55 protein-coding genes (1 of these 55 running past the window's edge) are annotated in these 55,586 nt (G+C 74.4%); 32 read left to right on the top strand and 23 right to left on the bottom strand.

Annotated elements, in window-relative coordinates; all coding sequences use genetic code 11:
* Positions 1-1,070: the 3' portion of an aldehyde dehydrogenase family protein gene (locus AB0J67_RS02545; RefSeq protein ID WP_363475446.1), read on the top strand. The gene continues 355 nt to the left of window position 1, outside the view; only the last 1,070 of its 1,425 coding nucleotides appear in the window; the start codon falls outside the window, past its left edge; it ends in the stop codon at positions 1,068-1,070.
* 95 nt (positions 1,071-1,165) lie between these two features.
* Here AB0J67_RS02545 and AB0J67_RS02540 read toward each other — a convergent pair whose 3' ends face one another.
* Positions 1,166-1,645: an Rrf2 family transcriptional regulator gene (locus AB0J67_RS02540; protein ID WP_363475444.1), complete on the bottom strand. Its 480-nt coding sequence runs from the start codon at positions 1,643-1,645 to the stop codon at positions 1,166-1,168.
* A 98-nt stretch (positions 1,646-1,743) separates the two neighbouring features.
* On the opposite strand from AB0J67_RS02540, the gene AB0J67_RS02535 reads away from it, so the two are divergent.
* The 5 genes from AB0J67_RS02535 (at position 1,744) to AB0J67_RS02515 (ending at position 6,407) form a co-directional block, all read left to right on the top strand.
* Complete coding sequence (locus tag AB0J67_RS02535) at positions 1,744-2,646, top strand: RNA polymerase sigma-70 factor (protein ID WP_363475442.1); 903 nt, start codon at positions 1,744-1,746, stop codon at positions 2,644-2,646.
* A 123-nt stretch (positions 2,647-2,769) separates the two neighbouring features.
* Entirely contained in the window at positions 2,770-3,525 is a 756-nt protein-coding gene (locus AB0J67_RS02530; protein WP_363475440.1) for an SDR family oxidoreductase, read from the top strand.
* A gap of 51 nt (positions 3,526-3,576) precedes the next feature.
* Positions 3,577-5,274, top strand: coding sequence for a peroxidase family protein (locus AB0J67_RS02525; protein ID WP_363475438.1), 1,698 nt, complete (start codon positions 3,577-3,579; stop codon positions 5,272-5,274).
* Positions 5,275-5,319: 45 nt separating this feature from the next.
* Positions 5,320-5,745, top strand: a complete 426-nt coding sequence (locus AB0J67_RS02520) for a cupin domain-containing protein (RefSeq protein WP_363475436.1) — start codon at positions 5,320-5,322, stop codon at positions 5,743-5,745.
* Between the two features lie 86 nt (positions 5,746-5,831).
* Positions 5,832-6,407 carry a hypothetical protein gene (locus AB0J67_RS02515; protein WP_363475434.1) on the top strand — a complete coding sequence of 192 codons (576 nt, stop codon included), beginning with the start codon at positions 5,832-5,834 and terminating at the stop codon, positions 6,405-6,407.
* Positions 6,408-6,411: 4 nt separating this feature from the next.
* Here the strand turns inward: AB0J67_RS02515 and AB0J67_RS02510 are convergent, their stop codons facing one another.
* On the bottom strand, positions 6,412-6,858 hold the full coding sequence (locus tag AB0J67_RS02510) for an SgcJ/EcaC family oxidoreductase (RefSeq protein ID WP_363475432.1): 447 nt from the start codon (positions 6,856-6,858) through the stop codon (positions 6,412-6,414).
* A 99-nt stretch (positions 6,859-6,957) separates the two neighbouring features.
* Between AB0J67_RS02510 and AB0J67_RS02505 the strand changes: the two genes are divergently transcribed.
* From AB0J67_RS02505 to AB0J67_RS02440, 14 genes are all read left to right on the top strand, one after another.
* Complete coding sequence (locus AB0J67_RS02505; RefSeq protein ID WP_363475430.1) at positions 6,958-7,809, top strand: alpha/beta hydrolase; 852 nt, start codon at positions 6,958-6,960, stop codon at positions 7,807-7,809.
* A gap of 106 nt (positions 7,810-7,915) precedes the next feature.
* Positions 7,916-9,088 carry a cytochrome P450 gene (locus tag AB0J67_RS02500; protein WP_363475428.1) on the top strand — a complete coding sequence of 391 codons (1,173 nt, stop codon included), beginning with the start codon at positions 7,916-7,918 and terminating at the stop codon, positions 9,086-9,088.
* Between the two features lie 43 nt (positions 9,089-9,131).
* Positions 9,132-10,814 (top strand): protein kinase, encoded by a 1,683-nt coding sequence (locus AB0J67_RS02495; protein ID WP_363475426.1) that lies wholly within the window; start codon positions 9,132-9,134, stop codon positions 10,812-10,814.
* Positions 10,815-10,848: 34 nt separating this feature from the next.
* Positions 10,849-11,037, top strand: coding sequence for a hypothetical protein (locus AB0J67_RS02490; RefSeq protein WP_363475424.1), 189 nt, complete (start codon positions 10,849-10,851; stop codon positions 11,035-11,037).
* Positions 11,038-11,261: 224 nt separating this feature from the next.
* The gene (locus AB0J67_RS02485; protein WP_363475422.1) at positions 11,262-12,023 is read left to right on the top strand and encodes an SDR family oxidoreductase; all 762 of its coding nucleotides are present in this window, start codon (positions 11,262-11,264) and stop codon (positions 12,021-12,023) included.
* A 236-nt stretch (positions 12,024-12,259) separates the two neighbouring features.
* Positions 12,260-14,650 (top strand): helix-turn-helix domain-containing protein, encoded by a 2,391-nt coding sequence (locus AB0J67_RS02480; RefSeq protein WP_363475548.1) that lies wholly within the window; start codon positions 12,260-12,262, stop codon positions 14,648-14,650.
* 254 nt (positions 14,651-14,904) lie between these two features.
* Positions 14,905-16,125, top strand: a complete 1,221-nt coding sequence (locus AB0J67_RS02475) for a macrolide family glycosyltransferase (protein WP_363475420.1) — start codon at positions 14,905-14,907, stop codon at positions 16,123-16,125.
* Between the two features lie 3 nt (positions 16,126-16,128).
* A complete protein-coding gene (locus tag AB0J67_RS02470) occupies positions 16,129-16,620 on the top strand; it encodes a hypothetical protein (RefSeq protein ID WP_363475418.1) in 492 nt (163 codons plus the stop codon).
* Positions 16,617-17,558, top strand: coding sequence for a hypothetical protein (locus AB0J67_RS02465; protein ID WP_363475417.1), 942 nt, complete (start codon positions 16,617-16,619; stop codon positions 17,556-17,558). Before AB0J67_RS02470 ends, AB0J67_RS02465 begins: the two co-directional genes overlap by 4 nt.
* 160 nt (positions 17,559-17,718) lie before the next feature.
* Positions 17,719-18,810 carry a PadR family transcriptional regulator gene (locus AB0J67_RS02460; RefSeq protein WP_363475415.1) on the top strand — a complete coding sequence of 364 codons (1,092 nt, stop codon included), beginning with the start codon at positions 17,719-17,721 and terminating at the stop codon, positions 18,808-18,810.
* On the top strand, positions 18,807-19,799 hold the full coding sequence (locus tag AB0J67_RS02455) for an ABC transporter ATP-binding protein (protein ID WP_363475414.1): 993 nt from the start codon (positions 18,807-18,809) through the stop codon (positions 19,797-19,799). Before AB0J67_RS02460 ends, AB0J67_RS02455 begins: the two co-directional genes overlap by 4 nt.
* On the top strand, positions 19,796-20,635 hold the full coding sequence (locus tag AB0J67_RS02450) for an ABC transporter permease (protein WP_363475412.1): 840 nt from the start codon (positions 19,796-19,798) through the stop codon (positions 20,633-20,635). The genes AB0J67_RS02455 and AB0J67_RS02450 overlap by 4 nt, the downstream gene beginning before the upstream one ends.
* A gap of 138 nt (positions 20,636-20,773) precedes the next feature.
* A complete protein-coding gene (locus AB0J67_RS02445) occupies positions 20,774-21,355 on the top strand; it encodes a SigE family RNA polymerase sigma factor (protein WP_363475411.1) in 582 nt (193 codons plus the stop codon).
* The gene (locus AB0J67_RS02440) at positions 21,352-22,911 is read left to right on the top strand and encodes a hypothetical protein (protein WP_363475409.1); all 1,560 of its coding nucleotides are present in this window, start codon (positions 21,352-21,354) and stop codon (positions 22,909-22,911) included. Before AB0J67_RS02445 ends, AB0J67_RS02440 begins: the two co-directional genes overlap by 4 nt.
* Here AB0J67_RS02440 and AB0J67_RS02435 read toward each other — a convergent pair.
* The 3 genes from AB0J67_RS02435 to AB0J67_RS02425 all read right to left on the bottom strand — a co-directional run bounded on the left by AB0J67_RS02435 (position 22,855) and on the right by AB0J67_RS02425 (position 24,777).
* Complete coding sequence (locus AB0J67_RS02435) at positions 22,855-24,072, bottom strand: cupin domain-containing protein (protein ID WP_363475407.1); 1,218 nt, start codon at positions 24,070-24,072, stop codon at positions 22,855-22,857. The two genes, AB0J67_RS02440 and AB0J67_RS02435, sit on opposite strands and share 57 nt — an antisense overlap.
* Positions 24,065-24,271: a hypothetical protein gene (locus AB0J67_RS02430; protein WP_363475406.1), complete on the bottom strand. Its 207-nt coding sequence runs from the start codon at positions 24,269-24,271 to the stop codon at positions 24,065-24,067. Before AB0J67_RS02430 ends, AB0J67_RS02435 begins: the two co-directional genes overlap by 8 nt.
* 128 nt (positions 24,272-24,399) lie before the next feature.
* Positions 24,400-24,777, bottom strand: coding sequence for a TraR/DksA C4-type zinc finger protein (locus tag AB0J67_RS02425; protein ID WP_363475405.1), 378 nt, complete (start codon positions 24,775-24,777; stop codon positions 24,400-24,402).
* A gap of 302 nt (positions 24,778-25,079) precedes the next feature.
* Here AB0J67_RS02425 and AB0J67_RS02420 point away from each other — a divergent pair, with 302 nt between their 5' ends.
* Both AB0J67_RS02420 and AB0J67_RS02415 read left to right on the top strand, forming a co-directional pair.
* A complete protein-coding gene (locus AB0J67_RS02420) occupies positions 25,080-25,451 on the top strand; it encodes a hypothetical protein (protein ID WP_363475403.1) in 372 nt (123 codons plus the stop codon).
* Between the two features lie 2 nt (positions 25,452-25,453).
* The gene (locus tag AB0J67_RS02415) at positions 25,454-25,849 is read left to right on the top strand and encodes a DUF948 domain-containing protein (RefSeq protein ID WP_363475401.1); all 396 of its coding nucleotides are present in this window, start codon (positions 25,454-25,456) and stop codon (positions 25,847-25,849) included.
* Between the two features lie 81 nt (positions 25,850-25,930).
* Here the strand turns inward: AB0J67_RS02415 and AB0J67_RS02410 are convergent, their stop codons facing one another.
* The 6 genes from AB0J67_RS02410 to AB0J67_RS02385 form a co-directional block, all read right to left on the bottom strand.
* The gene (locus tag AB0J67_RS02410; protein WP_363475399.1) at positions 25,931-26,209 is read right to left on the bottom strand and encodes a DUF4193 family protein; all 279 of its coding nucleotides are present in this window, start codon (positions 26,207-26,209) and stop codon (positions 25,931-25,933) included.
* 142 nt (positions 26,210-26,351) lie between these two features.
* Complete coding sequence (locus AB0J67_RS02405; RefSeq protein ID WP_363475398.1) at positions 26,352-26,822, bottom strand: SRPBCC family protein; 471 nt, start codon at positions 26,820-26,822, stop codon at positions 26,352-26,354.
* Positions 26,823-26,901: 79 nt separating this feature from the next.
* Positions 26,902-27,207, bottom strand: a complete 306-nt coding sequence (locus AB0J67_RS02400; protein ID WP_363475396.1) for a DUF427 domain-containing protein — start codon at positions 27,205-27,207, stop codon at positions 26,902-26,904.
* A gap of 58 nt (positions 27,208-27,265) precedes the next feature.
* Positions 27,266-27,541 carry a dsRBD fold-containing protein gene (locus tag AB0J67_RS02395; RefSeq protein WP_363475394.1) on the bottom strand — a complete coding sequence of 92 codons (276 nt, stop codon included), beginning with the start codon at positions 27,539-27,541 and terminating at the stop codon, positions 27,266-27,268.
* Positions 27,542-27,590: 49 nt separating this feature from the next.
* A complete protein-coding gene (locus AB0J67_RS02390; RefSeq protein WP_363475392.1) occupies positions 27,591-30,134 on the bottom strand; it encodes an ABC transporter permease in 2,544 nt (847 codons plus the stop codon).
* Entirely contained in the window at positions 30,131-30,886 is a 756-nt protein-coding gene (locus AB0J67_RS02385; RefSeq protein ID WP_363475390.1) for an ABC transporter ATP-binding protein, read from the bottom strand. The genes AB0J67_RS02390 and AB0J67_RS02385 overlap by 4 nt, the downstream gene beginning before the upstream one ends.
* 143 nt (positions 30,887-31,029) lie before the next feature.
* Here AB0J67_RS02385 and AB0J67_RS02380 point away from each other — a divergent pair, with 143 nt between their 5' ends.
* From AB0J67_RS02380 to AB0J67_RS02370, 3 genes are all read left to right on the top strand, one after another.
* Positions 31,030-32,202 carry a histidine kinase gene (locus tag AB0J67_RS02380; protein WP_363475388.1) on the top strand — a complete coding sequence of 391 codons (1,173 nt, stop codon included), beginning with the start codon at positions 31,030-31,032 and terminating at the stop codon, positions 32,200-32,202.
* Positions 32,199-32,843, top strand: coding sequence for a response regulator transcription factor (locus tag AB0J67_RS02375; RefSeq protein ID WP_363475386.1), 645 nt, complete (start codon positions 32,199-32,201; stop codon positions 32,841-32,843). The genes AB0J67_RS02380 and AB0J67_RS02375 overlap by 4 nt, the downstream gene beginning before the upstream one ends.
* Before the next feature lie 100 nt (positions 32,844-32,943).
* The gene (locus tag AB0J67_RS02370; RefSeq protein WP_363475384.1) at positions 32,944-34,959 is read left to right on the top strand and encodes an FAD-dependent oxidoreductase; all 2,016 of its coding nucleotides are present in this window, start codon (positions 32,944-32,946) and stop codon (positions 34,957-34,959) included.
* Between the two features lie 30 nt (positions 34,960-34,989).
* On the opposite strand, the gene AB0J67_RS02365 is transcribed toward AB0J67_RS02370, so the two are convergent.
* From AB0J67_RS02365 to AB0J67_RS02345, 5 genes are all read right to left on the bottom strand, one after another.
* Complete coding sequence (locus AB0J67_RS02365; RefSeq protein WP_363475382.1) at positions 34,990-37,194, bottom strand: molybdopterin cofactor-binding domain-containing protein; 2,205 nt, start codon at positions 37,192-37,194, stop codon at positions 34,990-34,992.
* Positions 37,191-37,661 carry a 2Fe-2S iron-sulfur cluster-binding protein gene (locus AB0J67_RS02360; protein WP_363475380.1) on the bottom strand — a complete coding sequence of 157 codons (471 nt, stop codon included), beginning with the start codon at positions 37,659-37,661 and terminating at the stop codon, positions 37,191-37,193. Before AB0J67_RS02360 ends, AB0J67_RS02365 begins: the two co-directional genes overlap by 4 nt.
* Before the next feature lie 152 nt (positions 37,662-37,813).
* A complete protein-coding gene (locus tag AB0J67_RS02355) occupies positions 37,814-38,272 on the bottom strand; it encodes a DUF5709 domain-containing protein (RefSeq protein ID WP_363475378.1) in 459 nt (152 codons plus the stop codon).
* 107 nt (positions 38,273-38,379) lie between these two features.
* Complete coding sequence (locus AB0J67_RS02350) at positions 38,380-39,393, bottom strand: magnesium transporter CorA family protein (protein WP_363475377.1); 1,014 nt, start codon at positions 39,391-39,393, stop codon at positions 38,380-38,382.
* Positions 39,380-40,330, bottom strand: a complete 951-nt coding sequence (locus tag AB0J67_RS02345) for an NADP-dependent oxidoreductase (RefSeq protein WP_363475375.1) — start codon at positions 40,328-40,330, stop codon at positions 39,380-39,382. The genes AB0J67_RS02350 and AB0J67_RS02345 overlap by 14 nt, the downstream gene beginning before the upstream one ends.
* A 194-nt stretch (positions 40,331-40,524) precedes the next feature.
* Here AB0J67_RS02345 and AB0J67_RS02340 point away from each other — a divergent pair, with 194 nt between their 5' ends.
* The 3 genes from AB0J67_RS02340 (at position 40,525) to AB0J67_RS02330 (ending at position 43,776) form a co-directional block, all read left to right on the top strand.
* Entirely contained in the window at positions 40,525-41,571 is a 1,047-nt protein-coding gene (locus AB0J67_RS02340; protein WP_363475373.1) for a questin oxidase family protein, read from the top strand.
* 186 nt (positions 41,572-41,757) lie between these two features.
* Complete coding sequence (locus AB0J67_RS02335) at positions 41,758-43,221, top strand: PepSY-associated TM helix domain-containing protein (RefSeq protein ID WP_363475371.1); 1,464 nt, start codon at positions 41,758-41,760, stop codon at positions 43,219-43,221.
* Between the two features lie 120 nt (positions 43,222-43,341).
* Entirely contained in the window at positions 43,342-43,776 is a 435-nt protein-coding gene (locus tag AB0J67_RS02330) for an SRPBCC domain-containing protein (protein ID WP_363475369.1), read from the top strand.
* Positions 43,777-43,994: 218 nt separating this feature from the next.
* Here the strand turns inward: AB0J67_RS02330 and AB0J67_RS02325 are convergent, their stop codons facing one another.
* On the bottom strand, positions 43,995-44,600 hold the full coding sequence (locus AB0J67_RS02325) for a TetR/AcrR family transcriptional regulator (protein ID WP_363475367.1): 606 nt from the start codon (positions 44,598-44,600) through the stop codon (positions 43,995-43,997).
* A 204-nt stretch (positions 44,601-44,804) separates the two neighbouring features.
* Between AB0J67_RS02325 and AB0J67_RS02320 the strand changes: the two genes are divergently transcribed.
* Positions 44,805-46,199, top strand: a complete 1,395-nt coding sequence (locus tag AB0J67_RS02320) for an MFS transporter (protein ID WP_363475365.1) — start codon at positions 44,805-44,807, stop codon at positions 46,197-46,199.
* A gap of 143 nt (positions 46,200-46,342) precedes the next feature.
* On the opposite strand, the gene AB0J67_RS02315 is transcribed toward AB0J67_RS02320, so the two are convergent.
* Positions 46,343-47,539 carry an erythromycin esterase family protein gene (locus AB0J67_RS02315; protein ID WP_363475364.1) on the bottom strand — a complete coding sequence of 399 codons (1,197 nt, stop codon included), beginning with the start codon at positions 47,537-47,539 and terminating at the stop codon, positions 46,343-46,345.
* Between the two features lie 59 nt (positions 47,540-47,598).
* Here AB0J67_RS02315 and AB0J67_RS02310 point away from each other — a divergent pair, with 59 nt between their 5' ends.
* Together AB0J67_RS02310 and AB0J67_RS02305 are read left to right on the top strand one after the other, a co-directional pair.
* A complete protein-coding gene (locus AB0J67_RS02310; protein ID WP_363475362.1) occupies positions 47,599-48,369 on the top strand; it encodes a TioE family transcriptional regulator in 771 nt (256 codons plus the stop codon).
* 32 nt (positions 48,370-48,401) lie between these two features.
* Complete coding sequence (locus AB0J67_RS02305; RefSeq protein WP_363475360.1) at positions 48,402-49,343, top strand: S41 family peptidase; 942 nt, start codon at positions 48,402-48,404, stop codon at positions 49,341-49,343.
* Here AB0J67_RS02305 and AB0J67_RS02300 read toward each other — a convergent pair.
* The 5 genes from AB0J67_RS02300 to AB0J67_RS02280 form a co-directional block, all read right to left on the bottom strand.
* Positions 49,340-49,981, bottom strand: a complete 642-nt coding sequence (locus AB0J67_RS02300; protein WP_363475358.1) for an FAD-dependent oxidoreductase — start codon at positions 49,979-49,981, stop codon at positions 49,340-49,342. The genes AB0J67_RS02305 and AB0J67_RS02300 overlap by 4 nt on opposite strands.
* 113 nt (positions 49,982-50,094) lie before the next feature.
* A complete protein-coding gene (locus AB0J67_RS02295; RefSeq protein ID WP_363475357.1) occupies positions 50,095-50,670 on the bottom strand; it encodes a GNAT family N-acetyltransferase in 576 nt (191 codons plus the stop codon).
* 181 nt (positions 50,671-50,851) lie between these two features.
* Positions 50,852-51,865: a cation diffusion facilitator family transporter gene (locus AB0J67_RS02290; RefSeq protein WP_363475355.1), complete on the bottom strand. Its 1,014-nt coding sequence runs from the start codon at positions 51,863-51,865 to the stop codon at positions 50,852-50,854.
* A gap of 123 nt (positions 51,866-51,988) precedes the next feature.
* Positions 51,989-53,668 (bottom strand): GDSL-type esterase/lipase family protein, encoded by a 1,680-nt coding sequence (locus AB0J67_RS02285; RefSeq protein WP_363475353.1) that lies wholly within the window; start codon positions 53,666-53,668, stop codon positions 51,989-51,991.
* 88 nt (positions 53,669-53,756) lie between these two features.
* Entirely contained in the window at positions 53,757-54,677 is a 921-nt protein-coding gene (locus AB0J67_RS02280) for a carbohydrate kinase family protein (protein ID WP_363475352.1), read from the bottom strand.
* Positions 54,678-54,906: 229 nt separating this feature from the next.
* Between AB0J67_RS02280 and AB0J67_RS02275 the strand changes: the two genes are divergently transcribed.
* The gene (locus AB0J67_RS02275) at positions 54,907-55,404 is read left to right on the top strand and encodes a DUF1772 domain-containing protein (protein WP_363475350.1); all 498 of its coding nucleotides are present in this window, start codon (positions 54,907-54,909) and stop codon (positions 55,402-55,404) included.
* Positions 55,405-55,586 lie beyond the last annotated feature (182 nt).

Here is a 55,586-nt window from a genome sequence, read left to right as displayed (position 1 = left end):
ACCTGGCCGCCGGGTACGCCTGGCAGGAGCAGCTCGGCAACTCGCTGATCGTGCGCGAGCCGATCGGCGTCGTCGGGGCGATCACGCCGTGGAACTTCCCGCTGCAGCAGATCGTGTCGAAGCTCGCGCCCGCGCTGGTCGCGGGCAACACGATGGTGTTCAAACCGTCCGAGCAGGCGCCGCTGACCGCCCGCATCCTGGCCGAGGTCACCGCGGAGGCGGGTCTGCCCGCCGGCGTCTTCAACGTCGTCCACGGCACGGGCGAGGTCGTCGGCGAGGCGATCTCCGCCCACCCCGGCATCGACATGATCTCCTTCACCGGCTCCACCCGGGCCGGGCGGCGCATCGGGGCGGTCGCCGCCGAGACGGTCAAGCGGGTCGCGCTGGAGCTCGGCGGCAAGGGCGCCAACGTGGTCCTCGACGGCGCCGACCTGCCCAAGGCGGTGGAGAAGGGCCTGATGATGGTCTTCACCAACGGCGGCCAGGTCTGCGGCGCGTGGCCGCGGATGCTGGTGCCCGCGTCGCGCCACGACGAAGTCGTGGCACTGGCCGTGGCCGCCGCCGAGCAGTACACCGTGGGCGATCCGGCGGACGAGGCGACCCGGATCGGCCCGATGGCGTCGCAGGCGCACCGGGACCGGGTGGACGGCTACATCCGGCGCGGCATCGCCGACGGCGCGCAGCTCGTCTTCGGCGGGCCGGGCCACCCGAGCGGCCTGGAGGGTGGCGCGTACGTGCGGCCGACCATCTTCGCCGGGGTCGACCCGGACTCGGCCATCGCCCAGGAGGAGATCTTCGGCCCGGTGCTGACGATCATCCCGTACGCCGACGAGGACGAGGCGGTCGCCATCGCCAACAGCACGATGTATGGCCTGACCAGCGGGGTCTTCGGGGAGCCCGCGCGGGCCACGGCCGTCGCGCGGCGGCTGCGGGCCGGTCAGGTCGACGTCAACGGCGGCGCGTGGAACCCGCTGGCGCCGTTCGGCGGATACCGGCAGTCGGGCAACGGCCGCGAGTTCGGCCGGCTCGGCCTGGAGGAGTTCCTGGAGACCAAGTCGATCCAGCGCTGAGCGTGCCCGTCCGGCGCTGAGCCCGGTCCTCGTCCCGCCCGGCACGGGCCGTGGACCGGGATCGGGCTCAGGCCGGCGGGGTGCCGCCGCGGCGGTCAGTCCCGCAGTGCCAGCCAGGCCCCCACGCCGGACAGCGCCTGCGGCCCGAGGGTGCGGCCGGTGTCGCGGACGAGGTCGGCGATGGTCACCTGCCGCAGCGACTGCCGCCAGGCGTGGTCGGCGTCGTACATGACGCGGGCGATGCCGCAGGGCGCGGTGCAGGTCTCCGGCGGGGCCGCGAGGGGGCCGCGCTGGCGCACCTCGGTGCAGACGAACGCCCCGCCGGGCCCGTCGATCGCCTCGACGACGTCGAGCACGGTGATCTGGTCGGCGGGGCGGGTGAGCAGGTAGCCGCCGGCCTTGCCCTGCACGGAGCGGACCAGCCCGGCGCGGGACAGCTCCTGCAGCTGCTTGGCGAGGTAGCTGGGCGACACGTCGTGCAGCTCGGCCAGGCGGACGGCCGGCACCGGCTCGCTGGCGGCCGTCAGGGCGACGCAGCAGTGCAGCGCCCACTCCACGCCGCCCGACATCTTCATGCGCACCATCGTACGCATCCCGGATGCGTACTGTCCGAGTCCGAACCGTGGCGCCGAACGGCGACGGCGGCCTCCTGCCGATCACTAGCATGGGGGCTGTGCCGGCTGCGGAACCACCGTCGGCGGCCGCTCTCGAGGAGGCCGCCTCGGCGTTCGCGAGCCTGCGCCCGCGGCTGTTCGGCATCGCGTACCGCATGCTCGGCAGCGCGGCGGAGGCCGAGGACGTCGTGCAGGAGACGTGGCTGCGCTGGCAGGCCTACGACCGGGACACGGTGCGCGACCCGGCCGCATTCCTCGCCACCACGACGGCGCGGCTGGCGCTCAACGAGGCGACGTCGGCCCGTGCGCGCCGCGAGACGTACATCGGCCCGTGGCTGCCGGAACCCGTCGACACCAGCGCCGACCCGGCGCTGGGAGCCGAGCGGGGCGAGGCGCTCGAGTTCGCGATCATGGTGCTGCTGGAGCGGCTCTCCCCGACCGAACGCGCCGCGTACGTGCTCAGAGAGGCATTCGACTACCCGTACGGGCAGATAGCGGACATCGTGCAGGCGAAGGAGGACAACGTCCGCCAGATGGTGAGCCGGGCCCGCAAACGCGTCGCCGAGCAGCGGCGCGACTCCGTGCGCCCGGACGAGCAGCGCCGCCTGCTGACCGCGTTCCTGGCGGCGGCCCAGGCGGGCGACTTCGACGCGCTGGAGCAGGTGCTCGCGTCCGACGTGGTCAGCTACTCCGACGGCGGGGGAGCGGTGCGCGCCGCCAGGTTCCCCGTCCAGGGCCGCACGACGGTCGCGAAGTTCGTGGCGGCGTTCGCGCCGACCTTCTGGACCGGCGCCGAGCTCTCCTGGATCGAGGCCAACGGCCGGGCGTCCGTCCTGGCCAGCCGCGAGGGCGAGCCGTTCGTGCTGGTCACCGTCAGCGCCACCGGCCAGGGTATCGACCAGGTGATGTGGGTCATGAACCCCGCCAAGCTCGCCCGGATCGCCGCCGCGCAGCCCGCCTGAGCCCGGCCGGGCCGCCGACCGGCGAGCCGAGGAAGTTCGCCTGGATGTCACAGACCGCGGAGGCGGCCTGTCTTAGCTGGTATCGGGGCGGCGACGCCCGTCCCGCGGCACAGGAGGTCTGACATGAAGATCGTGGTGATCGGCGGCACCGGTCTGATCGGGTCGAAACTCGTCTCCAAGCTCGGCGAACACGGCCACGACGCGGTGGCCGCGGCGCCGAACACCGGTGTGAACACCCTCACCGGGGAGGGACTCGCCGACGCCCTGGCCGGCGCGGACGTGGTGGTCGACGTGTCGAACTCGCCCTCGTTCGAGGACGCCGCGGTGATGGAGTTCTTCGACACCTCCACCCGCAACCTGCTCGCGGCGGAGTCGGCGGCGGGCGTCGGCCACCACGTCGCGCTGTCGGTGGTGGGCACCGAGCGGCTGCAGCAGAGCGGCTACTTCCGGGCCAAGAGCGCGCAGGAGAAGCTGATCGAGAACTCGCCGGTGCCGTACTCGATCGTGCACGCGACGCAGTTCTTCGAGTTCGTCCGCAGCATGGCCGACGCGGCCACCGACGGCGATCACGTCCGGTTCGCGCCCGTGCTCTTCCAGCCCATGGCGAGCGACGAGGTGGCGCAGGCGGTCGCCCGGGTCGCGGTGGGCGCACCGCTGCACGCGACGGTCGAGGTCGCCGGACCCGAGCAGGTGCGGATGGACGAGTTCTTCCGCGACGCGCTGGCCGAGCGCGGCGATCCGCGCACCGTGGTCACCGACCCGCAGGCCAGGTACTTCGGCGCCGAGCTGGGCGAGCGGACGCTGCTGCCGGGCGACGGCGCGACCCTCGGCGAGATCCGCTACCGCGCCTGGCCGGGCCGCGATACGCCCGGCCGGTGACCGCCCGTGCCGGCCGCCGCAGACACCGACCCACCCGAGATGGAGCAACGAATGAGCACCCCGACCGGCGACAGCGCCTTCCTGCACCAGCTGGAGCACGACGTCAAGGCGGAGCTGAGGATCGCCGAGAACAGCAATCCCGAGCAGGCCGCCGAGAAACCCATGGAGGAGTGGCTGCTCGACCCGGCGTACGCCCAGAGCGAGGAGGTCGGCCTGCGCAGCCTGCTCGGCGCGGTCGAGGCGATCGAGGAGGTCCCCCGGCCCGGGCGTCCGGCGCGGGGCGAGGCGCGCGACGGCGCAGGGACGCCGGGCCATCCGCGCAACGTGCCGGGACCGGCCGCCGACGGGGCATACGCTCGGCAGGTGAGCAGCGCTCCGGCGTACACCCACGGCACCCGCCTGGCCGCTCGCGACCACTGTCTCAGCGCGGTCCGCGCGGTCGACCGCCCCACCGGGGCGGCCCGCTACGGGCGCATGTTCCCGGACCTGGCCCCGCTCGGGACCGATCCGCAGCTGCTGACCCGCGCCGGGCAGAGCGGCGGGGTCTGCGACGCGGCCGCGTTCCTGGACCTGGCCGCTCCCGGCGGCGACGACGCCACCGAGGCCGCGGGCTGGCCGTTCTTCGGTCAGCTGATCGCGCACGACATCACCGCCGACCGGTCGCCGATCGGCGGGGGAGTCGACCCCGAGGCGCTGCGCAACGCCCGCGCCCCGAAGCTCAACCTCGAAATGATCTACTCCGACGGCCCGATCGGCTCGCCGTACCTGTTCGACCTGCACGACCCGGCGAAGTTCCTGCTCAGCGAGGACGGCTTCGACGTGCCGCGCAACCGGCAGGGGGTTGCCCTGATCGGCGACCCGCGCAACGACTCGCACCTGTTCGCGCTGAGCCTGCACGTCGCGCTGCTGCACGCGCACAACCGCATCGTCGACCTGCTGCGCGCGGACGGGGTGCCCGAGGCCGACGTCTACGACAAGGCGCGGATCACCCTCACCTGGCACCACCAGTGGATCATCGTGCACGACTTCCTGCCCCGCCTGGTCGGACCGGACCTGGCCGGGCAGGTCCTCGCCGAGGGCGGCCGGTGGTTCGCGCCGCAGCCGGGGCAGGCGTACATCCCGCTCGAGTTCGCCGACGCGGCCTTCCGCTACGGCCACGGCCAGATCCGGCACACCTACCGGCTCGTCGACGGCGGCCCGGCGGTGCCGCTCTTCCCCGACCTGGTCGGCTTCGGACCGGTGCCGCCCGCGCGGCGGCTGGACCTGACGCAGGTCTTCGACGTGCCCGGCCGCCGGGCCGCGCAGCGCGCCAAGCGCATCGACGGCCGGCTCGCCGCGAGCCTCATCGGGCTGCCCGAGCAGGTGACCGGCGCCGTCGACACCGCCGCGTACCGCTCGCTGGCCGTACGCGACCTGCTGCGCGGCGGCACCACGGGACTGCCCGGCGGCGAGCAGGTCGCCCGGCTGCTCGGCGAGCAGCCGCTGGCCGCCGACGAGATCGAGCAGGACTGGCCGGCCGGCACCCCGCTGTGGTTCTACATCCTCAAGGAGGCCGAGCACCGCGGCGGCGGCGACCGGCTCGGCCCGGTCGGCGGCCGCATCGTCGCCGAGGTCCTGCTCGGGCTGCTGCGCGCCGACGCGGCCAGCTACCTGAGCCTGGAACCGGACTGGGCGCCGCGCCTGCCCGCCGCCGGGCCCGGCTTCGGCCTGGCCGACCTGCTCGCCCTCGGCATCTGCCGCCACCGGTAGCCATCCGGCGCACCGGCCACCACCGATCACCACGGAGGTATCACCATGTCCGCGACCGACGCGCAGAAACCCCGTTCGACCGCCTGGCAGACGGCGCTCACCGTGCTGCAGGAGGCGCAGCCGCCGCACATCCCGGCGGGCGCCCACGCGATGACGGTGCTCATCGAGTACCCGCCCGGCGACCCCGGCACGCCGCCGCACCGGCACACCGGCCCGGCGTTCGGGTACGTGCTGGAGGGCGAGATGCTGTTCGAGCTCGAGGGCGAGCCCGAGCGGGTGGTGCGCGCCGGGGAGGTGTTCTGGGAGCCGGGCGGTGACGTCATCCACTACCAGGACGGCAACAACCGCGACGACACGCGCCTGCGCTTCACCGTCACCATGCTGTGCGAACCGGACAAGCCGATGCTGGTCCTGGTCGACGACGAGGAACTGGCCCAACGCCAGGACAGGCGTGCGCCCCGGCCGTCCTGAGCGGCAGTAACCATCCCGGCCTCGGCCAGTTGATCGTTTGAAACCGCCGGCCGGACGGCGGCGGCAGCGACAGGAGAGCGTGGTCGATGGGCACCAGGGTGTTCCGGGGCTTCGTACCGTGGATCGTCTTCTGGGTGGTCAGCGGCCCCAGCACCTGGGAGTACGCCGTCGTCGGCGCGCTGGCCGCCGCGGTGATCCTGCTCATCCCGTCGCACGGGCAGGGCGGGATCAAGCTGCTGGAGATCGTCACGGTGGTGTTCTTCGCCGCGCTGACCGTCGCCGGGCTCGTGCTCGACCGGGAGCGGCTGATGTGGCTGGAGACCTACTCGCAGGCGATCGCCAGCGGCGTGCTGGCGGTGGTGGTGCTCGGCTCGCTGCTGTTCACGCCGTTCACCGAGCAGTACGCCCGCGAGCAGGTGCCGCAGCGGCTGTGGTCCACGCCGGCGTTCAAGCGGGTCAACCGGACGCTGACCCTGGTCTGGGGCCTGACGTTCCTGGCCTGCGCCCTGCTCGGGATGGTCGCGCAGCAGGACCGCGGCGGCTCGGCCTGGCTGACCTGGATCGTCCCGATCGTGCTGGTGGCGGGCGCCTTCAAGTTCACCGCCTGGTATCCCGACCACGTCAGGGCCCGCGAGCGCCCCGCCGGGGAAGCGGCCGCCTGACCCGTCAGCGCGCCGGGTCCAGCGTGCTGTCGTCGCGGGCGTCCATGTACATGTCGGACGCGATCCGCCAGCCGCCGGGCCGGCGTACGAACACCTTCAGCGAGAAGTTGCGCCGGACGGCCATGGTCGCGCCGTCGGCGGTCTGCTGCCCCGCCCGCTCCAGGTAGGACTTCACGACCGCGACGTCCGGGGTGAGAAAGCGGATGTCGGCCCGCGGCGGCCCGAGCGGCCTGCCCGCGGCGAAGTGCGGGTCGGCGAACAGCTCGGTCAGGTACGCCGCGATCTGCGCCCCGCCGGTGCGGGTCGTGCCGAACGCGTTGGTCCAGTCCGCGTCGGCGGTGTAGAGATCGGCGACGCCGTCGGCGGACAGGCCGGCGAAGGCCCGCGCCAGCCGGACCATCACCGCGCCGATCGCCTCCTCATCCTGCGGGCTTCCCCCGTCAGCAGCCATGTCCGCAGCGTATGCCCGATATGGCCGGTCAACCGGCCAAACGCGCCTGCGGCACCCGGCCGCCTGCCTACGATCAGCTCAGGCACTGGAGGGAGCACCGTGACCACGACACAGCGCCCGCCGCTGCGGCGGCGCGAGGACGCGGACTGGGCGATCATCGAGAACCAGCCGACCCGGACCGCGCATCGCGTGCTGCTGCTGCCCGGCCTGTTCTGCACCGCGGAGTTCTACACCGACATCCTCGCCGATCCGGCGTTGAGCCAGGCCGGTGTGCTGGCCATGGCCGCCGACCCGCCCGGGTTCGCCGGCCGGCCCGTGCCCGCCGGGTTCGACTACGCGATCGAGACCTACGCCGCGCTGGTCGAGGACTTCGCGGCACGGCAATCCGCCGACCTCGTCGTCGGTCATTCCTACTTCGCCAACGTCGGCATCGAGATGGCCGCCCGCGGCGCCTACCGGGGCCCGCTGCTGCTGCTGTCGCCGTCGCTGTCGCGGGCCGACGAGGAGCACGACCTCATCTCGCTCGACGAGGCCAGCCGCACCCCCGTGCTCGGCACGCTGGTCTGGCTGGGCATCAACCCGACCCTGAAGAAGGGCATGCGCGACCGGCTGCCCTCGGCCCGGTTCACCGAGCTGTTCGGGCAGATGAAGCTCAACCCGCACGCCGCCAACCGGCACCTGGTCACCGGCTTCTTCGACCACCTCGGGCGCTACGGCGAGCTGGCCACCCGGCTGGCCGGCACGGACTCGACGGTGTGGCTCGCCCGCGGCGACCGGGACGAGATCGGCTTCACCGAGCGCGAGCAGGCGATCCTCGAAGCGGCGCCGCACGTGACGCTCAGGACCATCCCGGGCGCCGCGCACTTCTCCATCACCGACACTCCGCACGAGGTCGTGAAGCTGATCATCGATCTCGTGTCCGGCCCCGCCGCCGGAGACGCGCCCCGCTGACCCCGCGCCGCGCCGCACACGCGCTGTGGTGCCCCGGCCACCTCGTGCTGTCGGACATCCGTCGCAGCGGGACCAGCCCGCCCAAGATAGTGGTCATAATCGATACGTGATCCCGGCCGCCGAAAGCGCGTTCGCACAAAGCTCCCCCTCGCCCGCCACGCTGGGGCGCACCCTCGCCGCGATCGGGCGGCGGCAACCGGTCGTCTTCGACGAGCTGATGAACGCCCCGCTGGTGCTGCGGCACCGCGACGTGGCGGCCGCGCTGCGCGACTCGACCACGTTCAGCACGGTGTTCTACGGCATGGGCCCGATGAGCGAGGCGATGATCGCGCTCGACGGGCCGCGGCACCACCACCTGCGCCGCGCGCACAACCGCTTCTTCAGCGCCGCCGCCAGCGCCAAGTACGCCCGGACCGTGGTGCCGATCGCCCAGCGCACCTTCGGCCCGCTCGCCAGCCGGGGCGAGGTCGAGCTCGTCGAGGAGTCGATCGCCCGCTACCCGATGGAGGTGTTCCTCGCGCTGCTCGGCATCCCCGACGAGCTGGGCGACCAGGGCCTGGCCTGGGTGCGCGCGATCATCACGTGGCTGGGCTCGCCGATGGACGAGACGGTGGCCGGGCCGGGCATGCAGGCGTTCGCCCAGCTGAGCGACTACACCTCCACGCTGGTGCGGCGGGAGCGGCAGCAGGCCGGCGACAACATGCTCGGTGAGATCATCAGGGCGTTCGAGGCGGAGGACGCGTACTCCCACGAAGCCGTGACCGTGGCGGTGGTCAGCCTGCTGCTGGGCGGGTTCGAGACCACGATCCAGATGATGTCGGCCACGATCTGCTCGCTGCTGCTCAACCCGGACGCGCTGGCGCGGGTGCGCGCCGACGGCCCCCTGGCCGAGGCCGCGATCGACGAGGCGTTCCGCTGGGCCAATCCGTCGGCCGGGCTCTACCGGCTGGCGACCCGCGACACCGAGATCGCGGGGACCCCCATCGCCGCCGGCAGCATGGTGTACCTGTGCATCGCCGCCGCGCACTTCGACGAGCAGGTGTACCCCGATGCGGAGACGTTCCGGCTGGACCGGCGCGGCACCCATCTGGGCTTCGGGCTCGGCCCGCACTACTGCGTCGGCGCGCCGCTGGCCCGCATCGAGGTCACCGCGGCCCTCACCGCGCTGCTCGACGCCTGCCCCGGCCTGCGCCTGGACCCCGACACGCGGCTCAGCTTCCGCTACGGCGCCCGCGGCTTCGTCCAGCACGGCACGGAGGCCCTCCCCGTCCTGACGTGACCAGCGACGGTTGCCGTCGCGCGGTGTCGGGTAGGGGCCCGGTATGAGCACCACCGCTGACGCCTGGCATCCCGGCACCCTTCTCGACGCGCGCTACGTGCTGACCAGCCCTGCCGGCAGCGGTGGATCCGCCACCGTGTGGCACGCCCGCGACGAGCGGCTCGGCCGGATGGTCGCGGTGAAGATGCTCAACTCCCGGTCGCTGGCCGACGAGCTGGCCGTGCGGCGCCTGCAGGTCGAGGCGCAGGCGCTGGCCCGGCTGCGGCACCGCCACATCGCCGAGGTCTACGACTACGGCGTCGTCCGCGAGCACGGGCGGACGGCGGCGGCATACCTGGTGATGGAGCTGATCGACGGCGTGTCGATCAGGCAGGCCCTGGTCGAGCAGCCGCGGCTGCCCTGGCCACAGGCGGTCACCATCGCGGCCCAGACGGCCGACGGGCTCGCCGCCGCGCACGCCCGCGGGGTGGTCCACCGCGACATCACCGCGAGCAACGTGCTGCTCACCGCCGAGGGTGCGAAGATCATCGACTTCGGGATCTGCGCGCCCGCGGGCAGCGACGAGCGCGACGCCGACGGCTACCTGATCGGCACCCCGGCCTACCTGGCCCCCGAACGCGTCGACGGGCAGCCGGTGCAGCCGGCCGCGGACGTGTACTCGGTCGGCGTGCTGCTCTACCGCATGCTCGCCGGATCCCTGCCCTGGCCGGCGGACACCCCGGTCGGGCTGCTCACCGCGCCTCGGCTGCGCCCGCCGCAGCCGCTGCCGCCCATCGAGGGCCTGCCGGACGCCGTCGCCGAGGCGGTCACCGCCTGCCTCGACCGCGACCCCGCCGCCCGGCCCACCGCCGCGCAGCTCGCCGCGACCCTGGCCGCCGAGGGAGGCGACCTCGTGTCGTGGCCGGTGCTGCCCGCCGCCGACGCGGGTGCGGCGGAGACGCTGACCCACATGCTGCCGTGGCAGCCGGCGGAGACCGCCCCCCGCACCCGCCGCCGCCCGGCGGTCGTCGCCGCGGCGCTGGGCGTCGGCGCCCTGGTCGCCGCCGGGGCACTCTGGGCCGCGACGGGCACGGACCGGGGCGCCGATCCCGCCGTCGCCGGGCCGGCGACGCCCGGCCCGCCGGTGTGCGAGGCGGCCTTCCAGCTCAGAAGCGACGCCGGCGGCCGGTTCACCGCCGAGGTCACCGTCACGAACACCGCCGAGGTCGCTCGCGAGCCGGGGCGGATCTCGTTCGACCTGCCCGGCGGGCAGCGGATCGACGAGGGGACCCCCTGGCGCCAGACCGGCCGCACCGTCACCGCCGCCGAAGCGGCGGCGCTGCGGCCCGGCGCCGCGACGACGCTGCCGGTGGCGGGCAGCTACCAGCGCACCAACCCGCTGCCCACCGCGTTCCGGCTCGACGGTCAGCCCTGCGCCGTCACGCTGCTCGGCATCTCGGGCGCGCCGATCAGCCCACCGGCGAGCGGCGACCCCACCCAGCCGGTCACGACACCGGGTGCGAGCGGACAGGCACCGGAACCGCAGCAGAGCCCCGAGCCCAGCCCCGCGGGCGCGTCACCGAGCCCCGACGAGCCGTCCCCGCCACCGGCGAGCCCGCCGCCGGCGTCGCCGACGGCGCAGGCCGGCAGTGGGGGCAGCCCGGCCCCGGGCACGGAGGGTGACGACGACGCCGCGACGATCACCGGCCGGGGCGTTTGCCCGCAGGCACGGGGGGAATCCTGCTGACGGGCTGTCCCGGTGAGGTGACGGAGGAAGTGACATGTACCAGTTCGAAGCCGACATCGTGCCGCTCGGCGGCATGCCGGATCCGGCGGCGGACGCCGGTGCGCTGCCGGGTGCCGAGCCGCGGTGCGACGGCTGCGGGCAGCCGGTGCCGTGCCCGGCGGTCGCCCACGCCGTCCAGCGGGAGCTGGCCGCGGACTTCGCGCGGGGATACTCCGGGCTCTGAGCGGGAGGTGCTCCGGCCTCTGAGCGGTTCGCTCCGACGGCAGTCGTCGTCGTGCCGGCGGTGCCGGGGGCCGGTCGGCCTCTGGCGACGCGGGCCTGCCTGGTGCCGGAGATCGTGGATCATCGCCGGGCCTGGCTTGTTAAGGTCGAAAGGCATATAACGGACGCATCCTGCCGGTCACCGACGCTGCCGCCCCAGGCGGGGCGGAGGAACGGAGACATGCCATGACGAGCAACAGGACGGCGGACACCGAGACCCGCGTGGCCGTCGTCACCGGTGGTTCGCGCGGCATCGGCCGCGAATCGGCGCGGCGGCTGGCGGACGACGGATTCGCCGTCGTCATCAGTTCCCGCCACCAGGCCGAGGCCGACACGGCCGCCAAGGAGATCTCCGCGGCCGGTGGGACGGCGCTCGGCATGCGCGCCGACGTCTCCGCGGAGGACGAGGTCGTGGCGCTGTTCGACACGACCGAGTCGGCGTACGGCCGGGTCGACGTGGTCGTGCACGCCGCCGCCTATGCCGGGCTCGGGCGCACGTCCACGGTCGCCGAGCTCGACATGGCGGTCCTCGACGAGCTGTACCGCACGAACATCCGGGGCACGTTCATGGTGGCGCAGCAGGCCGCCCGCCGCGTACGCGACGGCGGCGCGATCATCACCTTCTCCACCTCCGTGGTGGCGCTGGCGTTCCCGGGTTACGGCGCCTACAGCGCGAGCAAGAGCGCGGTCGAGGCCCTGACGCTGATCCTGGCGCGGGAGATGCGCGGCCGGGACGTCACCGTCAACTCGCTGGCGCCGGGCCCCACCGCGACGGAGCTGTTCCTGGAGGGCAAGGACGAGGAGCACCTCGCCCGGCTGGCCGCCCAGGCGCCGCTGGAACGTCTCGGCAGGCCGGAGGACATCGCCGGGACCGTGGCGTTCCTCGCCGGCCCCGCCGGCCACTGGGTGAACGGCCAGGTCATCCGCGTCAACGGCGGCATCATCTGACGGTCGCGCTGCAGAGCGGCGCGGCGTCCCCGGACAGGCGTGGTCACCGTCACGCCGCAGGCCCCGGCGCCGGGGCCCACGGCGTGCCCGGCTCACGATGGGCCTGGTGGCGGTCGCGACTACGCGGGAGGCGACGGGACGGTGGGCGCGGCGTGAGGCATGAGCCGGGCGGGACCGGCCACGGCGAGCAGGACGCGCCGCCACGGGGTTCGGCAGGGGCTTCGGTCGGGCAGCGGTTGCGGGAGTTCCGGCGGTCGGTGGGGATGACCATCGAGCAGCTGGCCGAGGCGTCGGGGGTGAGCGGGCGCGCCATCAGCGACATGGAGCGGGGGCACAGCCGCGCGCCGCAGGAGCGGACGCTGGCGGCGCTGGTCGACGCGCTGCGGCTCGATGACGGGGACCGGGCCGGACTGACCGCCTGGGCGCGCGCGGAGCGGTCGTCGAGCCGGGTCGGGCGACCCCGGGTGGGTGAGCTGCCGCGCGGGGTGGGCGCTTTCGTGGGCCGGGTGCCGGAGTCGGCGTCGCTGCGCCGCCACGCGCTGGCGGCGGCGGCCGGTGGCCGGACACTGGTGGCGGTGGTGTACGGCCCGCCCGGGATCGGCAAGACGGCGTTCGCGGTCCGGGCGGCGGGACAGCTGCGCGAGTCGTTCACCGACGGGCAGGTCTACCTGGACCTGCGGGGAACGGATCCGGTGCCGATGGCGGTCGGTGAGGCCGCGGCGCGGTTGCTGCGGGCGCTGGACGTCAACCCCCGCAGCATCGCCGACGACGAGCAGGAGCGGGCCGGGCAGCTGCGGGCGGTGCTGCGGGAGCGGCGCTGCCTGCTGGTGCTGGACAACGCCGCAGACGAGGGCCAGGTGCGTCCGCTGCTGCCGGGTGCGGGGGCCGCGACGGTGGTGGTGACCAGCCGCCGCCTGCTGAGCGGGCTGGACGCCGTGCTGCGGATCGGATTGGCGCCGCTGGCGCCGGCGGAGTCGGCCGGCCTGTTGCGGGCGATCGCGGGGGAGGCGGCGGATCAGGCGGCGGGCGACGACGTCCACGCCGTGGCCCGGCTGTGCGGACACCTTCCCCTGGCGCTGCGGATCGCGGGCACGCGGTTGGCGAGCCGGCCGGGCTGGACGATGGGCCACCTGGCGCAGCGGCTGTCGGATGAGGACCGGCGGCTGGACCACCTCGTGGTGGGTGACCTGGGGGTGACGGCGGCGTTCGCGTTGTCGTATGCCCAGCTGTCCGACCCGGCGAAGGTGATGTTCCGCCGGCTCGCCCACGTGCCGGGGCCCGACTTCGCCGCTCCGCTCGCCGCGGTGCTGGCCCAGGTCGACCTCTGCGGTGCTGAGCAGCGGCTGGACGAGCTGGTCGAGCTGGGCCTCCTGCAACCCGCAGGGTTGGATCGCTACCGGTTCCACGACCTGATCCGGCTGTTCGCGACCGACCGGCTGCGCGACGAGGAGCCCGCACCGGCCAGGGCGGCGACCGAGCGCCGGATGGTGGACCGGCTGCTGGACACGGCGGTCGTGGCGGGGCGGTGGTTCGCGCCGGCGCCGGGCGACCGGCGAGGCCTCGTCCCCCTGGCGACGCCGGACGACCGGGGGCTGGTGCCCCTGACGACGCCGGAGGACGCGCAGCACTGGTTGCAGGCCGAGGCGGCCGGTTGGCTGGCCGCGTTGCGCTCGGCCGCCGACGCCGGCCGGCACCGGCGGGTCGTGGAGGTGGCCGAGGCGCTGCACTGGTACGCGGACCGGGACGTCCACGGCGGACCCTGGCCGGAGGTCTACCGCCTGTCCCGTGACGCCGCCGCCCGGCTGGCCGACCGCCGGCAGGAGATCGCCCACCTCAAGTACCACGCCTGGGCGGTCGGCGTGTGTGCCCGGCGCCACGACGAGAGCGCCGCCCTCGCGACCGCGGCGTACCGGCTCGCCGCGGCGCTCGGCGACCCGAAGGAGCAGGCCGACGCGCTGCACCACACGGCCCGTGCCTGGCGGTCCGGCGGCCAGCACGCGAAGGCCCTGGGCGCGTATCGCCGCGCCCTGGACCTGGCCGGCGCCGCCGGTGACCACGACGGGTACGTCCAGCTCCGGGTCGCGGTGGCGCAGACGTTCGTCGAGCTCGGCAGGTTCGGCGAGGCGCTGGAGGAGTTCCGGGCCGCGCTGCGCGAGGTCGACGCGCGACCGGTCGCGCCGGGGCCGGCGGAGGTGGCCCAGGTGACCGCCCGGGCTGCGCTGGCCTGGCTCCTGGTGGAGCTGGAGCGCTGGCCGGAGGCGCTCGACCAGGCGACGCGGGCCCTGCTCCCGGCGGCCGGCTACGGCGCCCGGTTCACCGGCCGGATTCATCTGACGCTGGGCCGGGCGCACGCCGGGCTCGGCGCGACCGACCGGGCCCGCGCTCACCTGACGCGAGCGATCGGCCTGCTGGCGGACGGCCCGCAGAGCGGCCCCGCCGAGACCGGGTCCGCCTCGACCCCTGAATCCCAGCCGCCGTGCCCGAGGCGCCTGTGTGAGGTGGAGAGCCCGGCCTGGGCGTGGCATCAGGGCGTCGCACTGTACGCACACGTCGGCGGCCACTGTGCGCACCACCGTGCCGGGGCGGTCCGGTTGGCGCGCTCCGCGCTGGCCGCCCTGGCCGGCTGAGCGTCCGCGGGTGAAGAACCCCGTTTCTGCGTTAATCCTGCCTGGTCCCACGGTGCCGGCGCTGGTTGCATAGCGGGTGCAGCCGGCCCGCTCCGGGGCAGGTGACGCCGCGATCGGTGCCAGCGGTCCAGGCCGAGTGGATCATCCGTGGCTGGCATACTGGGCACGAACGCGATGCTCTGTCGCGAGGAAAAGCGGATCATGATCAGCACACGTTGCCGAGCACTGACTCGTTACCCGGCCGGGGTCGGCCGATGAGCGCGATCGCCTTCCTCAACATCGGCATGCACGGTCACATCAACCCGACGCTGCCGGTCGCGGCCGAACTCGTCCGTCGGGGCCACCGCGTCACCTACCACACGACGCCCGACTACGCCGAGGAGATCGGTGCCACCGGAGCGCGCGTGTTCCGCTACTCCGGGCGCGAGATACCGCTTGCCGGCCCGCCGGGGGCGATCACGTTGCTGGAGCAGCTCGCGCGGACCGCGCTGCAGGTGCTGCCCGGTGTCCTCACCGACCTGCGCGGCACCCGGCCCGACCTGATCGTGCACGACTCGGCCTGCCTGTGGGGGCCGGTGGCCGCCCGGGAGCTCGGCGTGCCGGCCGCGTCGTCGTTCACCACGTTCGCGTTCAACCGGCACGTGCCCAGCCCCACCCGCGCCTCCTGGGCGCTGCTGGCCGCGGCGGCGGCCAGGCCCCGCAGCGCCGCGGGCTACCTGACGTCGCGCTGGGAACTGCGCCGCCGGTACGACACACACGCGGTGCCCCTGATCGACCTGGCGGACATCCGCCAGCCGCTCAACCTGGTCTACACCTCGCGGGCCTTCCATCCCGACGCCGACGGGTTCGACGAGTCCTACCGGTTCGTCGGCCCGAGCATCGGCGCCCGCCCGGCCGACTCGTCCTTCCCGGTCGACCGGCTGCGGGACCCGGTGCTCTACGTCTCCATGGGCACGGTGTTCCAGGCCCGCCCGCGGTTGCTGCGCAGCTTCGCCGACGCGCTCGCCCCGCTGGGCGGCACCGTGGTCGTCTCCACCGGGCACACCGATCCCGCCGCGCTCGGCCCGCTGCCGGACAACGTGATCGCGCTCGGCTCCGTGCCGCAGCTGGAGGTGCTGTCGCGCGCCGCGCTGTTCGTCACCCACGGCGGGGTCAACAGCGTCAACGAGGCGCTGCACGCCGGCGTACCGATGCTGGTGGTGCCGCAGGGCGCGGACCAGGCACTGGTGGCGCGCCGCCTCGCCGAGCTCGATGCCGGTGTCTCGCTCCGCACCGAGGACGTCGACGAGAGGGCCGTGCGCGTCCTCGCCCAGCGCGTGCTCGGCGAGCCCCGGTTCCGGACCGCCGTGCGCACCCTGCAGGCTGCCCAGCGCCAGGCGAGCGGCTACGCGCGCGCCGCCGACGAGCTCGAGCGGTACCTGCACCCGTCCGGCGCCACCCGGCCGGGCTCCGCCGAGCTGCCGTCGCAGGGCTGAGCGGTGACCCCCTTCGTCGCCGTCCTGCTGCTGCTGGCCGGTCTGTCCGAGGCCGCCGGACGCCTGCTGCCGGTGGTGGCGCGCCTGTCCGGCGTGTCGCGCCGGCGGGTGGTCTGGTTGATGGTGGCCGGCGCGTTCGTCGACGGCGCGGTGTTCGCGCTCTGGCCGCTGTGCGCGTGGACCCTCGCCGAGCTGGTGCTGCCCACCTCGCCGTCCGGAGCGGGCGTGCTGGCCTGGACACCGGGCCTGGCCGCCCCGCTGCTGCTCGCCGCGATCCTCGCGTTCCCGCTGCTCGGGCCGCTGCTGCACCTGCTGCTCATGATGGGGGTGGGCGCCGGCCTCGCCACCGCGCTCGTCCCGGTCGCCGGGATCGGCTGGTGGGAGGCCGCCGGCTGCGTGGCCGTCGCCGGAGTCGGCCTCGGCGTCGCCGTCGAGGGCGTCCGCCGCCTGGTCGTGCGGCTCAACAGGCCCGGCGTGCCGGAGCCGCTCGCATGATCGAGTTCGCGCTCCTGCTGCTGCTGGTCGGGATCGGACCGGTGCTGCTCGCCGAAGCGCTGCTCGCCCGGTACGAGGTGCTGGCCTATGCCGCAGGCTGGCGGGCTCCCGCCACCGAGCTCCCCGCGCGCATGCCCTACGCCCGGGGCGCGGACGCGGACCGCCCCCCGGCCGCCTACCTGGTCTACCTGGACGGCATCGGCAAGCGCCGCTTCCAGGACACCCGCGACGGCGGGCGGCTGGTGAAGTCCCTGATCGACAAGGCGCCGGAGCTCAGGGTCCTGGGGCAGGTGCAGCCGTACTCTCCGCTGGCCTATCCGCTCGCCAACCGGCCGGTGTGGATCTGGCTGCGCCGCCGGGCCGGGCTGGTGCTGTTCCTGCACAACGTGATGCAGATCTTCGTCGCCGCCGACCACCGGTACCGGCCCCTGTACAACCGCGCCGTCGGCTCGCAGATCGCCACGCAGCTCCGGCTCGCCGGCTACCGCCCCGGCAGCGGCATCCCCGTGGTGCTGCTCAGCTACAGCGGCGGTGCCCAGGTCGCCACCGGCGCGGTGGACGAGCTGTGGTCCGAGCTGCGCTCCCCGCTCTGGGTGATCACCCTCGGCGGGTTCTACAACGGCGCCAACGACATCAGCCGTGCGGAGCATCTCTACCGGCTGACCGCCGCCAGCGACTGGATCGAGCGCACCGGTATGTGGATCTTTCCGCAGCGGTGGCGGCTGTTCCGCCGCAGCGGCTGGAACCGGGCCGTCCGCGCCGGGAAGATCACGGTCATCTGGCTCGACCCGGCCACCCACGTCGGCCCACGCAGCTACATCAGCCCTCAGGCCAAGCTGCCCGACGGACGCAGCCACCTCGACCGGACCGCCGACACGGTGATCGCGCTGATCCGGGATCGCGTCAGCCCCGCCGAACCCGGGGGCCCGCCGGCCTGAGCAGGGCGCGACCTGCAGAAAGCGCCTGCGTGACGCCGGCGCCGGTCACGGCTCGCCCCCGATTGTGGAGATGTCGTGTCGACCGGTGTCGCGGCGCTGATACCTAGAAGTACTATGCATTGAACTGCAATGCATAGTGCTTCTAGGCTTGGAGGTGATCATGCGTACTCCCAGGAAGACGGGGGATGAGCTGAACCCGTTGGTGCTGGACGTCCTCGCCGCCGAGCGGGAGAGCCACGGGTACGCGATCGGCGAGCGGGTCGGCGAGCGGTCCGGCGACCGTCCGCAACGGGCGGAAGGGTTGCTCTACCCGCTGCTGCACCGGCTGGAGCGGCTGGGCTACGTCGAGTCGAGCTGGCGCACCACACCCGCCGGGCGGCCCCGCAGGTACTACCGCCGCACCGAGCAGGCCGGGCTGGGGCGGCGGGCGGCGTCGCGCGGTCCCGTGGTCGCCTTCGTCACCGCTGCCGTGCTGGTGGCGGGCGCCGGTGTCGCCGCCGCGGCGGACTGGCTGCCGATCTTCCGCGCCGAGCAGGTCGCCTCGGTGACCGCCGCCGACGCCGACCTGGTCAGGCTGCCCGACCTGTCCGCCTTCGGCGAGCTGGAGGTGACCGAGCAGGTCGACCTGCGACCGGTCGCCGACGCCGCCGCGGCCGCGCGGGAGACGGGCCTGTCCGTGCCCCGGGTCGGCCGGCTGCCGCGCGGTGTCACCGGCGAGCCGGCGTACCGCGTCACCGGCCGGGTGAGCGCGGAGTTCACCTTCTCGGCCGCGAAGACCGCGCAGAGCGCCGCGGCGGCCGGCCGGACCCTGCCGCCGCCTCCGCCGGGCCTCGACGGTGGCCGGTTCCGGCTGGTCGCCGGCCCCGGGCTGGTCGCGGTCTGGGCGAAGGGCCGCGGCGTGCCGACGATGGTGCTGGGCCGTGCGGTGGCGCCCACGGCGTACTCCACGGGGGTGCCCTTCGCGGCGGCGCGCGACTACCTGCTGTCGCTGCCCATGCTGCCCGAGCAGATCGCGGCGCAGCTGCGCGGCTTCTCCGGCGACGGGACGACGCTGCCGCTGCTGGTCCCCGGCGATCGCCTCACCACCGCCACCGCCGACGTCAACGGGCGTCCGGCCACCGTGCTCACCGCGCGCAACGGCGCGCTGGCGGGTGTGGTGTGGGTGGACGGTGGCGTGGTGACCGCACTGGCCGGCTCGCTGAGCCCCGACGAGGTGCTGTCGGTGGCCCGGGACCTGCGGTGGGAGCGGTGACCGCCGCCCGCACGGCGGCGCCCGGCAGCGCTGTGCCGCAGCCGGCCGAGCGGCCGCCCGACGGGACGTCCGCACCGGCGGTGTGGTGCTCGGGGCTGCGCAAGCGGTACCGGCGACGGGTCGCGGTCGACGACGTGTCCTTCACCGTCGGCCGCGGCGAGGTGCTGGGCCTGCTCGGGCCGAACGGCGCCGGCAAGACCACGGCCATCAAGATGCTGCTCGGCCTGGTCCGACCCGATGCCGGCGAGGTGCTGCTGCTCGGGCGGCCGGCCGCCGACCCGCGCGCCCGCGCCCGGGTCGGCTACCTGCCGGAGCTGTTCCGCTACCAGCCATGGCTCACCGCGGCCGAGGTGATGGCCCTGCACGTCCGGCTCGCCGGGGTGGGCGTGCCGGACGCGGAGCGGCGGGAGTGCCTGGCGTCGGTCGGCCTCGCCGACCGGGCCGGCGACCGGGTCGGCGGTTTCTCCAAGGGTATGCAGCAGCGCCTCGGCCTCGCCGTGGCCCTGCTGACCCGTCCGGAGCTGGTCGTGCTCGACGAACCGACCAGCGCACTCGATCCGCTCGGCCGCGCCGACGTCCGGGACCTGCTGCTGGCCCTCAAGGCCCGCCAGGTCGCCGTGCTGCTCAACTCGCACCTCATCGGCGAGGTCGAGCGGGTCTGCGACCGGGTCGTCATCCTGGACAAGGGCCGGGTCGCCGCGTCCGGCACGCTCGCCGAGCTGCTCGGACAGCACGAGCTGCGGCTGCGGCTAGGCGAGGTGAGCGCCCAGGCGCAGGCACGGCTCGCCGCGGCCGGTCCGGTCACCCGCAGCGGGGACGCGTTCACCGTCGAGCTGCCCGCCGATCAGGACCCGACCACCACGGTGCCGGACCTCGTGGCCGACCTCGTCGGCCTCGGGGTGCGCGTGCACGCGGTCGAGCCCGGCCGGATCAGCCTCGAGCAGCGGCTGCTGGACATCCTTCGCGCAGGTCCCGAGGAGCACCGATGACCGCCCAGACCGTCCTGACCGTCGCCGCCCTCACCCTGCGGGAGGTGGCGCGTCGCCGCGTGCTGCGCGCGCTGGCGGCGCTGACCGCCACGCTGCTGGGGCTCAGCGCGTGGGGCTTCTCCCGGATCGACGCCGAGTTCGGCGGGCTCACCACCGGGGAGGCCCTGATGGCCTCCACCATCGTGCTCAACCTGGTGATGTTCGGGCTGAGCCTGATCGCCGCGCTCGGCACGGCGTTCCTGGCCGGGCCCACGCTCGCCGGCGAGATCGAGTCGGGGATCGCGCTGGCCGTGCTGGCCCGCCCGGTCCGCCGCGCCGCGGTGCTGCTGGGCAAGTGGCTGGGCCTGGTGATCTTCGGCAGCGGCTTCGTGATGCTGGCCGGCCTCGCCCAGCTGATCATCGTGCGGCTCACCACCGGCTACTGGCCACCGCAGCCGGTGACCGGCCTGGCGCTGCTCGCCGCGCAGACGACCGCGCTGCTCACGCTCGGCTTGCTGCTGTCCACCGCCATCTCGCCGATGGCCTCGGGCATCATCGCGGTCGGCCTGTTCGGCGCCGCCTGGGTCGCCGGGGTGGTCGGCGGCGTCGGCAGCGCGCTCGGCAACGACAGCGTGGCCCGCATCGGCACCGTCTCCCGGATGATCCTGCCCACCGACGGCCTGTGGCGCGGGGCCATGCACGCGTTCCAGGATCCGGTCCTGCTCTCGCCTCAGCTCGTCGGTCACCCGCTGGTCAGCGAGGCGGCGCCCACCGCCGTCTACCTGGCCTGGGCCGCGCTGTGGGTCGCCATGGTGCTCGGTCTCGCCGCGATCGGCTTCCAGCGCCGCGACCTCTGAGCCGCGTACGCGGACAGAGCGGCCGCGGTGCGCCGGCCTGCTCCGACGGCGGGCAGGCCGGTGTCGGCGAGAAAGTAGGCTCCGGGTTCCCCCCCGGACCCGGGCTGTCGGGCGTCCACCTGACCATGGAGTGGCGACATGCGCGATGACTGGGTGCTACCCGGGCCGGAGGCGTCCGAGGACCGGGCGGTGCGGTTCGACGAGTTCGTCCGGGCCCGGACGAGCTCGCTGTGGCACGCGGCGTACCTGCTGACCGGCGATCGGCACCACGCCGAGGACCTGCTGCAGACCGCCCTGGAACGGGCCGCGGTGCGCTGGGAGCGGCTGGACCGGCCGGAGGCGTACGTGCGAAAAGTCCTCTACACCCAGGCGGTGTCCTGGTGGCGGCGGCGGCAGCGGCGCGTGCCGGAGGTGCTGGTGGACGCGACGCCGGAAGCGCCCGGCGGGGCGGGCGAGCCGGAGGTGCGGATCGTGCTCGCGCAGGCGCTGCGCCGGCTCACCGCCCGGCAGCGCGCGGTGCTGGTGCTGCGCTTCTACGAGGACTGCACCGAGCAGGAGACCGCGCGGCTGCTCGGCGTCGCGCCGGGCACCGTGAAGAGCCAGACCCGGCACGCGCTGACCCGGCTGCGCCAGCTCGCCCCGGAGCTCGCCGGCCTGCTGGGCGACTCGGCCGGGGACAGCGAGACGAGCGGCCGCGACCAGAAGGTGATGACCCGATGAGCCTGCGTGAGCATCTGCGCGCCGTCGCCGAGGCCGAGCCCGCCCCGGCGCTGCCGTCCGATCTGTACACACGGGCCCGGGGCAGGGCGCGCCGGCGCCGACTGGCCGCCGCGGCACTGGTGGCCGTGGCGGCCACGGGCGCGGGCCTCACCGCGCTGGCGGGCACGCCGGTCACTCCGGAACCCGCCGCCCCGGAGCTGTCCGATCTGGTCGGTGCGGGCGTCGGGGGCGCGTTCGGCTGGTTGTTGCTGGCGGTGCTGCTGGCGGTGCTGGCGGTGCTGTGGCGGGACCTGCCCGGCGGGTCGCTCGCGCGCCGCCTGGTCGCGGTCGCTGCGGCGGGGGCACTGCTGGTGCTGGCCGCGCCACCGGGGGTCGCGCTGTGGGGCGAGCCGCGCGGCCGGGTCGGGTTGCCCGACCGGCTGGCCACCTCGCAGAGCTGGTGGCTGGCGTCGGAGGCGCGGGTGTCGCCACCGGGGCCGGTCGCCCTGGTGTTCGGCGGACCGGCCGTGCGCGGCGAGCTGGAGGAGGGCCGGGTGGTGCTGCTGGCCGCGGACGGCGACCGCTACCGCGTGCTCGACGTGTTCTCCGACCCGCTGGAGCGGGCGCCGCAGAGCGACGAGCAGCCGATCGGCGGCACCTGGCCGGTGCTGTCGCCCGACGGCCGGCTGCTGACGGCGGGCTACGGCATGTTCGATCTGGTCACCGGGAGACAGGCCGGGGATGTGGCGGCCCCGCCGGCGGGCTGGTCCGGCGACGGGAAACGAGTCGCCCTCCCGGTGTACGACCCGATGGACAGCCACCAGACCGGCTGGGAGGTGTGGGACCTGCCGTCGGGCCGGATGCTGCGCGCGATCCCCTACGAGCACTCGCTGAGCGGGGGCACGGTGGCGCTGTCCCCGGACGGTTCCCGGATTGCCGTCGAGCAGGGCCACAATGTCGTGGTCTACCCGACCGAGGGTGGCGGTGCCGCGGTGACGTGGCCCCGCGAGGGCTGGCGGCTGGGCGACTCCACCGCCTGGAGCCCCGACGGACGCCGGCTGGCCATGGTGCGGCGCGGGGCGTGCGTCGGCTGCGCCCCGACCTCGCGGCCCACCGAGGTGCGGATCGTCGACGTCGACACCTGGACGACGGCCGGCGGCGGATCCTTCGCGCCACTGCCCCCCGACGTGGCGCTGCGGGTGCAGGGCTGGCGTACGCCGCAGCAGCTGGTGGTGCAGGTCGGTGGGGCGGTGGAGGTCTTCACGCTGGGCGTGGCGACGCCGTCGCGGCTGCTGACGCTGCCACCGGGCGTGACCGAGATCGAGATCGCCACGAGCCGGCTGGCCGACCCGCTGCGACCGGCGGAGCCGCCCACGTACGGCCCGCCGAACCTGTTCCTGTGGCTCGTGGTGGGCACCTGCGGCGTCCCGCTCCTGGCGCTGGCGGCCCTGGTCTGGTGGCTGTTGCGCCAGGCACGCAGGTGGCAGGGGGACGGCGAGAACGCCGATCAGGGGGGCGCGTCAGGCGGGGACCAGGACGGCTTCGCGGAGCAAGCGCCGGACGAGGACCAGTCGTGACTGCTCGTCGAGGCCGGGCAGGTCGCCGACGCGCACGGCGGGACCGGCCAGCAGCGCCTGCACGGCGTAGTCGCATTCGGGCGGGTAGCCGATCGTGCGGTCGGCGAGCTCCACCCGCCCCTCGCCCAGGGCCAGGTGCAGGCCGGGACGGGGGCGCACCAGGCTGTCGGCGGTGAGCGCGTCGGCGAACGCGGCCTGCGCCACGGGGCGGATCGGCCCCGGCCGGTGGGCGGTCCACTGGGCGGGCCGCAGCCGGCGCGCGACGTCGTCGGCGTCGGCCTTGGCGACCGCGTCCTGCAGCGCCTGCGCGGTGGCGGCCAGGTGCGGCGCCAGGGCGACCGGGTCGGTCAGATCCAGCCCCAGCGGCAGGCCGGCGCGCAGCTGCGGGTCCTCGGCCGCCATGCCCAGCAGCGCCTCGACGATGCTGTAGCGGGTGGGCCGGCGCAGCCCGAGGGTGATGTGCAGGCTGGTGCGGTCGACGGCGGCCGCCGCGTGCAGCCAGCCGCGGGGCAGGTAGAGCACGTCGCCCTCGTCCAGCACGTGGTCCAGGTACGGCGCGCCGGAGGCGGTGGCGGCGACCTCGTCGGCGTGGCCGCCCCAGGGCTGGCGTTCCAGCGGGTCGGGGTGCACGGGCTCGTGCACCTGCCAGTGCTTGACACCGGCCACCTGCAGCACGAACACGTCATGGGTGTCGTAGTGGGTGGCGAAGCCCTGGTTTCCGGCGGGGGTGAGATAGGCGTTGGCCTGCACCGCGCAGCCCAGCTCGCGGGCCAGGTCGAGGCAGAACGCCTGCAGCGGCGGCCAGACCCGGTGCAGCCCCTGGAAGATCAGCGTCGCCCCACCGGCGAGCTGTTCGAGCACCTTGTCGTCGCGGATCTGGTCGCTCACCTCGGCGCCGAGCCCCGCCCCGCCGGTGAAGGCCTTGCCGGGCACCACCGCACCGGCCTTGGCGACCCGCAGGAACGGCGTACGCAGGCCGCGTTCGCTCAGCAGGTCGTCGACGGCGGCGAGGTCGAGCAGGTCGTCGTGACGGCCCGCGCGGCGCAGCAGGGGCCGTACGCCCCAGTGCGCCCGCTCGAACTCGGCCGGATCTCCCACGCAGCGGCGCAGCGCCGACCCCTGGGGATCGGGCGCTGCGCCGGGGACGAGCCGATCAGGCACCGCTGTCGGCTCCGCCGTCTTCCTCAGCCGAGTCGACCGCGTCGTCGGCTCCGGCGTCCAGGGGACCCTCCAGGTCGGCCCCGCCGTCGGCGCCGCCGTCGTGCTCGCTCGGGTCGGGCTGCTCGCCCGCGCCGGCGTCCGCCGGCCCCTCGGTGCCCGGTGTGCCCGTGGTCGTCAGGTCGTCGTCGTTGATGCTCATGCGTTCCTCCCGGTCTCTGCCGCCGTCAGGCTGCTCTTTTCCAGCTGCTGACCGGCCTAAACGTCGGGCCGGACCCGGACGGCGGGGAGGGGGCCGCACTCGTCTCAGGACCGCTGCCGTACCGCTTGTCAGCGACCCCGCTCGGCAGCTTGCTGGCAGGCGATGCAGTGGGTGGCCCACGGCATGATCTCCATGCGCGCGGGTGCGATCTGCCGGCCGCACTTGCGGCACACGCCGAACGATCCGTCCTGCAGCCGCTGCAGCGCCGCCGACAGGCGCTCGGCCTGCTCGGTCAGCGCGGCCGTGACGATGTCGTGCTGGGCGGCGTCGCTGATCAGCGAACCCGCGTCGGCCACGTCGCCCGGCTCCTGCCGCGCCGTCTGGCGCAGGTTGCGCGTTTCGTCCGCCTGCACCCGGAGCTGCTCGACGGTCTGCTCGTACCGCTGGCGCAGCAACGTGGCGACCTGGTCCAGGTCCAGTGCCAGCCCGTCGTCGACAGACGTCATGGGAGTCCTCCTCGTGCCGTAGACGGCCGTGTCCCTCGACGGCCGGGCTCACCGGCCGCGGCGATCCCGACCAGCCGGGACGCCGTGGCGACGTGAGACCTGAGACCGTACCTGCCAAGTCGATGTAGTCGACGAAGAAACACCGTGCGACATCGCCCTGGTGTCGCGACCGCCCACCTCGGGCGCCTCGTCGCGGGGCGTCCGGAACGCCCACCCGGACGCGAGCGGTGACCTGCGCCGGATTACCGGCGGCGTTCTCGGGTATCGGCGCGCCAGCAATCCGCAAGTGGAGGGAGACGGTGATGCCGAGCAAGGCAAACGATGTCGTCGTCGGCGCCGATGGCGTGGTGAACGGTGCCGCGGACGCGGGCGCCGCGATCGCCGCGAAGGCGGCCGACGTCAAGCAGGTCATGGTCGCCGCCGGGCACGACGTGGCCGGTAAGGCCGGTGAGGCGAAGGACGCGGTGGCGCAGTCCGCCGTGACCGCCCGCGACGCCGCCGGGGCCGCGCTTTCCGCGGTCGGCGAGCGGCTGCCGCGCAGCGGCGCGGAGTGGCAGGCGGTGGGACGCGAGATGCTGGACGGGGTCCGCCGCAACCCGAAGCCCTACGCCGCGGCGGCCGGTCTGCTGCTGGTCGGCTGGTTGCTGGGCCGGCGTTCGAGCGCGGCGAAGTAGCCGTGTCGGGGTTGGAGATCGCCGCGCTGGTGGCTGCGGGCGCGTTCGCGATGCTCGTGCTGCTGCTGGCCGTGCCGATCCTGCGGCTGCGTCACACGATCGATGCGACCACCGTCATGGTCCGTGAGGTGACGGCCAAGACGGGCCCGCTGCTCGACAACGTCAACACGACTGTCGAGGGTGTCAACACCGCCGTGGAGCAGGTCCAGACGACCATCGACGGGGTCAACGTCCAGCTGGTGCGGATCGACTCCGTCACCGCGCCGCTGGCGGGCGCGGCGGCCAACGTCGCCAAGATCATGACTGCCGTCACCGGCGCGTCCACGACCCCGCTGGGCAAGGCGGCGACGCTGGCGTTCGGGGTGCGGCGGGCGCTGGCGGCGCAGAGCCGCCGATGACAGCACGGCCGGGCCGGGGCTCGCCCCGGCCCGGCCGTGCTGTCATGGTCGTAGGGGCGCCGGCCGGAGCCCCCGTGGTGCTCAGGCGCAGTCGCGGCAGACGTCCTCTCCGGCCACGGCGCGCTGGCTGTGGTGGTGGACCAGGAAACATCGCGAGCACCGGAACTCGTCCGCTCGCATCGGTATGACGGGGACGGTGAGTTCCTCGTCGAGCTGCTCGGCGCCGGGCAGGTCGAAGGACTCGGGTTCCTCGACGTCCACCGCGGCGGTATTGGGCGCATCGCGCCGGGCACGCAGTTCCTCCAGGCTGTCCTCTTCGGCCGCCTGCGAGCGCGGTGCGTCGTAGTCTGCGTTGCCCATCAGATCCCTTCTCCCTCAGCGCCATCGTGCTTGGAGCCGTGCCACGCCGAGGTCATACTGCCGTATGGGCCGCCGCTTCGGGCGGCGTTTCGGTGTGGACGCGACGGATGTACCGCAAGCGGTGGCCCGCCACGGCGCGGCGTCACCCGCGCTTCTCGGGCGTCTCCACCTCTCCGCGCCAGGCGCCGGTCTCGCCGCCGCGGTGTTCGATGAACTCCTTGAACCGCTGCGCGTCGGCCTTGACCTGCCGGCTGTCGGCCCCGATCGCGCTGCCGACGTTCTCCACGAAGCCCTCGGGCTCCCAGTCGAGCTGCACCGTCACCCGCGTGTCGGATGCGCCCAGGCGATGGAACGTGACCACGCCGGCGTGCTCGGTCTCCCCACTCGTGCTCTTCCACGCGATCCGCTCGTCCGGATGCTGCTCGGTGATCTCGGTGTCGAACTCCCGTGTCGCCCCGGCCACGTTGACCACCCAGTGGCTGTGGGTGTCGTCGATCTGGCGTACCGACTCCACGCCCTTCATGAAGTTGGGGAACGACTCGAACTGGGTCCACTGGTTGTACGCCGTACGGACGGGTACGTGGACGTCTACGGACTCTGTCACCGTGCTCATCAAACGCCTCCTCGCAAATCAGGCCCATAGCCCGATACCCGATATGTGCGCTTTCAAACTGGGCACGGCGGCCCCGCGGTCATGCCGGTCGGGGCTTCATCCCTGCGGGCGGCGGTACGTCGATCATGATGGGCGGGCCGAACGCCACCCTGCCCCTGAGCCCGCCGGACCACGGCCACGGGCGCGGATACGTCCAGGCCGCATCGCGCCCGACGGCGTCGCCCACGGCCACGGTGTAGTAGCGGGCGCGCCCCTTCCACGGGCACCAGGTCCGCTTGGCGCTGCGCTGCAGGTATCGCCAGTCCACCGCGTCCGGCGGGAAGTACACGACGCCGTCGCGGGCGACCAGGTCCGCGCTGTCGGCCAGCACCGCACCCTGCCACACGGCTCTCCTGCGCGCCGATGCCAATCCAGCCTCACCAAGGCTCGCGGCGGTGCGCGGATCAGCCCTCGGGCAGCGGCGTCCGCGCCGCGCCGAACTTCTCCAGGACCTGCCCCGCGTCGGTCTGCAGCAGGCCGGCGAGCTCGACCAGGGCGCGCGCGGCGGCAAGATCATCGCCGACGCGCGCCAGATCCAGGTCGTGCGGATGCCGGTGGGCGGTGCCGGTGCCCTCCAGGCTCGTCCCGTCGCGGCGCAGCGTCGCCACCGCGTGTGTGCGGCGCTCCTCCTGGACCTCCTCGATGTCCAGGTCGATGATCCAGCGCGTCTTCTTCGGCATCGTCCACCTCCTGGGGCACCCATTACATTCTGCCTCGGCAGGTAGCCGGTCAGTCGCCGGTGCCGAGCGCGGCCACCGGGCTGACCCGCGACGCCCGGCGGGCCGGCAGCATCCCGGCCAGCGCGGTGCACACGACCAGCGCGGCGAACACGCCGACCAGGGGCAGCACGGGCAGCGCCACCGGTGCGCCGATGCCGAGCGCCCGCACCGCCAGCCAGGCGTACGGCACGCCGAGCAGCAGCCCGAGGGTCGCGCCGAGCACGCCGTACAGGGCGGACTCGGTGGTGAGCATGATCCGCAGCCCGGCCCGGGAGAGGCCGACGGCGCGCAGCATGCCGGACTCACCGGCCCGTTCGACCACCGACAGCGCCGTGGTGGTGCCGACGCCCACGACCGCGATCAGCACGGTCAGGCCGACCAGGCCCAGCGCGATCCCGAGCAGCGCGTCGAGCAGGCTCTGCTGCTCGTCACCCTCGTCGGCCAGCACGGCCAGCCCGAGCCCGCCGGCGCCGTCGCCGATCCGGCGCAGCGCCTGCTGCCCGGCCGTGCGGCCGTCCTCGCCCGCCACGGCCGCGTCGGCGAGGATGCCGGAGTAGCCCGCGGGCGCGCCGAGCCGGTCCAGGTCGGCCGGGTCGGCGACCAGGGCCGAGAACAGCGGCACCCAGCCGGGCAGGACCGCGGCGACCCGGACCTGGACCGTGCGGTCGCCCCGGGTCAGGGTGAGCTGGTCGCCGGCCCGCTTGCCGAGCGCCTCGGCGACGTGCCCGGACAGGACGACCCGGCCCGCCCCGGCGTCGGCGAGCGAACCCGAGGCGACGTCGAGCCCGCCCAGCGTCGGCAGCGCCGCCAGGTCCAGGTCGTTGGCGTCGTACGTGTTCGCGCGGTCGCCGTCGACGCGCAGCTCGCCCAGCCTCCGGTACGCCGTCACGTGGGCCAGCTCGGTCCTGGCGCGGACCTCGTCCACGACCGCGGCGGCGATGGGCTGCTCACCCGCGGTCACCTCGTAGTCGGCCGGCACGGCCAGAGCCATCTCCCGGTCGACCAGGGCCTGCACCGACGCGCTGCCCACCAGCACCCCTGCGATGAGGGTCACGCCCAGGGCGACGACGGTCGAGATCGCGGCGGCCCGGCGCGGCGCCCCGCCGATGCCGCCGACGGCCAGCCGCCCGACCGGGCCGAGGCGGCGCAGCGGCCAGCCGACCACCCGCAGCAGCGGCCGGACCAGCAGCGGCCCGAGCAGCATCAGGGCGAGGAACAGCAGCGTGCCGGAGGCGACGATGCCCAGCAGCAGCGGATTGCGGTCGTAGTCGTCGGTGTCGCGGCCGGGCAGCCGGCTCACGACCAGCAGCGCCGCCAGCACCGCCCCGGCGGCCGGCACCAGGCCGCCCACCAGGCGGGCCGTGCCGATGCCGGTCCGGGCCGGGGCAGCCTGCGCCGCCCGCAGCGCGGCCAGGGGCGCGACCCGGGCGGCGGAGTACGCCGGGGCCAGCACCGCCCCGACGGTGACCAGCGCGGCGCCGCCGACCACCAGCAGCGCGGCGTCCCACGGGACACCTGGGCCGGACACCTGCACCCCGAACCAGCCCAGCACCGGCGGCACGCCGTGGCCGACCGCGAGCGCGGCCAGCACGCCCACCGCGCCCGCGGCCAGGCCGGTGAGCGCCCCCTCGGCGGCCAGCGCCCGGCTGATCCCGCCCCGCCCGGCGCCGACCGCCCGCAGCAGCGCGAGCTGCCGGGTGCGCTGGGCGAACACGATCCGGAACGTGGAGGCGGCCACCAGCGCGGCCGCGGCCACGGCGATCGCGACGAACATGCCGACCAGTGCGAAGATCGTCGTGATCTCGTCCAGCTCCCGCTGCGCCTCCTCGGCGCGTACGTCCGCTCCGGCGGTGACGCCCGGCACCCGCGAGTCCGCCGGTCGCGGCGCGGCGTCCAGCGCGGCCTGGATCCGCTGCCGCACCTCGGTCGCGGCGGCGCCGTCGGCCAGGCGCACCTCGATTCGCCCGCCCGGCCCCGCGGGCGAGAGGGCGACCACGGTGTCCTCGCGGGCGTACGCCTGCGCGCCGAAGTCGTACGCCGCCTCGACGACGCCGGTCACGGTGAGCCCGATCGGCGCGGCGTCCGGGCCGGTCCGGGCGCTCACCACGGCGCCGACGGGCAGGCCCAGCCGGTCCACGGTGCGCGGTGTCACCGCGATCTCGTGCGGCGCCTGCGGGAACCGTCCCGCCACGACCCGGGTCAGCGCCAGCGGCCCCGCGCCCGGGTCGGCCGTCACCTCCAGGTACGGGCTGCTCGTGGCCGCGCCGAGCTGCACCGAGGTCTGGAACCGCCCGACCGCCTCGGCCACGCCGGGCAGGGCCCGGATCCGGGTCAGGTCCCGGCCGGTCGGCGTCGCGTCGCCGCCCACCACGAACGCTGCCTGCTCGGGCGTCCCGCTCAGGTTCGCGAGCATGGTCCGCTCCGTGATCTGCTGCGCCAGCACCGTGGCGAAGACCACGAACGACGCGACCAGCACGGCCAGACCGGTCAGCAGCAGCCGGGCCGGGCGCCGGGCCACCCCGGCGAGCTGGGTACGCAGCACCGTCATGCTCATCGCATGACCGCCTGCTGCTGCAGCGCCTCGACGATCGCGCCGCGCTCCGGCCGGTCCAGCTCACCGGCGACCCGGCCGTCGGCCAGCAGCACGACCCGGTCGGCGTACGCGGCGGCGTTCGGGTCGTGGGTCACCATGACCACCGTCTGGCCGAGGTCGCGGACCGCGTCGCGCAGCAGCCCCAGCACCTGCGCGCCGGACCACGAGTCGAGGTTGCCCGTCGGCTCGTCGGCGAAGACCACCTCCGGCCGCGACACCAGCGCCCGGGCCAGCGCCACCCGCTGCTGCTGGCCACCGGACAGCTCGCCGGGCCGGTGGCCCAGCCGGTCGGCGAGCCCCAGCGCGGTGACCAGGTAGTCGAGCAGCTCGGCGTCGGGCCGCCGCCCGGCCAGGTCCAGCGGCAGGGTGATGTTCTGCGCCGCGGTCAGCTGCGGCAGCAGGTTGAAGGACTGGAAGACGAACCCGATCCGCTCCCGCCGCGCCTTGGTCAGCAGCCGGTCGTCGAGGCGGGTGAGGTCGGTGCCGCCGAGCAGGGCCTGGCCCGAGGTCGCCGTGTCCAGGCCGGCCAGGCAGTGCATCAGGGTCGACTTGCCCGACCCGGACGGGCCCATGATCGCGGTGAACTCGGCGCGGGTGAAACCGACGGTGACCCCGTCCAGGGCGTGCACCGCCGTGTCGCCGCCGCCGTAGACCTTGACCAGGTCGACCGCCGCCGTCGCGTAGAGCCGGGCCGCGGGTTGCTGCGTACTCACATGTCCTCCAGGGCGTTTCGTATCCGCAGAGCCTTCCGGGCGGCGCACCGGGCGCGCATCGGCCGACGGCAAGGTTCGCCGCCGGGCGGCTATGACTTTCGGCCGATCCGGCGTCGCCCGGTCACTGGCTACGCTGGGTGACGATGACGACGTCCCCCCTGCTCCCCTGGTGGTTGTTCCTCAGCCGGCTGGCCGCCCTCGCCGGGCTGGCCGCGCTCGGCCTGTTCGACGTGTACCACGGCCTGCTCCACTCGGGTCCGCTGCTGGGCCTGGCGCGGGTGCTGCTGGCCATGGCGGTGGCCGCGGTCTGGCTGTACCCGTACCGGCCGGGGTCGGCCCATCTGGCGCGGCTGGCCCTGCTGGCCGCCGCGGCGTCGCTGGCGCTCAGCGGCCTGTCGCTGCTGCTCGGCCTTTCCTACGCCGGCACGTCCGACAGCTGGGGCCTCGCCGAGACCGCCGGCCTGCTCGGGTTGCTCTACGTGACGGCACGCCGGGCCCCGGCGCGGATGGCGCCGTGGGCGGTGCTCGGGGTCGGTGCGGCCGTCGTCCTGCTGCCACTGCGCAGCGGCACCCACTACATATTCGTGATCTTCGGGTTGCTCCTGGCGATCACGGCGGCGGCCGCGGTGACCGCGGGCACCTACCTGCGCATGCTCGACACCGGACGGCAGCGGGCGCTGGACGAGGTCCGCGCCGCCCAGCGCGCCGAGTTCGCCCGCGACCTGCACGACTTCATCGCCCACCATGTGACCGGCATCATCGTGCAGGCGCAGGGCGCCCGGTACGTCGGCGAGCAGGACCCGCAGCGGGCGCTGGCCGCGCTGGAGCAGATCGAGCGGGCCGGTGCCGAGACGATGGCGTCGATGCGGCGCATGGTGGCCGTGCTGCGCGAGCCGGAGGCGCCGCTGGCCCCGCTGGCCGGGGCCGCCGACCTGGCGCCGCTGCTGGACGGGTTCAACCGGTCGAGCCCGGCGACGGCCCGGCTGCACCTGGACGGCGGGCTGGACGGGCTGCCGGTGGAGGTGTCCACCAGCGCCTACCGGGTGGTCATGGAGGCGCTGACGAACGTACGCCGGCACGCGGTGCAGGCCCGGGTGGTGGACGTGTCGGTGCGCCGCACCTCCGGCTGGCTGTTCGTCCGGGTCGCCGACGACGGCGCGCCGCCGCGCCCGGCCGGCGAGCACGGCGGCTACGGCCTGGTCGGCCTGGGGGAGCGGGTCCGGGCGGTCGGCGGCTGGATCAACGCGGGCCCCGGCATCGAGCGGGGCTGGCTGCTCGACGCGGCCATGCCGCTGACCGGCAGGGGGACCCCGTGATCCGGGTGCTGATCGCCGACGACCAGGCCATGGTCCGCACCGGCTTCGGCATGATCCTGGGCGCGCAGCCGGACATGGAGGTGGTCGGCGAGGCCGCCGACGGCGTGGAGGCGGTCGAGCTGGCTCGGCGGCTGCGGCCCGACGTGGCCCTGATGGACATCCGGATGCCCCGGCTCGACGGCATCGAGGCGCTGCGGCAGCTCGCCGGGCCCGGCGTCGCCGATCCGCCCAAGGTGGTGGTGGTGACCACGTTCGACCTGGACGAGTACGTGCACGCCGCGCTGCGCAACGGCGCCTGCGGGTTCCTGCTGAAGGACTCCGGACCCGCGCTGCTAGTCGAGGCGGTCCGCGCGGCCGCGTCGGGCGACTCCCTGATCAGCCCGTCGATCACGGTGCGGCTGCTGGAGCACCTCACCCCGCTGCTGCCCGGCCGCGCCGCCGACGACCAGGGACTGTCCCCACGGGAGCTGGACGTCGTCAAGCTGACCGCGCGCGGCCTGACCAACGCCGAGATCGCCGCGCAGCTGTTCATCTCGCTGGGCACGGTCAAGACCCACCTGGGCAGCGTGCAGACCAAGCTCGGCGCCCGCAACCGCGTCGAGATCGCCGCGTGGGCCTGGGAGCGCCGCCTGGTCGGCTAGCACCCGGCAGGGTTGACATCGATCGGGATGAGCATGATCCTTGGTGGTCAGGTGCGGCGGCGCGCTCCTCCACCGGTCGACTGTCGAGCTGGAGCCCCTCATGCCGTACACCCGCCGCCACGTCCTGCGCCTGGGCACCGCGACCCTGGTGGTCGCCGCGACCCCGGCGCTGCCGCTGCCCGCCCTCGCGGCCGCCGTCGTCACCGCCGACCTGGTCGTCTACGGCGCGACGTCGGCCGGTATCGCCGCCGCGGTGACCGCGCGGCGGCTGGGCCGCACCGCACTGATCGTCGAGCCGGGCAGGCACGTGGGCGGCCTGTCCACCGGCGGGCTGGGCATGACCGACAGCGGCGTCAAGGCCGCCATCGGCGGGCTGGCCGGGGAGTTCTACCGGCGGGTGTACGCGAAGTACCACGGCACCCCGGTCACCCCGACCTCGCCCGCCCGGTTCACGTTCGAGCCGCATGTCGCGGCCGCGGTCTTCGACGACCTGCTCGCCGAGGCGGGCGTGCCGGTCTACCTGGACACCCGGCTGACCGGCGTGGTCAAGACGGCTGCCCGGATCACGGAGCTGGCCTGCGACAGCGGGCAGGTGTTCCGGGCCCCGATGTACGTCGACGCGACCTACGAGGGCGACCTGATGGCGGCGGCGGGCGTCGGCTGGACCGCGGGCCGCGAGGCCAACAGCGTCCACGGCGAGACCCTCAACGGGGTGCAGGTGCGCAGCGGGCACCAGTTCAACCGGGTCGTCGACCCGTACGTCACAGCGGGCAACCCGGCCAGCGGGCTGCTGCCGGGCATCTCGGCCACCCCGGTCGCGCCCACCGGCAGCGGTGACGCCCGGATCCAGGCGTACAACTTCCGGATGTGCCTGACCCAGGCGGCCAACCGGATCCCGTTCGCCAGGCCGAGCGGGTACGACGCGATCCGGTACGAGCCGCTGGCGCGCTACGTGCAGGCGGGCTACACCGGTCCGTTCTTCAACACGCCCGCGGTGGGCGGCGGCAAGACCGACTCCAACAACGACGGTGCCTTCTCGACCGACTTCATCGGCGCCAACTACGCCTACCCCACCGCCTCCCACGCCGCGCGGGCCGCGATCATCGAGGAGCACCGCGTCTACCAGCAGGGCCTGCTGTGGTTCCTGGCCAACGACCCGCGGCTGCCCGCGTCGATCCGCAGCGCCACCGCCTCGTGGGGGCTGGCCCCCGACGAGTTCACCGGCAACGGCGGCTGGCCCACCCAGCTCTACATCCGCGAGGCGCGGCGGATGGTCTCGGCCTACGTGATGACCGAGGCGGACTGCCGCAGCAGCCGGGTGCCCGCCGACTCGGTCGGGCTGGCCAGCTACACCATGGACTCGCACAACTGCCAGCGCGTCGTCGTCTCGGGCGCGCTGAAGAACGAGGGCGACGTGCAGGTCGGCGTGCCGCAGCCCTACCCGATCAGCTACCGCTCCATCGTGCCGCACGCGTCGCAGTGCACGAACCTGCTGGTGCCGGTGTGCCTGTCGGCCAGCCACATCGCGTACGGGTCGATCCGGATGGAGCCGGTGTTCATGATCCTCGCCCAGTCCGCGGCCACCGCCGCGCACCTGGCGATCGCGGCCGGGTCGGGGGTGCAGCAGGTGCCGATCGCGACCCTGCAGGCCCGGCTGCGCGCCGACGGGCAGCTGCTGAGCTGGCCATTGACCACCCCCGGCGAGATCATCGTGGACAGCTCGACGTCGGCCGGGGTGACCCGGGCGGGCGTGTGGCTGCGCTCCACGTCGGTCGGCGGCTACTGGGGTCCCGACTACGAGCACGACGACAACGCCAACAAGGGCGTCAGCCGGCTGCGGTTCACCCCGACGATCCCCGCCGCGGGCAGCTACCAGGTGTTCCTGCGGTGGACCTCGCACGCCAACCGGGCGGGCAACGTGCCGGTGGACGTGTGCGCGGGCGGCACGGTCACCACCCGGACGGTCGACCAGCGCAGCGGGGGCGGGCAGTGGGTGTCGCTGGGCACCTTCACGCTGCCCGCCGGGTCGTCGCCCACGGGCGCGAGCGTGCTGATCCGCACCGAGGCCACCGACGGCTACGTCGTCGCCGACGCGGCGCGCTTCGTGCGGATCTGACCGGCCGGCTCGGGGACGGGCCGCCGGTGGTCACGGTCGCAGCGGCAGGCTGCGCAACCGTGGTCCGCCCGCGGCCCGGACCGCGTTGGCCACCGCGGCGGGCACCGGGCCGACCACCGGTTCGCCCATCCCGTGCGGCGTCTGCCCGCCGCCGACGAACGCCACCCGGATCGGCGGCGTGTCGGCCATCTCCAGGATCGGGTACGTGTCGAAGTTGTCGGACACGACCTGTCCGTCGTGGACCCGCAGCCGCTCGCACAGCGTGGAGCTGAGTCCCATCACGACCGAGCCCTGGGCCTGCAGCTTCGCCCCGGCCGGGTTGACGACCAGCCCGCAGTCGACCGCCACGTCCACGCCGGTGACCCGCAGCCGCCCGCCCGACAGGTCGACCTCGGCGACCATCGCGACCACGGTGCCGACGTCGCCGGAGCACGCGATGCCCCGCCCCCGGCCCGCCGGCAGCGGCTCATCCCAGCGCGCCATCCGCGCCGCGGTCTGCAGCACGCCCCGCAGCCGCCGCCCGTCGTCGCTGCTGTCGCTCAGGTGGGCCAGCCGGAAGGCCAGCGGGTCCGCTCCCGCGGCCTCGGCCAGCTCGTCGAGGAAGCTCTCCAGCGCGAACGTGTTGGGCATCAGGCCCAGGCCCCGCCACGGCCCGGTCGGCACCGGCAGCTGCTCGCGGCGGTTCACCAGCCGGTAGGCGGGCAGGTCGTACGGCAGGAACAGGCCGAGCAGGCCGCCCGGATCGAACCCGATCAGGCTGCGCACCGGCTCGGGCAGCCCGGCCACGGCCCAGATGATGTCGCCGGCGGCGCTGCGCTGCTCGACGCCCCGGATCCGGCCGTCCGGCCCGACCGAGCCGCGCATCCTGGTGTGCGTCGGCGGTCGGTAGAAGGCCTGCCGCAGGTCGGTTTCACGGGTCCAGCCGACGTGCACCGGCCGGCCCGCGGCGGCCGACAGCCGCGCCGCCTCGACGCCGAGATGCTGGCCGCCCTTGCGCCCGAACGACCCGCCGAGCAGGGTGACGTGGACGACCACCGCCCGGTCCTCCCCGAACGCGGCGTGCAGGTCCTTCGTCACCGACTCCGGGCTCTGGGTGGGCACCCAGACCTCCACCTTCCCGGCCGGTCCCGGCTCCACCGCGGCCAGCGCCGCGAGCGGTTCGAGATGGGCGTGCGCGGCGAGCGGCGTACGGTACTCCGCCTCCACGATCCGGCCCTGCCCGAGGGCGCCCCGGATCGAGCCGTCCCGGCGCAGCACCACCCCGGCCCCTGCGGTGACCTGCTGTTCCAGCTCGCGGTCGCCGACCCGGGTGCCCTCGCTCCAGCGCAGTTGAAGTGCCGCGACCGCGGCCCAGGCCCGCGTCCTGGTGTCGGCGACGACTCCGGCGAAGCCCGCCGGCACGTCGATCACCACCTGCTGCACGCCGGGCATGCCCGCGGCGTCGCCCGGTGCGGCGCTGAGCAGCTCGGCGCCGAACCGGGGCGGCACGGCGAACGCGCCGTAGCTCATGCCGGGGACCCGGGCGTCGTAGCCGTAGACCGCCTCCCCGAGCAGCTTGGCTCTGATGTCGACGCGGGGTGCGGAGCTGCCGATGCTGGTGAACTCGCCGGCCGGGCGCAGCGCCGGCTGCTCCGCGGGCTCCTGCCACGGGCCGGTGTGCGCGCTGATCACGTCGGTGTAGGCGAGCTGCCGCTGGGTGCCGGTGACCAGGAACCTGGCGTCGACCGCGGTGAGGCTCGCCGGGTCGACGCCGAGCTGCCGGGCCGCCTCGATCGCCAGCATCGCGTGCACGGTGGCGGCCGCCTCGCGGATCGGGGTGTACAGCGATGCCACCGAAGTGGACCCGAAGGTGAACATCGCCGCGAGCGGGAACCCCCGCCCGGCGTCTGCCTGCACCACGGTCAGCTGGTCCGGCCGCACCCGCAGCTCCTCGGCGGCCACCTGGGCCAGCGCCGTGTGGATGCCCTGGCCCATCTCGATCTTGGGCACGTGCAGGGTGATGCCTGCGCCGGTCAGCTCGAACCACACCAGCGACGACTCGGGGATCTCGGCCGGCCCGGTGCCTCGCTCCAGCATCCACTCGGCCAGTGTCGGGCGGCCGTACTCGATGGCGAGCGGCGCGCCCACGAGCAGCGAGCCGAACGTCGCCCCCGCCCCGATCAGCAGGCGGCGGCGGGTGACCCGCCAGCGTCCAGGGCCGCTGCCCGGCGGGTCGCCGGCGGGAGCGTCGGTCATGGCTCGCGCGCCAGCTCGGCGGCGCGGGCGACCGCCGCCTTGATCGTGTTGTATCCGCCGCAGCGGCAGAGGTTGGGCCGTGCCGCCTCGGCGATCGCGGCCTCGTCCGGGTCGGGATCGCGGGCCAGCAGCGCGACGGCGGTCAGCACGTGACCGGGCAGGCACCAGCCGCACTGCAGCGGGTTCTCCACGAACGCCTGCTGCACCGGATGCAGGGTGACTGTGCCGTCGGCGCCTCGTTCGGCCAGGCCCTCCAGCGTCACGACGGGCCGGTCGCCGACCTCGGCGGCAGTGAGCTGGCAGCTTCGCACCGGCTCGCCGGCCAGCAGGACGGTGCAGCAGCCGCAGGCTCCGATGCCGCAGCCGTACCGGGTGCCGATCAGGCCGAGCTCGTCGCGGAGCACCCACACCAGCGGCTCGTCGGCGTGTTCGACGGTGTGCTGCCGCCCGTTCACCAGCAGCCGCATCAGGTTCGCTTCTCGATCACGCGCAGCGCCGGCGACGGCCGATGGGGGAGGCTCAGCATACGGAGCAGTGTAGGCAGCCGGGAGTGGCACGACCACCGTGTCCATCCCGGACGGCGGGAGGATGCCGCGTCACCGCGCGGCGAATCTCGTCGTCAGAGCAGCGGGCCGTCGCCCGGGCCGTCGGGGTCGTCGACCACGTGCATCGCGGCCTCCTCGGCGCTGGCGCCGCCACCGTCGATCCCCACGTCCCAGGCCACCGCGTCGGGCTGGTCGTCCACGCCGAAGCCCTGGTCGTCGGCCACCAGCCGGCCGGTGCGCGGCTCCTGCTCGTACCCGCGGCGGATCAGGTCGTCCTCGTCCTCGGCCTCCTCGGCGTACGGGTCGACGTCCGGCTCCTCCGCCGCGAGATGCTGCTCCAGGGACTCGCCGGCCAGCGCCTCGGCGGGCGTGGTGCCGTAGCGGTTCGCCGCGGTCCAGCGGTCGGCCGCGACCACGCCCGTGTCGAGTGGATCGGTCACCCGATCGTCGTCGAGCGTGTCGGAGGCGTCGAGCACGCCGTCGTCCTCCACCGCATCCCACTCGCCGATGCCGTCTATCCCGTCCTGGCTCATGCGCCCCTCCTGGCTGAAGCTGGCGTCGCCGGTATAGGCCAGCTTAGCGCGGCGGGCACCGCCCGGATCGGTGATCGTCTCCGCGCGTGGCCGCGCCGGCGGCGGGTTCACAGCCAGTCCTTGCGCTTGAACAGGGCGTAGAGCGCGATCGACAGGCCCGCGATGAGCGCGGTGGACACGACCACGCCGAGCCGGGTGCCGAAGCCCGGATACGGCACGTTCTGGCCGTAGAAGCCGGTGATCGCGGTCGGCACGGCGATGATCGCGGCCCAGCTGGTGACCCTCTTCATGACGAGGTTGATGCGGTTGGCCTGCATGATGAGGTTGCTCTCGACGGTCGTCGACGCGAGGTCCCGCAGGGACTCGGTCCATTCCGTGGCGCGCATGACGTGGTCATAGACGTTCTGGTAGTACGGCCGCATCGTCTCGTCGACGACGCGCAGGTCCCGGTGCAGCAGCGTGCTGACGACGTCGTCCATCGGCAGCACCATCCGGCGCAGCTCGACCAGGTTGCGGCGCAGCTGGAACAACCGGCGCTGCACGGTCCGGTCCTGGGACATGTGCTCGTCGAACAGCAGCTTCTCGAGGTCCCCGATGCCGTCGTCGAGCTGGTGTATGACCGCCAGGTGGCCGTCGACCAGGTGGTCGAGCAGCACGTACAGCAGAAAGGCGACGCCCTGCGCGGCGAGCTCGGGCGCGGCGTCCCAGCCGGCCACGACCGGGTCCATGTCGAAGCCATGGTCGCGGCGCACCGTGATCATGGCCCGTTCGGTGATGAGGACCGTGATCTCGCTGAGGAGCAGCGAGGTGCCTTCGCCGTCCAGCGCCGCCGCGTACGCGTTGAGGAACAGGTGCGTGGCGTAGCGGTCGAGTTTCGCGCGCTGCGGCCCCTGCAGGCAGTCCGCGATGGCCAGCTCGTGCAGCCCGAACTCCGGCTCCAGCATGGCGAAGTCCGCGAAGGTCGGCCGGCACAGGTCCAGCCACACCACCGCGGCCGGGTCGGCCAGGTGCCCGGGGATCTCGTCCGGCGCGAAGTCCTCCAGCACGCACACCCCGCCGCGGTACAGCCGCGTCCGGAACCGACGGTCCGACGTCGCCTCGGTGTCCCTAGTCGGCGACATGGATGACGATCTTGCCGCGCCGTTTTCCCTTCTCGAGCGCCTCATAGCCCGCGCGCGTCTCGGCCAGGGGCAGGACGCGGTCCACCACCGGCCGCACCCGGCCGTCGTCGACGAGCCCGGCGATGGCGCGCAACGCCTGCGGATCGGGCTCGACGATGAAGAACACCGCCCGCACGCCGTGCCGGGCGGCCTCCTGCTGGTCGGGCGGCGCGGCGATGGCCACCAGCACGCCGCCCGGTTTCAGCACGGCGAAGGATCGCGTCTGCGTGGCCCCGCCGACCAGGTCGACCACCACGTCCACGTCGCGGACGTGGTCCTCGAACCGCTGGTTCGCGTAGTCGATCACCTGCTCGGCACCGAGCCCTCGAACGAAGTCCAGGTCGGCCGCCGAGGCGGTGGCGCTCACCCGGGCGCCGAGCCCGGCCGCGAGCTGCACCACGTAGCTGCCCACCCCGCCCGCGCCGCCCTGCACCAGCACGTGCTGGCCGGGCTGGAGACCGGCGTGGACCACCAGCGCCTGCCAGGCACTCAGCGCGGCGAGCGGGATCGCCGCGGCGTGCTCGTGGTCGACGGTGGACGGTTTGGCGGCCACCAGGGCGGCGGGCAGCGCCACGTACTCGGCGGCCGCGCCGTCGTGGACGAACGGGATGAGCCCGTAGACGGCCTCTCCCTCGGCAGGGCTGCGGACCCCCTCCCCGGTCGCCGCGACGACCCCGGAGAACTCGTGCGACGGGATGACCGGGGTGCGCTCGGGTCCGGTGCCGTCCGCGGTGTACGTCCAGGTCTCCGGCCAGGTGAGCTCGTCGGGTGTCATCGAGGCGGCCTTCACCGCCACCAGCACCTCGCCGGGCCCCGGCTCCGGCCGCGGCGCCTGCTCGTACACCAGCTGTTCCGGGCCGCCCCGCGCGTGGGCTCGTACGGCGTGCATGGTGCTCATCCGACCGCCGCTCCTCTCGGACCGCCTTCGGTAGGGCCTCTGGCCGCGCGTGGGGCGGCCGGGGGCCTGACGCCTTCATTGTCCGGTAGATCGGCGGTCCCGGCCGGAGTTCAGCCGGTGTGGGCCGGGGCATGGGTCCGCGCAGATCAGCGGCCCTTGACATCAAGCCGACTTTAAGTCGCAAGCTGCTGACCATGACTGACGGGGTTCTTGACGAGGTGTACGAGCGGCTGCGGCAGACCGGTCCGGAGCGCGACGGCTGGCTGTCCAACCACGCGCCGATGGCGGCGGAGGCGCTGGTCCGGCACGGGCACGGCGCCCGGGTGCACGCCTGGCTCGACGACTACGCCGACCGGCTGTCCGAACGGCCGCGGGGCATCCAGCGCATCTCGGCGGGGGAGTGGCGCGAGCCGCTGGGTGACCCGGTCCGCACCGGTGACTGGCTCACCTTCTTCGAGCGGCGGCTCACCGAGCGGCCCTGGCGCGAGGTGCTGGTCGAGTGGTGGCCCCGGCTGCTGCCGGGGGTGGCCGCGGGCGCCACGCACGGCGTCATCCGGGTCGGCCACGCCGTCCGCGCCCTGCTGAACGGCGAGCACGACGGCGGGGCGGCACCGGCCCGGGTGGGCGAGCTTGGCGCGGGGCTCGCCTACTGGGCCGCCCGCTGGCAGCCGCTGGCCCCGGCGGGCAAGGGGCCCTACCGGTCGACCGACCCGCGCTCGGCGCTGGACGCGGTGCCCCGGGTGCCGCACCAGCGATCGGGCATCCGCACCCGGCTGGCGCAGCTCGCCGACCTGCCCGGCTGGCCGGAGTCGGCCGGCGCCGTGCCCGGTGACGCCGCGACCGGCGAGCCGGACCGCCTCGCCGCCATCGTCGAGGCGGCGGTGCTGCGGTTCGGCACGCACGGCCACGGCAACCCTGTGATGCTGGTGCACGCGGCCACCGCGCCGAACGCCATCGCACGGGTGCTGCCGGTGCTGCCCGCCGCGCTCCACGGACCGAGCGTGGCGGCCGCGTGGGCGGCCACCGCTGCGGTGACCAGCGCGTACTCGCCTCCGACGGCCCGCCCGATGCCGGTGCCGGGCGCCACGGACCCGGCCGACCTGATGGCGCGCGGCCTGCACGACCGGGACTCCCACGGCATCAAGTTCATCGACGCGGCCCTCGACGTCCACCTGCGCACCGGCGAGCGGGCGGTGCTCGACGTGGCCGCCTACGCCAACGACCTGATCGTCCGCGGCTGACCCGGTCGGCGTGGTCACCGGGCTGCCGCCCAGGACTTCCCGTGGCTGCGTCCGGGCGCCGGTGACACCGGCACCCGAACTTCCTTAAATCTCAACTTAAGGGAACTTTCACCGCAAACCACGCGACCAGTGGGCTACACCCCTGGCCGGCGCCGTCCAGGGCCCGCCCGCCTGATGGAGCCCGCCATGACCACCACGACCCGCCCCACCACGGCGCCACCGCAGGAGGAGCCCGCCGCAGACGCCGCAGGCGAACCGGCCGCCCGCTCGGCGCTCCACACCGGCCTCGGGCCGCTGCTGCGCCGCCTGCATTTCTATGCCGGCATCCTCGTCGCACCCTTCCTGCTCCTGGTCGCGGCGACCGGCCTGGCGTACGCGTTCACGCCGCAGTTCGACCAGATCGCCTACCACGACCTGCTGCACGTCGACACCGTCGCCGGCAGCCGGGTGCCGCTGTCCCAACAGGTCGCCGCCGCGCGGGCGCTGGTTCCCGGGGGCGAGCTCGTCGCCGTGCACCCGGCCGCGGCACCCGATGCCACCACTAAGGTCGAGTTCGCGCTGCCGGAGCTCGGCGACAACCAGCGCACCGTCTACCTCGACCCCTACTCCGGGCAGGTCCGTGGCGTGCTGACCACCTGGTTCGGCGCCACCCCCGCCACCACCTGGCTCGACCGGATGCACGCCAACCTGAACCTCGGCGAGCCCGGACGCCTCTACTCCGAACTCGCCGCGTCCTGGCTGTGGGTCCTGGTGCTCGGCGGCGTCGTGCTGTGGTGGCGCCGCCAGCAGGGCCGCCGCACCGCACGCCGCCTCCTGCTGGCAGAGCGCGCCGCCAGGGGCGTCCGCCGCACGCGTTCCCTGCACGCCGCCACCGGTGTCTGGCTGGCCGCGTTCCTGCTGATCCTGTCCGCCACCGGCCTCACCTGGTCCGAGCACGCCGGGGCGAACTTCGGTGCGCTGCGCTCGGCGCTCGACTCGGACTCCATCCCGCTGGACACCAGCCTCGACGGCACCGCGCCGTCCGGCACCGGCGGACATCACGGCGGCGGCACGGGCGCCCCCGCGCACGCCGACCTGGACGCCATCGCCGCGGCGACCGCGACCGCCGGACTCTCCGGGCCGACCAAGATCACCCCTGGCGCGGCCGGGCAGGCCTGGACCGTCGAACAGGTCGACAACACCTGGCCCCTGCGCAAGGACAAGATCGCCGTGGACCCGGCCACCGGCCAGGTCGTCGACACCGTCACCTGGGCCGACCAGCCGCTGCTGTCCAAACTCACCACCGTCGGCATCCAGCTCCACATGGGCGTGCTGTTCGGCCTGCCCAACCAGATCGCCCTGGCCCTCATCGCCGCCGGGCTCATCGCCGTCATCGTCTGGGGGTACCGCACGTGGTGGCGCCGCCGTCCCGTCCGCACCGCCGCCCCCTGGAGGCTCGGCACCCCGCCGGCGCGCGGCACGTGGCGGCAGCTGTCCCTGCCCGCACTGGCCGTCGCCGTGCTCGCCGCCGCGGCCGTCGGCTGGGCCATCCCGCTGCTGGGCTGGCCGCTGCTCGGCTTCCTCACGCTGGACGCGCTCGCCGGCCTCGTCGCGGGGCGGCGCAGGCGTCGGGCCGCGGCTGTGCCAGAGCAGGCCGCACGCTCGGCTTGAGCGGCGCCGGAAGCGGCCCGCGCCGCCGCTGTGTGGGACGGCGTGAAGCCGGCAGATGCCGTCGAGCACGAAATGCGATCATGTTTGCGCATCGGTCGGCTTAGGTCTCGGGGGAGACGCATGCGCACCATCTCCACCAGTATCAGCATCAACGCCACTCCGGAGGTGGTCTGGCAGGTGCTGTCGGACCTGCCCCGGTGGGCGGCGTGGAACCCGTTCATCGTCAACGCATCCGGCACCGCGGCCGTGGGCGAGAAGCTGACGCTGCGCATGGCGCCGGCCAAGGGCAGGGCCATGACCTTCACCCCGAAGGTCCTGGTCGCCGAGCCCGCCGCCGAGCTGCGCTGGCTGGGCCGGCTGCTGCTGCCCGGCGTCTTCGACGGCGAGCACGTGTTCACGCTGACGTCGCCTGAGCCCGGTGTCACGCACCTGGTGCAGAGCGAGAACTTCTCCGGTGTCCTCGTCCCGGTGCTGGGCGGGATGATCGCCGACACCGAGAGCGACTTCGCACGCCTCAACGCCGCGCTGAAGGCCCGCGCCGAGTCCCACGCCTGACCGGGGCTGTCTCCGGCCGCGTCCCACGCCCTTCGTCGGGGACGCGGCCGGGTGTGCCGGGTGATCGCTGATTCCGGGCGGAGACTGCGGTCACCGCCCAGATCCTGCCCGGAATCAGCAATCGCCACCGCGCCTGCGGCGAGCGTCCGCTGCGGACGGTACGCCGGGAGTGTCCGTGGGGCGGTACGGGGTCTTGGCGGCCGGCCTTCCGTCGTGGCTCAGTGATCCGGGGTGGTGGTCGCGGCGCCCGCGCGGGCGGCGGCGACGGCGGCGGCCGCGGCCCGGTGGGCGACGGCGTCGTCGATCGGCTCGCCCGTGACCAGGGCCCGGTAGTAGATCGGCGCGCCGACCAGGCGGATCACCTCGACGGCATCGGTGCCCGCGGGCAGCTGCCCCCGCTCGACGGCACGGTCGACGAGATGGGCGGCATGCCGGATGCGGGCGGCGTAGAAGTCGGTCAGCGCCTGCCTGGCCGCCGGGGTGTGGATCGCGGCGGCGATGACGGCGGTGACGGGCGCGCTGTCCACCGGGTCCTGCAGCAGCGCGACGATGCCGCGGGCGAGATCGCGCAGGTCCGACTCGACGTCACCGGTGTCCGGCAGCGGGATCGCGGCGGCGCTGAGCTCTCCGAGCAGGTCGACGACGAGTCCCTCGATGCTGCCCCAGCGCCGGTACACGGTCGTCTTGGCCACCCCGGCGCGCTGCGCGATCCTGTCCACGGTCGTCCCGGCGTACCCGGCCTCGGCCAGTTCGGCCCGCACCGCGTCCAGTACCGCCGCGCGGTTGCGGGCGGTCCGGCCACCCGGTCGCGCGGTTCCCGCCATGCCTTCGGCGCTCAAATGAAACTCCAGTTGCGTTTGTTGGGCGTTCCATGCTCCACTCTAATGCAACTGCCGTCCCATTTAGGGGGCGGGTCGCATCCGTATCGTGAGCGAGGGAACGCCGTGACACCAACCCCACCCGTCAGTCCGACCACGACCGTCCGACGACCCCGCAGCCGAGCGCTGGCGCTCGCCGTGCTGTGCACCATGCAGCTGATGATCATCCTGGACGGCACCATCGTCACCGTGGCGCTCCCGGCGATCCAGCAGGAGCTCGGCTTCTCCCCGGCCTCGCTGGCCTGGGTGGTGAACGCCTACCTGATCGCCTTCGCGGGACTGCTGCTGCTGGCCGGCCGGCTCGGCGACCTGGTCGGCGCCAGGCGGGTCTTCCTGGCCGGCCTGGCGGTGTTCACGCTCGCCTCGCTCGTCTGCGGCCTGGCCGCCGGCCCGGAGCTGCTGATCGCCGGGCGGTTCGCGCAGGGCGTCGGCGCGGCGCTGGCGTCCGCGGTCGTCCTCGGCATGATCGTGAGCCTGTACCCCGAGCCCGGGGCGCAGGCGCGGGCGATGGGCGTGTACAGCTTCGTCTCCGCCGGCGGCGCGTCGATCGGCCTGGTGGCGGGCGGCGTCCTCACCGAGAACCTCGGGTGGGCCTGGGCGTTCCTGATCAACGTGCCGATCGGCGCGGCGGCGCTGCTGCTCGCCGTACGCCTGCTGCCCGCGCAGCGCGGCATCGGACTCGGCCAGGGCGCCGACGTGCTCGGCGCCGTGCTCGTCACCCTGGGACTGTCCACGGCGGTGTACGCGATCGTCGCCTCCGCCGAGCCCGCCACCACGCCACGGCAGACGCTCGTGCTCGGCGTCGTGGCCCTGGTGCTGCTCGGCGGGTTCGTCGCCCGCCAGGCGACGGCGGCCCGGCCGATGCTGCCACTGCGGATCTTCCGCAGCGCGCAGCTGTCCGGCGCCAACGTGGTGGTGGTGCTGGTGTTCGCCGCGGGCTTCGGCTTCCAGTTCCTCAACGCTCTCTACCTGCAGCGGGTGCTCGAATTCAGCGCCATGCAGACCGGCCTGGCGTTCCTGCCGGGTCCGGTGACGATCGGGGTGGTCTCACTCTTCCTCGCCGCGCGGCTGGTCGCCCGGCTCGGCACCCGCACGGTGCTGCTCGCCGGGCTGGCCGTGCTCGCCGTCGGTCTGCTGCTGCTCGGCCGGGCGCCGGTCGGCGGGAGCTACCCCGTCGACGTCCTGCCGGTGCTGGTCCTGATGGGACTCGGCATGGGGCTGGCGATCCCGGCGGTGATCATGCTGGCGATGTCCGGCGCGCGGCCGGCCGACGCGGGGCTGGCCTCCGGCCTCAACAACACCGCGCAGCAGGCCGGTGCCGCGGTCGGTCTCGCCGTGCTGGCCACCGTGGCGGCGTCGCACACCGCCACCCTGCTCGACGGCGGGGCCGATCCGGTGCGGGCCCTGCGCGACGGATACAGCCTGGCGTTCGTCGTCTCCGCGGGGTTTGTGCTCGCCGGGCTCGCCGTCGCGCTGCTCATCCGCCCGCAGCAGCCGTCGCCGGCGGCGGAGCAGGCGGCCGAGCCGGTCCTCGCGGTGCACTGACGCGGCGGCCGGGGCAGGGCCGCGGGTGCCGACCGCCGTCGCTGCCGTCGGTCGGCACCCGCGGTGAGCGGGCCGCTCCGGCGCCTGCCGTGATCATTGTTACGGCAGGCGCCGCACCCGAGCCCGCCGAACCGTTGGTAGGGCTAGCGGCGCGGGGAGTCCTTGACGAACACGACCCCGTCGATGGCGGTCAGGTGGGCCGGGTCCAGCGGGGCGTAGCCGTAGTAGGGAGACACGCGCGGCGCGGGCTCGTCCAGGGCTGCGGCCAGCCGGCGGGAGCCGATCAGAGTGCGGTCCTCCGGGAGCGCGTACAGCAGCCCCTCGACGGTGTCCGGGGGTGGGGCGTCCACGCCGTGGTGGCGCAGGGTGCCCAGCGCCGTGGCCAGGAAGGCGTACTGCTCGCCCAGGTGGGCGTGCACGATCGCGCCGGCGCTCCACCACTCCAGCAGGCGGCCGCCCATCCGCATCGAGCTGCGGGGCCGCTGCAGATGGGCGTTGTGGGCGTGCGCGAACGCCGGGCCCCGTTCCAGCACGGCGAGCAGGTTGGCGGCCATCAGTGCATCCCGCAGCCCCGCCAGCCGCGCGAAGCGGTCGGGCGACGGGTCGGCCATCGCGGAGTGGTAGCGCAGCAGCCCGACGGCGGAGCGGCCGTGCAGGCGCGTCCGATCCAGGCTGTCGCGGGTGGACGCCGCGGCCAGGTGTGGCAGCTGCGTGTCGAGCAGCGCCACCAGATCGTCGGCGAGCAGTCGCAGCTCCCGGGCCTCGGGCGTGCGACCCACGGAGGCGGCCGGGTCGCGCATCGCGGCGGGCTCGGTCCACCGGTCGTCGGCGCCGAGCAGGCGGTCGAGCGTCTCCGCGGAGCAAGGAAGTAGGTCGGCGTCCACCCAGGACGCGAGGTAGCCGTGCAGCGCGGTGAGCGCCTGCCGGGGGCTCGCGGCGCCGGCGGTCTCCAGCTGCCCGTCGACCCCGGCGAAGCGCACCTGCCCGGACGCGGGCCGACCCTCGTTGTACGCCCGCATCCAGCGCACCAGCTCGCGGTTGGCCGCGGACGCGCCGAACCCGTGGCTGAAGCCGCGCTCCATGACCTCGTCGAGGGTGCCCGTGCCCGAGGTGACGTAGTCGTCGACGAGCAGGCCCAGCACGCAGTCGCTCTCGATCGCGATCGTCCGGTAGCCCTCCTGCTCGGCGAGCTGCCGGAAGAGGTCGTTGCGTACGTCGAGCAGCACGTCCTCGCCGTGCGTGGGCTCGCCGAGGGCGAGCAGCCGCGGCCTGGCCGGGAGCAGTTCCAGGACGGCGGCGGCGGTGACAGGGCGGGCGGCTTGCTTGATACCGGCAGTCATTCCCTCAACGGTATCGTTGAACCAGCGGTGGAGACTTCGGCGCGATCGGGAGCGGTCAGGTGCGGAGAAACCTTCAAGACGATGTTCGGCTCAGGCCGATCGACCTGGCCCGCGGGCACGGCCTGTCCACGCAGGCGGTCCGCAACTACGAGGAGGCCGGCATCCTGCCGGAGGCCGCGCGCACCGTGCACGGCTACCGCACCTACACGCCGCGGCACGCGCAGGCCCTCAGCGCGTTCCTCGCGCTGCTGCCCGGACACGGCCACGCGACGGCCACCGCGATCATGCAGGCGGTCAACCGGGACGCCCCCGAGGACGCACTCCGGCTCATCGACGAGAGCCACGCCCAGCTGCTCGACGACCGCCGCACCCTCCAGGCGGTCGAGGCCGCGCTGCGCGACCTCGCACCCGTGCCGGCCGGACGCGGCGACACGTTCGTCGGGCCGCTGTCCAGAAGGCTCGGCATCCGCCCCGCCACCCTGCGCAAATGGGAACGCGCGGGGCTGGTCCAGCCGCGCCGCGACCGGCAGACGGGCTACCGGGTCTTCAGCGCCGCCGACGTGCGCGACGCGCTGCTGGTCCACCAGCTCAGGCGGGGTGGCTACCTGCTGGAGCAGATCGCCCCGCTGATGGCCCAGGTCCGCTCCGCCGGGGGCGTCGCGCCGCTGGAGTCGATGCTGGGCGACTGGCACGCCCGGCTCTCGGCCAGGAGCCGGGCCATGCTCGCCGGCGCCGCCGCGCTGGACGCCTATCTCGGCTGCCGGGCGGCTGCGCCCGAGCCGCATCGGGCGGCCGGCGAGCGCCCGAGGGCAGCGGTGGCAACGGCTTGAGGCCACCGGCGGGGGTGCTGTACGGTGCGCCGGTGCATCAGACCGTGACCACCGCGCTGGACCTGCTCACCGGCAAGTACGTCTTCCCCGACCGGGCCGCCGCCGCTGCCGACGCCGTGCGCGAGCGCCTGGCCGCGGGCGACTACGAGGGTCTCGACGAGGCCGCGCTCGGCGAGCGCCTGACCGGTCACCTGTTCGACGTCTGCGCCGACCGGCACCTGCGGGTGCGCCTGCGCGAGGCGGGCGCCGCCGGGCGGACCGGCCAGGCCGACGCGGCCGCCGCGTGGGCCGAGTACCTGCGGCTGACGGGATACCGCATCGCCCGCGCCGAGCGGCTGGACGGCAACGTCGGCTTCCTCGACCTGCGCGGCGTGTCGGATCCGGCGCTGGGCGGCCGGGCCATCGCCGCGGCGATGGAGCTGGTCGCGCACACCGACGCGCTGATCATCGATTTGCGCCGCAACCGGGGCGGCGCGCCCGACGGCGTCGCGTTCTGGTGCAGCTACTTCTTCCCCGACGCCGACACCCACCTCAACGACGTGTACGACCGCGGCACCGGCCGCACCCGGCAGTACTGGACGCTGGGGCACCTGCCCGGCGCCCGCTACCTCGACCGGCCGGTGTACGTGCTCACCAGCGACTTCACCTTCTCCGCGGGCGAGGAGCTGGCGTACAACCTGCAGGCGCTGGGCCGGGCCACGCTCATCGGGCAGACCACGCGCGGCGGCGCCCACCCGACGGACGCGTTCGCGATCACCGACACCCTCGAGATCACCATCCCGACCGCCCGCTCGATCAACCCGGTCACCGGGACCAACTGGGAGGGCGTGGGGGTCAAGCCCGACCTCGAGGTGCCCGCCGAGCAGGCGTTCACCGTGGCGTACCGGGCGGCGCTGCGCCACGTGCTCGACACGGCCACCGCTCCGCTGATCCTCGACGAGGCGACCGAGGCGCTGCGGGAGCACACCGACTAACCGGCGCTGGCCGCGTACCGGCCAAGGTCCGCGAGTCGCGGGTCGACGTCGGGAAAGGAGCCGTCGCCGAACAGGATCCGCGCCGCCAGGGCGTGACCCGCTCGGTGGCGCAGCGCCGCCACCGCCGCCTCCGCCGCGGCGGGGGACCGGATGCCGGCGAACAGGCGCCGCAGCAGCAGCCGCCCGCGGAACCGCGCCCGCAGCGCGTTGCCGTCGTAGCGCCGCAGCAGGTGCTCGTCCCCGGTCCGCAGGTATCCGGCGGCCACCGAGGCGGCCAGCTCGGACAGGCGCAGGCACGGGTCCAGCCCGCCCGCCGCCTGCGCCGTGCGGCGCGCGTGCTCGTAGACGCCGGCCATGTCCGCCACGCGGTACTCGTCCCGGTCGCTGCGCAGCCGGATCGGGGCACGCCGGGACGGCGGGTACAGCAGCACCTCGCGCACGCCGGGCCCGAGCAGGTGCTCCGGCAGGTCGAAGTCCTCCAGGGTGCGGCGTACGAAGATCCCGGTCGTGCGGATGCCCGCCGACAGCGACCTGCGCCGGTCGACGACCATCACGTCGAGCCCGCGCTCGGCGAGCAGCCGCGCTGTGTGCAGGCCCGCCAGGCCCGCCCCGACCACCAGTACATCCACCGTCCGCATGCCCTGTGACGGTAGGGATCGCACCCCGCGCATGCCCCGGTCTGCACACCATCCGCGCGGCATCTCCACACCGCCGCCACAGCCGCACCCGACCGGGCGCGGCCTGCTCCGCGTCAGCACACGGCGGGAGCGCCGTCACCACTCCGTGCCGCCAGCGCCGACACGTCCGGCCAGGCGATGCGGTACGCCTGCGGCGCGCCGGCGAGGCGGCCGGGGACACCGCCGGGCGGCGCGACGGGTGCCAGCCCGGCCCGGATGCCGCCGAGCGCCTGGTAGAACCGCTGTGCGGCGGAGTTCTGCGCGAGCACGCGCAGGTACATCGCGCGCGTGGCGGCGCCCTCCAGGACGGCCCGCGCCGCGCAGGCCATGAGCGCCGAGCCGGTGCCCGAGCGCCTGCGGTCGTGGGCCACGTGGAGGTTGTCGACCAGGCTGCCCCAGCGGCCGTCGGCATCGAACACGATGTGCACGAAGCCGACAAGTCCGGCGTCGTCCTCGGCCAGGACGGTCCGGCCCGGCACCGGGGCGGCCAGGCGCTGCGTCCAGACGGCGAGCCGGTCGGCGATCACGTCACCGTCCAGGAACGAGTCGGCATAGGCGCCGCGGTAGTGCCGTCGCCAGCTGTCGGCGTGCAACCGTGCGACGGCTTCGGCGTCGGCCGCGTCCCCGACGCGTACCCGCAGCGAAGTCATGCGGCCCCCAGCGACCGCACGTGGTGCCGGTGCTGGAAGAGCGCGAGACACCCGCACCCGGATTGACCACTTCGCCGCGCCATCGACGCTCCCTCCGATTCGGACGAGAACTGATCATATAGAGGCTCCGATGCGGTGCGAACACGTGTCACGCCGATGCGTGACCAGGCCGGTCGGTGCCTCACCCGACCAGCGTCGGCTCCTCGGGGGTGGACAGGCTGAACAGGGCGCCGACGACCGCGGGAGACTCACTGATCCTCGCCTCCAGACGGCGCAGGCGGACGGCGACATCCGACTCCGCGCCGTCGCCCGCGAGGTCGACCCGGCCCACGACGGAGATCATCCGCGGCCCGACCACCTCCAGCCGCAGGTAGGTGACCCGCGCCAGCTCGGGCATGTCCTGCAGCGACCGCAGGACGGCGGCCCGCACCCGCTCGTCGGCCTCCTGCCCGACGAGGAAGCGGCGGTTGCGGTTGATGAGCACCACCGCCACCACCACGAGCAGCACCCCGACCAGGATCGACCCGACGGCGTCCGGGACCGGCGAGCCGGTGATCTGGTGCGCGGCCAGCCCGGCGGCGGCCAGCACCAGCCCGATCAGCGCCGCGGCGTCCTCCGCGAAGACCGCCCGCAGCGTCGGATCCGAGGTCGCCAGGACGTGCTCGATGAGATCTCGCTGCAGGAGCCGCGCATCGGCCCGCGCCTGGCGGGCCGACTGCAGGAACGAGATCCCCTCCAGCACGAAGGAGACCGCCAGCACGACGTACCCGATGATGAAGTCCTCGGCGGGGGTGGGGTCGCGCAGCTCGCCGACGCCGTGCGTGATGGAGAAGGCGCCACCGGCCACGAACAGCCCGACCGCCGCGAACAGCGACCACACGTACGCCTCGCGGCCGTGGCCCAGCGGATGCGCCCGGTCCGGCGGTCGCGCCGCCCGGCGGTTGGCGATGATCAGGAAGACCTCGTTGCCCGCGTCCGCCCACGAGTGGGCGGCCTCCGCCGTCATCGACGCCGACCGGGTGAGCGCCGCGGCGCCCGTCTTGGCCACCGCGATGAGCAGGTTGGCCACTAGTGCCACGGCTACGGTGACGAAGCTGTCGGAGCCCTGCGGGCCGCCCGCCGTGTCCCAGGCGAACCCGCCCGGCGCGGGGTCTCCGCCGCGCGCCGACCCGGCCGCGTCGCCTGATCCGTCCATGGGCTCCCGTCCCGCCACTGGTCCGGCTCCGACCATATCGCCCACGGGCGCCGCGTACGGGCTGCCGCGACCGTCCGGACCGGCCCGGGGACGTGCCGCCGTGGCACGCCCCCGGGCACCCGGTCACGGGCTGGTGCAGGTGGCGGTGGACGGCACCGCCGTGTCGCCGTTCGGCCTGGTGGCCTGGAAGCCCCAGGTGGTGGTGGCGCCCGCGCCGAGGGTGGCGTTCTGGCCCGGGATCCCGCGCGCGGTCACCGTCTGCCCGCTGACCGTCACCGCGGCGTTCCACGACCCGGTGAGGACGTGCCCGGCGGGCAGGGTGAAGGTGACCGTCCAGCCGTTCAGGGTGGCGGTGCCGCTGTTGGTCACCCGGTTGGGCTGCATGACGTACCCGGTGCCCCAGCCCGTCTGCAGTGTCAGCGTCGCCGAGCAGCCGCCCCCGCCCGCCGTGGTGACGGTGACCCCGGCGGAGAACGTCGACAGGTTCCCGGACGCGTCCCGCGCCCGGACCTGGTAGCGGTAGGTGCTCGCCGGGCTCAGCCCGGTGTCGGTGAACGTGGCGGTCGTCGAGACCCCCACCGTCGCGAAGCTCCCGCCACTGCTGCCGGGCGCCCGCTGGATCTCGTACCCGGTCACGCCGACGTTGTCGGTCGAGGCGGCCCAGGTCAGCGTGGTCGCCGTCGCGGTCGTCGCCGACGCGGCGGGCGTGCCCGGGACGGTGGGCGGCTGGGTGTCCTGCGGGCACGGCGGCGGCAGCGCCGAGACCGGCGCGGTGAGGGCCGAGGTGTTGCCCGCGCCATCGCGCGCCCGGACCTGGTATCGGGCCAGGCCGCGCAGCGTGTCGGTGAACGTCGTCGCGGTGGTCGTGCCGACGGCGACGAACGGGCCGCTGTCGGTCGCCCGGAACACGTCGTACCCGGTCACGCCGACGTCGTCGGTGGACGCCGTCCAGCGCAGGGTGACCGTCATGCGGCAGTCGACGGAGGCGGTCAGCCCGCCGGGCACGCTCGGCGGCGTGGTGTCACCCGGGACCGTGCCGCCGAGCAGCGGGGTCAGCGCCGGATACCACCGGTCCGACATCTTCTGGAAGCCCGAGTCGTCCGGGTGTACGCCGTCGCTGGTGTCGGCGGCGGTGTCGAACCCGGTGAACTGGTCCACCACCGTGACCGGCGACTGGGCGGTGGTCTTCGCGGCGGCCCAGGCCGGGATGGCGGCGTTGAGCGCGGCGACGCCGGTGGGGCACCACGCGCAGCCGCTCGGCGTCATCGGGATGATCTGGGCGACCAGGATCCGCATGTTCGGGTTGCTCGCCCGCATCTGGTCGACGAGCTTGCCGTACGCGGCGAGGATCGTCGCGGTGGGGAGGTTGCCCCAGATGTCGTTGGTGCCCAGGTGCATCAGGACGATGTCGGGCCGGGTGGCGCTCAGCCAGCCCGGCAGCTGGTTCTGGTCGGCGATCCCGGTGGCCCGGAACCCGCCGTGCCCCTCGTTGTCGCCGTCCCAGCCGGAGACGCCGCAGCCGCCGCCGGGCAGCGTGCCGACGAAGTCGACGTCGGTGAAGCCGTTGGCCTGCAGCCGGTTCCAGAGCACGGCGCGCCAGCAGCCGGGTCCGCCGGTGATCGAGTCGCCGAGCGGCATGACGCGGACCGGGGTCGCGGCCTGCGCGGGTGACGCGGCGATCGTGACGGGCAGCGCCATCGCGAGCGCGGCGAGTCCGGCCAGGACGGCGCGGCCGAGCCGGGCCAAGGAAGTGGGCGGTCCGTGGAGCACGGCCCGCAACGGGCCGGCGTGCGATCGAGACATGGGCGTGCCTCCTGTGGATGGATGTCATTGCTTCAATGGAAGCGCTCCCACCTTGCGGTGCCGCCAGCGGGAAGTCAAGCCGGAGGGTTCAGCGACCGGACGTCGTCACCCGGGTGCGGGCCACTGCCGCCGCGAGCTGGTCGCCGGTGATCAGCTCCTCGTGCGTGCCCGCCGCGCCGCAGGCGAACGCGCCCGACACCGCGCCCGCGCGCACGCACTCCTCGACCGGCCCGCCGGCCAGCCACACACTCATGAACGCCGTGCTGAACCCGTCGCCCGCCCCGTTGCTGTCGATCACCGGCCGCTCCGGCGCCACCGCGGGGAACCGGCGCACCTCCGGGTCGTCGCGGGTGAGGACGCGGCAGCCCGCCGCGCCCTGGGTCGCCACGACCAGGCGCGCGTGGCCGGTGTCGACCACACCACGCATGATCTCGTCGATCCGGTCCGGTGCGCCCTCGGCGCTCAGGAAGACCAGGTCCGCGGCGCGGGCGATGGCCCAGATCCAGTCCTGCTCGCCGTCCCAGGAGTGCAGGTCGGTGGAGGTGGTGACGCCCAGCCGCTGCGCGTCGGCGAACGCCCCGGCGGCGCGGGACGCCGCCACGTGCGCGTGCCGGGCCCGTTCCAGGTACGGCAGGTAGAAGTCGCGCGGCAGGGCCAGGTCGGCGGGGTGCCGGGCGTCGAAGAAGGAGAACCGGCGGCCCGCCTGGTCGACCAGGTTCACCGCGCGCGGCGTGCCGTTGGGTGCGGTCAGGTGGCTGAAGTCCAGGCCGGCCTCGGCGTAGCGGGCCAGCACCAGCTCGCCCAGCGGGTCCGCGCCCAGGAAGTCGATCAGCTTGGTGCGCAGGCCCAGCGCGTGGAAGCCGAGCGCGACCCCGTTGCCGGAGTGGGCGACGTAGTCGCGGATCGGCCCCACCGGCAGGAAGTCGCCCGGCGGCACGGTCAGCTCGGGCACCGGCACGATGGTGTCGACGCCGACACCGCCGAGCACCAGCACGTCGAAGTCAGCCACGGAATCCCACTTTCGGCGAGACGGCAGGAGACATCGGCCCGAGCGGTGGGTCCGCGTCAGCCTACCGGCGATCTCCGTCCGGTGCCGGCCCGTCCGCCGGAACAGGTGGCCGTCCGCGCCCACCTGTTCCGGGATGCGGGTACGTCCCGGAACAGGTGAGCCGCCGGGTGTCTGCGGTTCCGGGCCGCCGACCGTCGTGATCGGCGTGACCGTCTGGCAGAGTGGCCGCATGGAGACGGCACGGTTGCTCGCCCTGATCGCGGCGATGGTGACGATGGGGAACATGGCCGGGGTGTTCGGGCTCTACTCCCACACGGTCATGCCGGGCCTGCGCCGCACCGACGACCGCACCTTCGTGGGCGCGTTCCAGGCGCTGGACCGGGCGATCATCAACCCGTGGTTCATGCTCGGCGGCTTCCTCGGCGCGCTGGTGTTCACCGGCGCGGCCGCCGGGCTGCTGCTGGGCCCCGGCGGGGCGGCGCTGACCTGGACGCTCACCGCGTTCGCGCTCTACCTCGTGGTCTTCGTCATCACCGTCGCGGTGAACGTGCCGATGAACGACACGATCAAGGCGGCGGGGGAGCCGGACGGGATCGCCGACCTGGCGGGCGTGCGGGCGCGGTTCGACGAGGCGAGATGGTCGCGGTGGAACCTGGTCCGCACCGTGCTGACCACGCTCGCCGTGATCTGCCTGGCGATGGCGCTGATGGAGCACGGGCGCGGCTGACGGACACGGCACGGCGGCGACCGCGGTGCTGCGCTCTCGCGTGTGGCGGCGCCGCGCCCGGCCGGTCGTGCCATGGTCCACCATGGTGACCCGGAGCTGCGGGCCCGCATCGGCAACGTGCGCGCCCCGATCGAGGAGCTGAAGAAGCGCCGCATCCTGGTCGACCGGGACGAGGACGGCTA

Source organism: Catellatospora sp. NPDC049609, from assembly GCF_040675365.1.
GTDB lineage: Bacteria > Actinomycetota > Actinomycetes > Mycobacteriales > Micromonosporaceae > Catellatospora.
The sequence above is the reverse complement of the archived record's forward strand: the minus strand, read 5'-3'. Positions and strand labels throughout refer to the sequence as shown.

Excerpts from the sequence above, each read along its gene's own strand:
- AB0J67_RS02540 (WP_363475444.1), bottom strand. The coding sequence starts at position 1,645 with ATGAAGATGTCGGGCGGCGTGGAGTGGGCGCTGCACTGCTGCGTCGCC.
- AB0J67_RS02530 (WP_363475440.1), top strand. The coding sequence starts at position 2,770 with ATGAAGATCGTGGTGATCGGCGGCACCGGTCTGATCGGGTCGAAACTC.
- AB0J67_RS02525 (WP_363475438.1), top strand. The coding sequence starts at position 3,577 with ATGAGCACCCCGACCGGCGACAGCGCCTTCCTGCACCAGCTGGAGCAC.
- AB0J67_RS02520 (WP_363475436.1), top strand. The coding sequence starts at position 5,320 with ATGTCCGCGACCGACGCGCAGAAACCCCGTTCGACCGCCTGGCAGACG.
- AB0J67_RS02515 (WP_363475434.1), top strand. The coding sequence starts at position 5,832 with ATGGGCACCAGGGTGTTCCGGGGCTTCGTACCGTGGATCGTCTTCTGG.
- AB0J67_RS02510 (WP_363475432.1), bottom strand. The coding sequence starts at position 6,858 with ATGGCTGCTGACGGGGGAAGCCCGCAGGATGAGGAGGCGATCGGCGCG.
- AB0J67_RS02495 (WP_363475426.1), top strand. The coding sequence starts at position 9,132 with ATGAGCACCACCGCTGACGCCTGGCATCCCGGCACCCTTCTCGACGCG.
- AB0J67_RS02490 (WP_363475424.1), top strand. The coding sequence starts at position 10,849 with ATGTACCAGTTCGAAGCCGACATCGTGCCGCTCGGCGGCATGCCGGAT.
- AB0J67_RS02485 (WP_363475422.1), top strand. The coding sequence starts at position 11,262 with ATGACGAGCAACAGGACGGCGGACACCGAGACCCGCGTGGCCGTCGTC.
- AB0J67_RS02475 (WP_363475420.1), top strand. The coding sequence starts at position 14,905 with ATGAGCGCGATCGCCTTCCTCAACATCGGCATGCACGGTCACATCAAC.
- AB0J67_RS02465 (WP_363475417.1), top strand. The coding sequence starts at position 16,617 with ATGATCGAGTTCGCGCTCCTGCTGCTGCTGGTCGGGATCGGACCGGTG.
- AB0J67_RS02460 (WP_363475415.1), top strand. The coding sequence starts at position 17,719 with ATGCGTACTCCCAGGAAGACGGGGGATGAGCTGAACCCGTTGGTGCTG.
- AB0J67_RS02450 (WP_363475412.1), top strand. The coding sequence starts at position 19,796 with ATGACCGCCCAGACCGTCCTGACCGTCGCCGCCCTCACCCTGCGGGAG.
- AB0J67_RS02445 (WP_363475411.1), top strand. The coding sequence starts at position 20,774 with ATGCGCGATGACTGGGTGCTACCCGGGCCGGAGGCGTCCGAGGACCGG.
- AB0J67_RS02440 (WP_363475409.1), top strand. The coding sequence starts at position 21,352 with ATGAGCCTGCGTGAGCATCTGCGCGCCGTCGCCGAGGCCGAGCCCGCC.
- AB0J67_RS02430 (WP_363475406.1), bottom strand. The coding sequence starts at position 24,271 with ATGAGCATCAACGACGACGACCTGACGACCACGGGCACACCGGGCACC.
- AB0J67_RS02425 (WP_363475405.1), bottom strand. The coding sequence starts at position 24,777 with ATGACGTCTGTCGACGACGGGCTGGCACTGGACCTGGACCAGGTCGCC.
- AB0J67_RS02420 (WP_363475403.1), top strand. The coding sequence starts at position 25,080 with ATGCCGAGCAAGGCAAACGATGTCGTCGTCGGCGCCGATGGCGTGGTG.
- AB0J67_RS02410 (WP_363475399.1), bottom strand. The coding sequence starts at position 26,209 with ATGGGCAACGCAGACTACGACGCACCGCGCTCGCAGGCGGCCGAAGAG.
- AB0J67_RS02405 (WP_363475398.1), bottom strand. The coding sequence starts at position 26,822 with ATGAGCACGGTGACAGAGTCCGTAGACGTCCACGTACCCGTCCGTACG.
- AB0J67_RS02395 (WP_363475394.1), bottom strand. The coding sequence starts at position 27,541 with ATGCCGAAGAAGACGCGCTGGATCATCGACCTGGACATCGAGGAGGTC.
- AB0J67_RS02390 (WP_363475392.1), bottom strand. The coding sequence starts at position 30,134 with ATGAGCATGACGGTGCTGCGTACCCAGCTCGCCGGGGTGGCCCGGCGC.
- AB0J67_RS02380 (WP_363475388.1), top strand. The coding sequence starts at position 31,030 with ATGACGACGTCCCCCCTGCTCCCCTGGTGGTTGTTCCTCAGCCGGCTG.
- AB0J67_RS02370 (WP_363475384.1), top strand. The coding sequence starts at position 32,944 with ATGCCGTACACCCGCCGCCACGTCCTGCGCCTGGGCACCGCGACCCTG.
- AB0J67_RS02365 (WP_363475382.1), bottom strand. The coding sequence starts at position 37,194 with ATGACCGACGCTCCCGCCGGCGACCCGCCGGGCAGCGGCCCTGGACGC.
- AB0J67_RS02360 (WP_363475380.1), bottom strand. The coding sequence starts at position 37,661 with ATGCGGCTGCTGGTGAACGGGCGGCAGCACACCGTCGAACACGCCGAC.
- AB0J67_RS02355 (WP_363475378.1), bottom strand. The coding sequence starts at position 38,272 with ATGAGCCAGGACGGGATAGACGGCATCGGCGAGTGGGATGCGGTGGAG.
- AB0J67_RS02350 (WP_363475377.1), bottom strand. The coding sequence starts at position 39,393 with ATGTCGCCGACTAGGGACACCGAGGCGACGTCGGACCGTCGGTTCCGG.
- AB0J67_RS02345 (WP_363475375.1), bottom strand. The coding sequence starts at position 40,330 with ATGAGCACCATGCACGCCGTACGAGCCCACGCGCGGGGCGGCCCGGAA.
- AB0J67_RS02340 (WP_363475373.1), top strand. The coding sequence starts at position 40,525 with ATGACTGACGGGGTTCTTGACGAGGTGTACGAGCGGCTGCGGCAGACC.
- AB0J67_RS02335 (WP_363475371.1), top strand. The coding sequence starts at position 41,758 with ATGACCACCACGACCCGCCCCACCACGGCGCCACCGCAGGAGGAGCCC.
- AB0J67_RS02330 (WP_363475369.1), top strand. The coding sequence starts at position 43,342 with ATGCGCACCATCTCCACCAGTATCAGCATCAACGCCACTCCGGAGGTG.
- AB0J67_RS02325 (WP_363475367.1), bottom strand. The coding sequence starts at position 44,600 with ATGGCGGGAACCGCGCGACCGGGTGGCCGGACCGCCCGCAACCGCGCG.
- AB0J67_RS02320 (WP_363475365.1), top strand. The coding sequence starts at position 44,805 with ATGCAGCTGATGATCATCCTGGACGGCACCATCGTCACCGTGGCGCTC.
- AB0J67_RS02315 (WP_363475364.1), bottom strand. The coding sequence starts at position 47,539 with ATGACTGCCGGTATCAAGCAAGCCGCCCGCCCTGTCACCGCCGCCGCC.
- AB0J67_RS02300 (WP_363475358.1), bottom strand. The coding sequence starts at position 49,981 with ATGCGGACGGTGGATGTACTGGTGGTCGGGGCGGGCCTGGCGGGCCTG.
- AB0J67_RS02295 (WP_363475357.1), bottom strand. The coding sequence starts at position 50,670 with ATGACTTCGCTGCGGGTACGCGTCGGGGACGCGGCCGACGCCGAAGCC.
- AB0J67_RS02290 (WP_363475355.1), bottom strand. The coding sequence starts at position 51,865 with ATGGACGGATCAGGCGACGCGGCCGGGTCGGCGCGCGGCGGAGACCCC.
- AB0J67_RS02285 (WP_363475353.1), bottom strand. The coding sequence starts at position 53,668 with ATGTCTCGATCGCACGCCGGCCCGTTGCGGGCCGTGCTCCACGGACCG.
- AB0J67_RS02275 (WP_363475350.1), top strand. The coding sequence starts at position 54,907 with ATGGAGACGGCACGGTTGCTCGCCCTGATCGCGGCGATGGTGACGATG.